35 protein-coding genes, 1 tRNA gene and 3 pseudogenes are annotated in these 43,825 nt (G+C 65.7%); 20 read left to right on the plus strand and 19 right to left on the minus strand.

Annotated elements, in window-relative coordinates:
* Window positions 1-134: 134 nt before the first annotated feature.
* The 5 genes from Q0938_RS15815 to Q0938_RS15835 all read right to left on the minus strand — a co-directional run bounded on the left by Q0938_RS15815 (window position 135) and on the right by Q0938_RS15835 (window position 5,411).
* A complete protein-coding gene (locus Q0938_RS15815; RefSeq protein WP_299364379.1) occupies window positions 135-911 on the minus strand; it encodes an SDR family oxidoreductase in 777 nt (258 codons plus the stop codon).
* The gene (gene aliA, locus Q0938_RS15820; protein ID WP_299364381.1) at window positions 908-2,560 is read right to left on the minus strand and encodes a cyclohexanecarboxylate-CoA ligase; all 1,653 of its coding nucleotides are present in this window, start codon (window positions 2,558-2,560) and stop codon (window positions 908-910) included. The genes Q0938_RS15815 and aliA overlap by 4 nt, the downstream gene beginning before the upstream one ends.
* Window positions 2,561-2,603: 43 nt before the next feature.
* Window positions 2,604-3,764: a cyclohexanecarboxyl-CoA dehydrogenase gene (gene aliB / locus Q0938_RS15825; RefSeq protein ID WP_299364384.1), complete on the minus strand. Its 1,161-nt coding sequence runs from the start codon at window positions 3,762-3,764 to the stop codon at window positions 2,604-2,606.
* Between the two features lie 65 nt (window positions 3,765-3,829).
* Window positions 3,830-4,630 carry a 2-ketocyclohexanecarboxyl-CoA hydrolase gene (gene badI / locus Q0938_RS15830; protein ID WP_299364387.1) on the minus strand — a complete coding sequence of 267 codons (801 nt, stop codon included), beginning with the start codon at window positions 4,628-4,630 and terminating at the stop codon, window positions 3,830-3,832.
* Between the two features lie 13 nt (window positions 4,631-4,643).
* Complete coding sequence (locus tag Q0938_RS15835) at window positions 4,644-5,411, minus strand: SDR family NAD(P)-dependent oxidoreductase (protein WP_299364390.1); 768 nt, start codon at window positions 5,409-5,411, stop codon at window positions 4,644-4,646.
* 149 nt (window positions 5,412-5,560) lie between these two features.
* On the opposite strand from Q0938_RS15835, the gene Q0938_RS15840 reads away from it, so the two are divergent.
* From Q0938_RS15840 to Q0938_RS15860, 5 genes are all read left to right on the plus strand, one after another.
* On the plus strand, window positions 5,561-6,133 hold the full coding sequence (locus Q0938_RS15840; RefSeq protein ID WP_299364393.1) for a MarR family transcriptional regulator: 573 nt from the start codon (window positions 5,561-5,563) through the stop codon (window positions 6,131-6,133).
* Window positions 6,134-6,701: 568 nt separating this feature from the next.
* Complete coding sequence (locus Q0938_RS15845) at window positions 6,702-7,730, plus strand: IS110 family transposase (RefSeq protein WP_299364396.1); 1,029 nt, start codon at window positions 6,702-6,704, stop codon at window positions 7,728-7,730.
* A gap of 1,089 nt (window positions 7,731-8,819) precedes the next feature.
* Window positions 8,820-9,638 (plus strand): hypothetical protein, encoded by an 819-nt coding sequence (locus tag Q0938_RS15850; protein WP_299364399.1) that lies wholly within the window; start codon window positions 8,820-8,822, stop codon window positions 9,636-9,638.
* A 466-nt stretch (window positions 9,639-10,104) separates the two neighbouring features.
* Window positions 10,105-11,136 (plus strand): AAA family ATPase, encoded by a 1,032-nt coding sequence (locus tag Q0938_RS15855; protein ID WP_299364402.1) that lies wholly within the window; start codon window positions 10,105-10,107, stop codon window positions 11,134-11,136.
* Between the two features lie 175 nt (window positions 11,137-11,311).
* Entirely contained in the window at window positions 11,312-13,612 is a 2,301-nt protein-coding gene (locus tag Q0938_RS15860) for a S8 family peptidase (protein ID WP_299364405.1), read from the plus strand.
* A 284-nt stretch (window positions 13,613-13,896) separates the two neighbouring features.
* Here Q0938_RS15860 and Q0938_RS15865 read toward each other — a convergent pair whose 3' ends face one another.
* Window positions 13,897-14,871: a beta-propeller fold lactonase family protein gene (locus Q0938_RS15865; protein WP_299364409.1), complete on the minus strand. Its 975-nt coding sequence runs from the start codon at window positions 14,869-14,871 to the stop codon at window positions 13,897-13,899.
* 150 nt (window positions 14,872-15,021) lie between these two features.
* On the opposite strand from Q0938_RS15865, the pseudogene Q0938_RS15870 reads away from it, so the two are divergent.
* Window positions 15,022-15,321 (plus strand): annotated as a pseudogene (locus Q0938_RS15870) (ParB/Srx family N-terminal domain-containing protein); the annotation flags it as partial.
* A gap of 217 nt (window positions 15,322-15,538) precedes the next feature.
* Here the strand turns inward: Q0938_RS15870 and Q0938_RS15875 are convergent.
* Together Q0938_RS15875 and ychF are read right to left on the minus strand one after the other, a co-directional pair.
* Window positions 15,539-15,628 (minus strand) — tRNA-Ser (locus Q0938_RS15875).
* Window positions 15,629-15,823: 195 nt separating this feature from the next.
* A complete protein-coding gene (gene ychF / locus Q0938_RS15880; RefSeq protein ID WP_299364411.1) occupies window positions 15,824-16,921 on the minus strand; it encodes a redox-regulated ATPase YchF in 1,098 nt (365 codons plus the stop codon).
* 161 nt (window positions 16,922-17,082) lie between these two features.
* On the opposite strand from ychF, the gene trpA reads away from it, so the two are divergent.
* The 4 genes from trpA (at window position 17,083) to Q0938_RS15900 (ending at window position 19,814) form a co-directional block, all read left to right on the plus strand.
* A complete protein-coding gene (gene trpA / locus Q0938_RS15885) occupies window positions 17,083-17,880 on the plus strand; it encodes a tryptophan synthase subunit alpha (protein WP_299364414.1) in 798 nt (265 codons plus the stop codon).
* 16 nt (window positions 17,881-17,896) lie between these two features.
* On the plus strand, window positions 17,897-18,391 hold the full coding sequence (locus tag Q0938_RS15890; protein ID WP_299364417.1) for a GNAT family N-acetyltransferase: 495 nt from the start codon (window positions 17,897-17,899) through the stop codon (window positions 18,389-18,391).
* Between the two features lie 81 nt (window positions 18,392-18,472).
* Complete coding sequence (locus tag Q0938_RS15895; RefSeq protein ID WP_299364421.1) at window positions 18,473-19,201, plus strand: molecular chaperone DjiA; 729 nt, start codon at window positions 18,473-18,475, stop codon at window positions 19,199-19,201.
* Window positions 19,202-19,307: 106 nt separating this feature from the next.
* Window positions 19,308-19,814: a hypothetical protein gene (locus Q0938_RS15900; RefSeq protein WP_299364424.1), complete on the plus strand. Its 507-nt coding sequence runs from the start codon at window positions 19,308-19,310 to the stop codon at window positions 19,812-19,814.
* On the opposite strand, the gene Q0938_RS15905 is transcribed toward Q0938_RS15900, so the two are convergent.
* From Q0938_RS15905 to Q0938_RS15935, 7 genes are all read right to left on the minus strand, one after another.
* Window positions 19,811-21,253, minus strand: a complete 1,443-nt coding sequence (locus Q0938_RS15905) for a 3'-5' exonuclease (RefSeq protein ID WP_299364426.1) — start codon at window positions 21,251-21,253, stop codon at window positions 19,811-19,813. The genes Q0938_RS15900 and Q0938_RS15905 overlap by 4 nt on opposite strands.
* A 58-nt stretch (window positions 21,254-21,311) precedes the next feature.
* Window positions 21,312-21,818 (minus strand): hypothetical protein, encoded by a 507-nt coding sequence (locus Q0938_RS15910; RefSeq protein ID WP_299364430.1) that lies wholly within the window; start codon window positions 21,816-21,818, stop codon window positions 21,312-21,314.
* Window positions 21,815-23,629, minus strand: coding sequence for a DUF294 nucleotidyltransferase-like domain-containing protein (locus Q0938_RS15915; protein ID WP_299364432.1), 1,815 nt, complete (start codon window positions 23,627-23,629; stop codon window positions 21,815-21,817). The genes Q0938_RS15910 and Q0938_RS15915 overlap by 4 nt, the downstream gene beginning before the upstream one ends.
* A gap of 57 nt (window positions 23,630-23,686) precedes the next feature.
* Window positions 23,687-25,501 (minus strand): sodium:solute symporter family protein, encoded by a 1,815-nt coding sequence (locus tag Q0938_RS15920; protein WP_299364434.1) that lies wholly within the window; start codon window positions 25,499-25,501, stop codon window positions 23,687-23,689.
* A 4-nt stretch (window positions 25,502-25,505) separates the two neighbouring features.
* Window positions 25,506-25,775 (minus strand): DUF4212 domain-containing protein, encoded by a 270-nt coding sequence (locus tag Q0938_RS15925; RefSeq protein WP_299364437.1) that lies wholly within the window; start codon window positions 25,773-25,775, stop codon window positions 25,506-25,508.
* Window positions 25,776-25,878: 103 nt separating this feature from the next.
* Complete coding sequence (gene acs, locus Q0938_RS15930; RefSeq protein WP_299364439.1) at window positions 25,879-27,831, minus strand: acetate--CoA ligase; 1,953 nt, start codon at window positions 27,829-27,831, stop codon at window positions 25,879-25,881.
* A gap of 317 nt (window positions 27,832-28,148) precedes the next feature.
* On the minus strand, window positions 28,149-29,270 hold the full coding sequence (locus Q0938_RS15935; RefSeq protein WP_299364469.1) for an aminotransferase class V-fold PLP-dependent enzyme: 1,122 nt from the start codon (window positions 29,268-29,270) through the stop codon (window positions 28,149-28,151).
* Window positions 29,271-29,451: 181 nt separating this feature from the next.
* On the opposite strand from Q0938_RS15935, the gene Q0938_RS15940 reads away from it, so the two are divergent.
* The 3 genes from Q0938_RS15940 (at window position 29,452) to Q0938_RS15950 (ending at window position 32,943) form a co-directional block, all read left to right on the plus strand.
* The gene (locus tag Q0938_RS15940) at window positions 29,452-30,147 is read left to right on the plus strand and encodes a type 1 glutamine amidotransferase (RefSeq protein ID WP_299364441.1); all 696 of its coding nucleotides are present in this window, start codon (window positions 29,452-29,454) and stop codon (window positions 30,145-30,147) included.
* 84 nt (window positions 30,148-30,231) lie between these two features.
* Complete coding sequence (locus Q0938_RS15945; RefSeq protein WP_299364443.1) at window positions 30,232-31,587, plus strand: glutamine synthetase family protein; 1,356 nt, start codon at window positions 30,232-30,234, stop codon at window positions 31,585-31,587.
* A 48-nt stretch (window positions 31,588-31,635) separates the two neighbouring features.
* A complete protein-coding gene (locus Q0938_RS15950; RefSeq protein WP_299364445.1) occupies window positions 31,636-32,943 on the plus strand; it encodes an FAD-binding oxidoreductase in 1,308 nt (435 codons plus the stop codon).
* Window positions 32,944-32,976: 33 nt separating this feature from the next.
* Here the strand turns inward: Q0938_RS15950 and Q0938_RS15955 are convergent, their stop codons facing one another.
* From Q0938_RS15955 to folK, 4 genes are all read right to left on the minus strand, one after another.
* Complete coding sequence (locus Q0938_RS15955; protein ID WP_299364448.1) at window positions 32,977-33,597, minus strand: DUF2062 domain-containing protein; 621 nt, start codon at window positions 33,595-33,597, stop codon at window positions 32,977-32,979.
* Between the two features lie 73 nt (window positions 33,598-33,670).
* Window positions 33,671-35,782, minus strand: a complete 2,112-nt coding sequence (locus tag Q0938_RS15960) for a bifunctional (p)ppGpp synthetase/guanosine-3',5'-bis(diphosphate) 3'-pyrophosphohydrolase (RefSeq protein WP_299364472.1) — start codon at window positions 35,780-35,782, stop codon at window positions 33,671-33,673.
* A gap of 40 nt (window positions 35,783-35,822) precedes the next feature.
* A complete protein-coding gene (gene rpoZ, locus Q0938_RS15965) occupies window positions 35,823-36,179 on the minus strand; it encodes a DNA-directed RNA polymerase subunit omega (protein WP_299364449.1) in 357 nt (118 codons plus the stop codon).
* 70 nt (window positions 36,180-36,249) lie between these two features.
* Window positions 36,250-36,825, minus strand: a complete 576-nt coding sequence (gene folK / locus Q0938_RS15970; protein WP_299364451.1) for a 2-amino-4-hydroxy-6-hydroxymethyldihydropteridine diphosphokinase — start codon at window positions 36,823-36,825, stop codon at window positions 36,250-36,252.
* A 39-nt stretch (window positions 36,826-36,864) separates the two neighbouring features.
* Between folK and Q0938_RS15975 the strand changes: the two genes are divergently transcribed.
* From Q0938_RS15975 to Q0938_RS16005, 7 genes and pseudogenes are all read left to right on the plus strand, one after another.
* On the plus strand, window positions 36,865-37,434 hold the full coding sequence (locus tag Q0938_RS15975) for an NYN domain-containing protein (protein ID WP_299364454.1): 570 nt from the start codon (window positions 36,865-36,867) through the stop codon (window positions 37,432-37,434).
* Window positions 37,435-37,545: 111 nt separating this feature from the next.
* Window positions 37,546-38,505, plus strand: coding sequence for a 4-hydroxy-3-methylbut-2-enyl diphosphate reductase (gene ispH / locus Q0938_RS15980; protein WP_299364457.1), 960 nt, complete (start codon window positions 37,546-37,548; stop codon window positions 38,503-38,505).
* Window positions 38,506-38,647: 142 nt separating this feature from the next.
* A complete protein-coding gene (rnhA, locus tag Q0938_RS15985) occupies window positions 38,648-39,097 on the plus strand; it encodes a ribonuclease HI (protein WP_299364460.1) in 450 nt (149 codons plus the stop codon).
* A 67-nt stretch (window positions 39,098-39,164) separates the two neighbouring features.
* Window positions 39,165-39,827 (plus strand): glutathione S-transferase family protein, encoded by a 663-nt coding sequence (locus Q0938_RS15990; protein WP_299364463.1) that lies wholly within the window; start codon window positions 39,165-39,167, stop codon window positions 39,825-39,827.
* 126 nt (window positions 39,828-39,953) lie between these two features.
* Window positions 39,954-41,918 carry a DNA topoisomerase IV subunit B gene (gene parE / locus Q0938_RS15995; RefSeq protein WP_299364466.1) on the plus strand — a complete coding sequence of 655 codons (1,965 nt, stop codon included), beginning with the start codon at window positions 39,954-39,956 and terminating at the stop codon, window positions 41,916-41,918.
* 627 nt (window positions 41,919-42,545) lie between these two features.
* A pseudogene (locus tag Q0938_RS16000) lies at window positions 42,546-43,413 on the plus strand (transposase).
* A gap of 242 nt (window positions 43,414-43,655) precedes the next feature.
* Window positions 43,656-43,825, plus strand: a pseudogene (locus Q0938_RS16005) (IS256 family transposase); the annotation flags it as partial.

The following is a 43,825-nucleotide window of genomic DNA, read 5'->3' on the forward strand; positions in this document are numbered from 1 at the left end:
ATCCGTCCGCCTTCACCCGAGCCTTCACGTTGTAGTCGATCACACGCTTGACCGGCACGAGAACCTTCATCGGCCCACTCCCCTTGATTAAACGTCAGCAGCCCCGCGGCCGCGATCTGAACACGGTCGTTCCCTCAGAGATGAGGGCGGATGCCGCCCGAGACCGAGAGCATTTCGCCGGTCAGGAAGCGGGCATCGTCCCGCAGGAAGAAGGCGACGGCTGCGGCGGTCTCGGCCGGCTCGGCCATGCGGTGGATCATCCCCTGGGCGACCAGCCGCTCGGCCTCCTCGGGCGGCATGTTCTGGGTGACCGAGGTGCGGGTCAGGCCGGGGGCCACGCTGTTCACGGTCACCGCCGGCGCGAACTCGGCCGCGAGGCTCCGGGTCAGCGAGGCGACCGCCGCCTTGCCGGCCGCGTAGTCGGACTGCCCCGCCTCACCGCCGAACACGATGCTGGCGACGTTGACGATCCGCCCCCAGCCCCGCTCGATCATCCCTGGCGCGAAGGCCTGGATCAGGTGAAATCCCGGCATCAGGTTCAGGTCCATCGTGGCGCGCCACTGCTCCTCGGTCATTTCCAGAAACGGGGTGTAGAGCCGGGGGGAGCGCAAGCCGCCCACCAGGTTGACCAGCACGTCGACGCGGCCCAGGCCGGCAAGCGCCTGGTCGGCGAAGGCCCGGGCCTCGTCGCCGCGGGTCACGTCACCCCTCAGGCTGGCAACCTTCACCGATGGCGCGGTTTCGGCCAGTGATGCGACCGTCGCGTCAAGCCGTCGCCCCGAGATGTCGGTGAGCGCGAGGCCGGACACGCCGTCCGCGACCAGCCGGTCGATTACCGCGCGGCCCATCGGCCCGCCGGCGCCGGTCACGGCCGCGACGCGGTCGGCAAGGGGAAGGTCGATGTCGCTCATGCCGAACCCGCCTCCTCGCGCAGCATGTTGCGCAAAGCGAATTTCTGCACCTTGCCCGAGGCCGTTGCGGGCAGGCTGTCGCGGATCTCGAGCCGCTCGGGCCAGTACTGGACGGCGAGCCTGTGCTCCTGAAGAAAGCGTTTCATCTCCTCTAGATCGAAACTCGCCCCCGGCTTCAGCGTGACGAAGGCACAGGCGCGCTCGCCCAGCCGTTCGTCGGGGTAGCCGACGATCGACACCCGGTTGATCGCGGGATGCTTGAACAGGATCGACTCCACCTCGATCACCGGGATGTTCTCGGCGCCGCGGATGATGATGTCCTTCGACCGGCCACAGATCCGGATATAGCCGCGGTCATCGACCCGGGCGATGTCGCCGCTGTCGAACCAGCCGTCCTCGTCCGTTGCATTCAGCTGCGGGCGCTTCAGATAGCCGCCGAAGTTCGAACAGCCGCGCACGTAGAGTTCGCCCTCCTGGCCTGGCTTGCAGACGCTGCCGTCGTGATCGCGGATCTGCACCTCCATGCCAGGCAGGGGAAAGCCATCGGTGTTGATCGATCGCTCGTCCTCGTCGCGCGGGTCGACGACCGTGACCGCGCCGTTCTCGGTCATGCCCCAGGCCGAGACGACCTTGGTCCCCGGCATCACCTGCCGGGCCCGCTCGACCACGGCGCCCGGAATGGCGGTGCCGGCACACAGGAATATGCGCAGCGAGCTGCTGTCGAACTTGTGCTCGTCCACCGCGCTGGTCAGATCCATCAGGAACGGGGTGGATGCCATCGTGAAGGTGATGCCGTCATCCTGGACCATCTGGCCCTTCAGCCGCTTGTCCCAGCTGTCGAACAGGATGAACCGCGCCTGAAGATAGACGGGCATCAGCAGGCCGTACATGAACCCGGTCTGATGGGCCATCGGCGAGGCCATGGCGATCACGTCGTCCGAGGTCAGGCCCAGCCGTTCCGAAAAGGGGATCAGGTTCGAATACATGGTGTTCGACGTGTGCATCACGCCCTTGGGCTCTCCCGTCGTGCCGCTGGTATAGATCAGCTGATGCACATCGTCCGGACCTGGCCGGTTCGCGGTCACGATCCGCTGCAGATCCGGCTCGTTGTCGAGTTCGGGATCGGCAAGCAGCCTTTCGAAGCTGTTGTCGCCGCTGCCGCCTTCGACGACGATCTGGCGCAGGTCGGGCAGTTGCGCCCTCATCCCCTCGGCCATAGCCTCGTGGTCGAAGTTCCGGAATGTCTTGGGCACGATGAAGACCTTGGCCTCGCCGTGGCGCAGCATGAAGAGCAACTCGTGCTCGCGGAAGATCGGCATCAGCGGATTGAACACGGCCCCGATCCGCGCGCAGCCAAGATAGGTGGCGACGAACTGCCAGCTGTTCGGAAGCTGGCAGCTTACCACGTCGTCCCGTTCTAACCCGAGGCGGGTCAGGCCGACCGCCACACGATTGGCCATGCGGTCAAGCTCGGCCCAGGTGAAGTCACGGCGAGCAGACGTGGCCACGGTGATGGAGCTGAGCGCAAGCTCGTCCGCCTTGGCGGCGAGGGCCGCCTCGAAATAGTCGTTGGCCGTATTGGTCCGCCAGTGGCCGGCGCTGGTCATCGCCGCGCGCCGCGGCTCGATCAGGATAGCATCGAATTTCATTGGAGACCCCCCTCCTTGTGTTTCAGCCCAGTCGACATGCTTTTCAGCCGCTGACTGCGTCCCGTCCGGCACGTTCGCGGGCGATGATGTTCTTCATGATGTGAGCGGTGCCGTCGCCGATCTGCAGGCCCAGCACATCCTTCAGTCGCTGGGCGAACGGCAGGTCGTCGGCATAGCCGGCATGGCCGTGGATCAGCAGGCAGGCGTGGATCGCCTCATAGGCAAGCAGCGGCGGCCACCATTTCGTCATCGCCGCCTCGGCGGTGTGCGGCAGGCCGCTGTCCTTCAGCCACAGCGCGTTCAGCGACAGCAACCGCGCAGCCGCAAGCCTGGTCTCGAAATCGGCCAACTGGTGACTGACCCCCTGGAACGCGCCGAGCGGCTTGCCGAAGGCCTTTCGTTCGCCGATGTAGGTCCAGGTCTCGTCAAGCGATTGCTGCGCCGTGCCGACGCACTGCAGGCCGATCAACGAGCGCGAGAAGTCGAAGCCCTGCATCACCTGCGCAAAGCCGCGACCTTCCTCGCCCAGCAGGTTCTCGGCCGGCACGCGGACGTTGTCGAACCAGATCGAGCCGTGACCGATCGAGTTCTGGCCCATGTTGTTGAACTTGGAGGTGCTGATGCCGTCCAGGTCCATGGGCACGAGGATGGCGGTGACGCCGCGCGCCCGATCCTCCGGCCGCCCAGTGCGGGCAAAGACCACCGTTCCCGCCGCGATCTGGTTGGCCGAGATCGAGGTCTTCTCGCCGTTCAGGATGTAGTGGTCGCCGTCGCGTTCCATCCGCAGGCCAAGATTCGCGGCGTCGGATCCGCCCTTGGGTTCGGTCAGCGCGATGGCCAGCATGATCTCGCCCGCGGTCAGCTTTGTCAGCCACTCCCGAGCGATGTCAGGCCTGGCGAACTGGGCGAGGATTTGGCCGTTCAGCGAGGCGAGCAGCGGGACATAGCCAAAGGTGAAGTCGGCCCGCGCGACTTCCTCGACGATGGCTCCGGCGTAGAGCGTGCCCGCCCCCATGCCGCCGAACTCCTCTGGCAGTTCAGGCGCGATCAGGCCAAGGCTGCCCATCTCGCGGACCAGGGCCATGTCCATCCGGCCCTCGTTCTCGCGGGCCTGGTAGCCCGGCGCCAAGCGGTCCTGGGCGAACCGACGCGCCAGATCACGGATCTGGTCCAGTTCCTCGGTATCGAAGACGGTTCTCGACATCAGCAGTCCTTTCTTCACGCCGGTCGGTGCATGGGGCCGCATCTGGAACGCGGCCCCTGATGGCATCAGCCCTTGCGGACGTAGTGCTTGCGGAAGTCGGGCTTGCGCTTTTCCTTGAAGGCGATGCCGCCTTCCTTGGACTCGTCGGTGTCGTAGTAGAGCGACAGCGCGTACATCCCCAGCCCGGCAATGCCGCGCTGATGTTCGGTGTCCACGTTGAACGACCGCTTGGCGATGGCGATCGCCGTGGGCGATTTCTCCATGATCTCGGCGCACCACTTGTCCACCTCGGCGTCGAGATCGGCGTCGGGGACGACGGCGTTGACCAGCCCCATCTCGAGCGCCTCGCGCGCCTTGTAGCGGCGGCAGAGATACCAGATCTCGCGGGCCTTCTTCTCGCCCACGACGCGGGCGAGGAAGGCCGTGCCGAATCCCGGATCGACCGAACCGACCTTGGGTCCGACCTGGCCGAACTGCGCGTTTTCCCCGGCGAGGGTGAAGTCGCAGATCGTGCACAGCACGTTGCCACCGCCGATGGCATAGCCACGGACCTTGGCGATCACCGGCTTGGGCACGTCGCGGATGACCGTGTGCAGGTCCTCCATCGGCAGCCCGATGGTGCCGCGACCGTCATACTGGCCTTCATGCGCGGACTGGTCGCCGCCGGTGCAGAAGGCCTTTTCGCCCGCACCGGTCAGCACGATGACCCCCACCTCGCGGTCCCATCCGGCCCGGTTGAAGGCGTTGATCAACTCCTCGACGGTCTGGCCCCGAAAGGCGTTCATCTTGTCGGGACGATTGATGGTGATCGTGGCGACCCCGTTCTTCTTCTCGAACAGGATGTCTTCGTAGGTCATGTCGGTCATGTGTATGTCTCCCTCAACCGTGCATGGTCAGGCCGCCGGACACCGAGATCACCTGTCCGGTGATGAAGGCGGCGTCGTCGGAGGCAAAGAACAGGATGGCGCCCGGCAGCTCCTCGGGCTTGCCGAGCCGACCCAGCGGCACGGCCTTGGTGAAGGCCTCGCGCAGCCTGTCCTTGTTGCCGGAGGCTTCCATGAAGCTGTCCAGCATCGGCGTGTCGGTGACGCCCGGACAGACGCAGTTGAACGTGATACCCTGCCGGGCGTGCTCGCGCGCCAAGGTCTTGGAAAAGGCGATCACGCCCGCCTTGCACGCGGCATAGACCGACTCGCCGGACGAACCGACGCGTGCCGCATCCGACGCCACGCTGACCACGCGGCCGGACTTGCGCTCGGCCATCCTGGACAGGATCGGATAGGTGATGTTCAGCACCGACTTCAAATTGATGTCGATGAGCTTGGACCAGTAGTCCGGCTCGGACTTCAGGAACGGCACGAACAGGTCCCAGCCGGCATTGTTGACCAGCACGTCGATCGGGCCGACTTCGTTCTCGACCTTTTCCACGGCCTCGCGCACCGCGTCGAGGTCGGTGAGGTCGACCACCATCGGCGAGGCCTTGCCGCCCGCCGCCACGATGCGGTCGACGACCGCCTGGGCCGCCTCCGGCTTGATGTCGGCGACCACGACATGGGCGCCTTCGGCACCGAAGCGTTCGCAGGTGGCAGAGCCGATGCCCCCACCACCGCCGGTCACGACCACGATCTTATCGCTGAGTCCGCGCATGTTAATCCTCATCCTTGCTGGCTGCGCACCACATGTCCGCCATCATTCATCCCGGCTGGGCCGCAATTCAGGCTTGGTCCGGTGCGTGATTCTCCCTATCGACAGTGTGCGCCTTGCTGCTAATTAGGTCAACATGTTTACGGATTATTTTGGGCACGCTCCCTGCACGCCCGGATTCGGAGGATAGACCCATTACCGCCCCCACGCCCCTGACTCAGAACCGGCCGACGGACGACACCGCCGCCGCCGACCTGCGCAACCGTTTGTTCTTTCGCCTCTATCAGACCGCCAACCTGCTCAACAAAACCGGCACCCGCGCCCTGGAACAGCATGGTGTCACCACCCAGCAATGGGCGATCCTTGGGGCGCTGGCCGACCGCCGCAGCAGCGGCGGCATCTCGGTCGGCGACCTCACCCAGTTGCTGATGGTAAGCCGTCAGAACCTCACCGGCGTGCTGGCGAGGCTGGAGGCCCGGGGCCTGATCCAGCGAATGGTCGACGAGCAGGACAAGCGCTCGCGCGTGATCGGCCTGACCGACAAGGGACGGCAGACATGGGCCGACATGCAGCCGCAGATCGCCGATTTCTACAGCGCGTCGCTGTCGGGATTTTCCAGCGCCGATATCAGCGCGGCGATGCACTATCTCGAGGACCTGCGACGCAACTTCATCGAGGTCGAGCGCGCCCAGGGCGAAAGCACCGACAGGTCCGCGGAGGCCTGACCGGCTGGGTGTCGTTCACCGCCGGTTGTCGGTTACCCAACGGAATGGCCTCTCCATCGGGACATGGACGAAGATCGGCGCGGACAACACCGACACCAACGATCAGGGCACGTTCGACGCCGCGAACAACCACTTCGAGGCGCCGGCCCACGGCACCTACCTCTGGGGCGCGACGATGCTCTCACAAGCTCAATGCCAGCACAACGACGCGCACGAGAGGGCGGGTCGTGCGCTGCCGTCTGCTCGCGCAGCGCTGGCGGACAGCCGCACTATAAGGGGAGCAAAGCGGCTCGTGTGGCGATGTCGGGTGCTGCGGGTATGGAGGGCGGCACATAACGTCCTCGTTGAGATCCAGTCCGCCATCCCTGCATCTCGATACGCTCCGCTGGATGTTCATTGCCGTGGCGCTCGCAGGCATCCAGGCATGGGCGGCGGACGGAATGGCATTGCTGCCGCAACCTTCGCCATCGCTGGGATGCTCAGATGGGGTGGTTGCCGCCCTCCCCAGACGGCATCGCAATGTGCCAGGGTGGTGTTGTGACAGCCACGAAGTGGAAAGGGCGGCAAGATGAAGGATACGATGATCGGGGTGGACCTGGCAAAGCGCGTCTTCCAGGTCCACGGCGCCACGATGCGCGGCGAGGTGCAGTTCCGCCGCAAGCTGACGCGCGAACAGTTCCGGGCGTTCATGGCGGCGCAGGCCCCGGCTGTCGTGGTCTTCGAGGCCTGCCCGAGCGGGAGCTACTGGGCGCGGGAGATGGCGGCTCTCGGCCACGAAGTGCGGCTCGTCGCGCCGCAGTATGTCCGACCGTTTGTCAAGCGGCAGAAGAACGACGCTGCCGACGCCGAGGCGATCGTCGTCGCGGCGCAGCGGCCGGAGATGCGGTTCGTCGCGCCGAAGACGGCGGACCAGCAGGCGCGGGCCGTGCTGTTCCGCTGCCGCGAGCGCTTGGTTCATCAGCGCACGGAGCTAGTGAACGCGTTGCGCGCGACGCTCTACGAGTATGGTCATACGGTTCCGCAAGGTATCGCTCACATCAGGAGGATCGTGGCCATCCTCGACGCCTCGGATGCGGACCTGCCGGAGCTGGTGCGGGATGAGTGCCGGGATCTGCTCGCGCAGATCGACGAGAAGACCGCCCGCATCGACGAGCGGACCCGCAGGATCAGGACGCTGTCGGCCGGGACCGACACCGCGCGCCGGCTGCAGACCATGCCGGGCATCGGCCCGCTGACCGCACTGGCGGTCGAGGCCTTCGCGCCGGAGATGACGCAGTTCCACCGCGGACGCGACTTCGCGTCATGGCTCGGCCTTGTGCCGCGCCAGCATTCCTCCGGAGGCAAGGAGCGGCTCGGCCGAGTCTCGAAGGCGGGCCAGGCCGATATTCGGCGACTGCTGATCATCGGCGCGATGGCGCGCCTGACGCCTTTGGGGCGCCGATCGATTCCGGAGGGCTCCTGGCTTGCCAGGATGCTGGCGAGGAAGCCGAGGATGCTGGTCGCGAACGCGCTGGCCAACAAGATGGCGCGCGCGATCTGGGCCATGATGACCAAGAAAGAGGATTATCGCGATCCGGCGCGGGCCGCGGCTGCATGACCGAAAGGCGAGGCAGCGCAGCCCCGCACCGGTGAAGGGGGTGTGAGAAGGCAACGACCCGTATGGGCGCAAGGATCGAAAGATCCGGACCGGGAAAACCAGCGTAGTCGCTCGAGCTTCGAAGCTCGTTGCTGAGATTTGGACCCGATCCGCGGATCACCATGCCGGCCAGCGGCCTTCGAGAGCGCCGCACGGAAAGGCCTCACAGAAGACCGCACTCGATCACGCGAACAGATGGAAAGGAGCCTCTTGCATCACCCTCAGGGCGCTTTCGACGCCGCCAATAACCGGTTTGTGGCGCCCGCGGACGGCACCTACCTCTTCGGCGCGACGCTGCTCTACAAGGTGAACGCCAGCACGTCGGCGCGGATGAGCGGGCGGCTCGTTCTGAACGGCGCGACGGAGATCCGCGGCTCGCGGGGCGAGATCAGCGGGGCGCATGTCTCGGAGGCGACGGCGCTGTGGCTGCAGACGATGTGTTCGCTTCAGCCGAGGACAGCGCCCGCGTTGCTGGAGTGGGCTTATGGGCGGGAGAAAGCCAGGCGCCTTGGGAGTACCGTGCCGACAAGTGGAACCGGGAGGCTGCCGCGTCACCCCGGCCGGGTTGTCCCATCAAGAGCAATATCTCGAGGAGCGGCGAACGCATCTATCATACGCCGTGGAGTCCCCATTATGGCCGGACGCGCATTGACGAGGCGGCCGGTGAACGCTGGTTCTGCGACGAGGCCGAGGCAACAGCCGAAGGCTGGCGAGCTGCGCGCTGGCGGTAGATGTCGGCCTCGCAGTTAGAAAAGATCAGTCGCTCGTGTGACCCATACACTCCACGTCCGCTCTGCGGTTGGCACCTAGCGAAGCCAGCCCGCCGAAGTTGCCTGTGTGACCATGAGTTAGGTGGTTGTCTTGCTAAGGTGAGACCTATGCCGTCACGCTTGATGCAACGCTGGAGCGGGGACGGCGACCTCCAATCGCCTTCGTGTTGTGGTTGAGTGTCAACCCGATGCGCGGACATAAAGGCTAATTCGCTGGACCGGTCAATAACCGCTCGATAAAGAACAACAATATAGCTGACGCCGCTTGTAAGGAACACTCGTGCTTGCTCGAATCCGACATTTGTTCCGTTCCGACGCTTATATTCCAAGTGCGGCCGTGTTTCCCAGCATCGACGCCCAACTCATCTCCCGGACGCTCAGACTCGAAGAGGTTGGCAAAACCCGCGGGCAGCAGAATCAGCCAGCACCAAACGCAACGGGGTTTGATCACGTAGAGTCCGGAATCATCGCCGAAATCGAGGAGCTGCGGCGCAAAGGTCTCGACAACTACGAGACCAATCGGCGGATCTACAACGAGCGTTTGGCTCGCGCGGGACAGGCGTCCAAGGAGGTCGCTATCGCGGCGGGCCAGGCGCGCAACGACTTTGCGGCCACTGCCCATCAATGGCAATCGCAGATCGTCGCAGCAAGAGAGCGGTTGAACGAGAGCTACAGGTGGCGGAACCGCTTTAGGGAAATCCACGGCTTGGAGCGCCCGGCTGTCAACTTCATCGGCTGGACCAACGTCATCGCGATGGCGGTGATCCTCATCGTCCTCGAGGCGGCCCTCAATAGTTACCTCTTCTCCAAGGGCAACGAGTTCGGCCTGCTCGGCGGCCTTTTCGCTGCTGTGATTGTGTCGCTTGTGAATGTCAGCGGTTCGCTTCTCCTAGGGTATCTCAGCCGCTACATGCGCCATAGACTCTTCCTGGCGAAGATCTCGGGCCTTCTGGTCCTTGCAATATGGTTTGCTTTCGCGGCGGCGCTAAACTTGGGGGTGGGCAAAAAACCTGCTACCGTGCGGCAGCCCGCGCCGCAAGCGGCCGGCCCGACTGCAACGGGGTCCAGCGCTACGGCAGCAGTTCATCGACCTTGGTGATTTTTGCAGTCGGGGAAGCTTCTGATACCTCAAGGTGAACGGCTGGGAGCGGTGCCGGCGGCGCGATGAGGGCGGGCGCGAGGCGCCGCGGAAATGGCGGTAACGGAAAGGAGCTGGGTAGGCGTGAGATGAGGCAGCAAACGGGCCATTCCTGCCCTTCGGACCAAGCGCAGCTATGAACTATCATCCGTGCCGTGCGTCGAAAGTTGGTCTCGAGCAAACTGACGCGACCCTCGTCGGGCTTATCTGCGTGGCGACTGGAGGTGAGTGCATGAGCCGACATCTCAGCGATTGCACGCCCAGCGGGTTCCAATGGGGATTCCTTGTCGAGCCAGGGGATGCTAACCTGTAGGCTGGTGAGGTTCGTATCAGGCTGCTTCTGGCGACCGTTTTTCGGGAGCAAGTAGGCCGTCTTCGTTGGACGCTCGACCGAAAAGGTGGTGCATCGCGGTGCGCAAGGTCTGACATGGCGCGGAGCGATCTTCTTGTGTCCTTGATTCGCGCAGGTGCGACCGGCGATAGAGAGATGCTGCGCTCCACCACCGAAGCGATGGTCGCGGAAGAACGCGCCAAGAAGCATTTCATCGTGGCCGACCGCATGCAGCGCGCCTTGTCGGCCGTCCCGATCACACCTCCTGCCCTTACGGCAAGCCAGCCTCACCCAACCGCTTCGAACGGGCGCGAGGCCATTCTCGAGGTCACGCCGCAGCTCCAGCTTGATGACCTCCTGCTTCCTTTGCCGGCGAAGGATAGCGGCCGCCAGCTTCTTGAAGAGCATCGCAGAGCTGATGTCCTGCGTGCCAACGGTTATGAACCACGGCACAGAGTCTTGCTGTCGGGCCCCCCGGGCAATGGCAAGACGTCGTTCGCTGAAGCAGTCGCGGAGGGCCTAGGCCTGCCCTTCTTTGTTGTCAGATATGACGCTTTGATCGGTAGTTACCTCGGCGAGACGAACGCGCGTCTCCGCAAACTCTTTGACTATGTAAGAACTACACCGAGCGTTCTATTTTTCGACGAGTTTGATGCCATTGGCAAGGAACGCGGCGACACGCATGAAACAGGCGAGATCAAACGGGTGGTCTCTTTCCTGCTCATGCAACTCGACCAGTTGCCCAGCTACGTCATCGTGGTCGCGGCTACCAATCATGGCGAGCTGCTTGATCGCGCTGTCTGGCGCCGTTTCCAAATGCGGTTGGCACTTCCGGCTCCCGATAAGGAAGAGATCGCCGTCTTTTTGGACCGGATCACTTCGGGCTGGCCAGATGCGCCGAAAATGGCGCTCAGCCGGCTTGCCAGCCGCCTTGGAAATGTGAGTTACGCAGAGGCGCTCGACTTCTGCCAGAATGTCAGGCGACGGCAGATACTAGGTTTAGGAGAGGTTTCAGTTGATGACGCATTGCGAGCGGAACTGGATCTTTGGACTTCGCGTGTCACTCCAGAGTTCATAGATGCCGAGCGATCCGACAAAGCCTCTCCTGAGGCTGACGCCGAGAGCTGACCAACCCCGTCCAAAGGGTAAGCCGAAATACCCTCCGCCGCCAGAAGCCTTCCCGCGCGATCGTCAGACCGGTGCCTTCGGCCCGAAGTTTGCGCGCCTCGCCGAAATTCTCGCGCGTGGTGATGGGGCGCTTGAACTGCGCGCGGAACCTGCGGGCCTCGCGCCGGAACGGCTCTTGGTCTTCGAAGTCCGCGGCGCCATCAGTTCTTTTGCGGCGTCCATCCGTCAGGTGGGCGGGCTGGAACTGGTGGACGAGGAAGAACTGGACGGCGACGAGGAAGACAAGCAGCCCGTCGCCTACCTTCTGGTCCCCGACATGGTGGCTTTGCGAAGTCTCGAGTCGTTGTGGCGGCGCTGGCAGGCCGGACAACTTGTCAGAGGGGAAACACCTTGGGCGACTGTGTTCGAACACCTCCGGGACCTGCGCGCGTGGGGACCAGAGGACCGTGTTCAACCGTCGGATCGGACCTTTCTCTCTCTGATTCTCGACGGCCACCAAGACAACGATCTGATCCGGCTGGAAATCGAACTGGTTTTCAGGGGAAATGAGGCGGCCGCTAGGCTAAGTGAAGAAGAGACGACGCGAGCCCTGACGGCGCGTGGGGGCGTAGTTCTGTCTCGTTCCCGCTTGCCCGACATTTCCTACCATGCACTCCTTGCTGATATCCCGGCTTGGGCCATACGCGAAATCATCGAGCGACGGATCGATGGGATCGCTGGCCTGGATGCGGTCATGCACATCCGTCCGCAGTCCGAGGCCACGACCATCGAGATAGGCGATCCTGAAGACAGCCAACAGGTGGGGGAGCAGATCGAGGACCCCGGTGAGCCGATCCTTGCGGTACTCGACGGCGTCCCTGTTAGCGGCCACAGGCGCTTGGCTGCCCACATCGACCTCGACGATCCATTCGATCTTGAGCCGGATGCCCTTGTCGCGTCCCGGGCGCATGGGACAGCGATGGCATCCCTCGTCATTCACGGGGACCTCAATCGCGGCGAGGCCCCGCTGCCGCGAAAGATCCACATGATCCCGGTCTTGGGGAACAATGATGACTTCCCTCCTGACAGGCTCATTGTCGACATGATCTACCTCGCGGTCACTAGGCTCCGCGAACAGCGACCAGGAATCGTGATCGTCAATCTCTCCCTCGGCAATCGCTATCGGCCATTCCACAACCACCTTTCGCCTTGGGCGCGCCTCCTCGACCGACTCGCCTATCGCTTCGGCCTGCTCTTTGTGGTGAGTGCCGGCAACCAGGTCTTCCCGATTGGCCTGCAGGGCTATGCAACAAGTAGAGACTATGAGGCTGCAGACGCGGCAAGCCGCGCGAGATCGATGGTCGCGACGCTGCATGGCGTCACGGCGGACCGTCGCCTGCTGTCGCCGGCGGAGACTGTGAACGGCATCACCGTCGGCGCCGGAAACGTCGATGCTGTTGGTCGTGCGGACCGCGCGCTGGCGCGAGCCTTGATCGATCCCTTCCCAAGTCACGTCACGGCGAACCCCTCGAGCAGTCTGGGACCGGGCTTCGCCAGATCGGTCAAGCCGGACATTCTGATGCCCGGCGCCAAGGAACACATGACTTGCATCGGCAATCACAGGCACATTGAAGTCCGTCCGGCACCGGCCTCGCGAGGAGCGGGTCTCAAGGTTGCGGCGCCGCCAAGGGCTGGTCGAGAGAATCTTGACGGCTATTCGAATGGGACGAGCGCAGCAGCGGCGCTTGCGTCGCGGACTTGTCACTGCATCCACGATGCTCTCGAGGCCGCCTATGGGGACGCGTTTCTGCGCCTGCCGCCCTTGCAGCGCGCAGTTCTGCTGAAGGCCCTTCTGGTCCATCCGGCCAAGTGGCCGAGGGAGACCGCCGAACTTATCAAGAATACCCTTGGGCCTACTGGGCGCGGCCAAGCGTCTAAGCAAAAGGATAACATTCGACGCTTTCTCGGCTACGGCTATGTTGATTCTGATGACGCGGTGGCTTGTGCTGCAGATCGGGCGACGTTTTTCGCATCAGGGCTCTTGAAGGCCGATCGCATCGCAACGATCGACGTGCCGGTACCTTCGGCAATTGGGGGTAAGGCAAGGCCGCATAGCCTTTCAGCAACGGTTGCTTGGTTTTCGCCTGTGGTGCCTGGCCGCAAGAGCTATCGCAGCTGTCGGCTGAAGATTCTCACACCGGCCGAACTCGACGCGCTCGCTGTCTGTGCCGATCGTTGGCATCCAGACGAAAATCAGAGTAATCGCGGAACCGTCAGTTCACGCCGCTGGAGCGGAGCCAATGCGCCGGTCATCGTGCCCAACATGACGATTCCCCTTGTCGTACAGCGCGATCCCGATCAAGGCACGCTAGTTGATGCGGCGATACCCTTTGGCTTAACTGTTACAATTGAAATGCCGGGTGAAATCGGCATCTACGACGAGGTGCGTGCTCGTCTAGCGCCGCTCGTCCAAGCGCGTCCGACCGCAGGGACTTGACGGTGCAACGTCGCACGGAAGATTTCTGTGTAGAGGCCCACGCCCATCAGATGCAGCGCGCGACAGCTTGAGGCGTCGCAGATACACGGATGACGGGTCGCCTGCTGGGCGGCGCTGCTCGCGCTTGTCCTTGCGGTGGGGGCGAGCCAAAGAGCGCCTCGTCGGTCTCCGGGGCGCCGATTTAAGCGCCGCTGGCTGCCGCCCCCAACGTCGGATCTGATCTCCACCTCGGCACCGAACTCGGGAACCCGCGCAGATTTTCGCTCCCGGTTAAAGGTTGCCCGTCACATGTTGCCCTGCACAGCGACCCAGAACGGAAAACTGCCCTCGCCCGGCGAGATGCTGTCCTCGATCTCCAAGTCGGAGAGATCAATCACCACAACCTTGTCCTCGCCGGCAACTGTAACATAAGCCCAACGACCATCGCTGCTCGTCCGGACGCCATGCGGCCCTTGACCGATCTGGATCTCCGTCTTCTGCGCCATGGCCTCAACGTCGATGACCGTGACTGTGTCGCCGGTGATCCCCGTCACCAGAACGAGGCTGCCATCGGGCGTCACGTCGACACCATAGTGCGGCGGTCCGAGCGGTATTCGCTTCAGTACCTCGCGGGTTTCGAGGTTGATAACTGCCAGGTCCTCGCTCTCGACATTTGCCACGTAGAGTCGCTTGCCATCCGGTGAGATGTCCAGGTTGTGCGGCGCATCGCCGGCCGGCAGCTCGCCGATCTTCTCCAGCGTCTCCAGGTCGATCTCGGCGACCGTTGAGCCACCCTGGAGCGCGACGTAGAGCGTCTTGTTGTCGGGCGAGGCCACGGTGCTGTGCGGCGTCGGGCCGACATCGATGGTTTTGATGACCTCCATCTTCTCGGGATCGATCACGCTGACCGTGCCCGAGCCCTCGTTTGCCGCGAAAGCGTGGCGCCCCTCGCGGTCGAACTTGATGCCTTTGGGCGTGTCGCCAACCTCAATTCTCGCAAGCTGCTCGCCGGTTGCAGCGTCGTAGGCATAGACCGCATTCTCGGCGCTGCTGGATGCCATCACCAGATCGCCGGCCGAGTTTACCGCGACATACGTCATCTGGTCTCCGGCGGCCCAGCGCGCATCTCCGTTCAGCGGCGCGACGGCATTCGTGCCCTGCAGCGTCACGAAAACGCCGTCCTGGATGAACACCGGATCGGCAGCCCCGGCCGGAATGCCGGAAGTGATCGGTGCCGCCGAGATGATGACCGCGGCGATCTTCGTGTAACGCAACTTCATGATGCCCTCCAATCGTGCACCGAGACGGGAAGCGACCCCCATCGCCCTCGCGCACAGAACCAAGACGCATCGCCGTAGCCCGGGTTCCGAACGCAGTGACGGCGGAACACCCGAGCGCTCCAATTCCGCACCGAGCCCAGGACCGACGTCATGACCCTCGCCTTCGGCCCCGAGCGGATCGAACAGTGGCCGCTTGCGCGCCTCCAGCCCTACGCGAAGAACGCGAAGGCGCATGGCGCGGACCAGGTCGCGAAGATCGCCGCCAGCATGGCCGAGTTCGGCAGGACCGTGCCGTGCCTCGTCGGCGAGGACGGCGAACTGATCGCGGGTCATTGGCATGTGCTTGCGGCGACGCAGCTCGGGCTGACCGAGGCGCCGGTGATCGTACTCGGGCATCGGACCGAGGCGCAGCGCCGGGCCTGTCGCATTGTGGATAATAAGCTCACAGAAGGTGCGCCCTCGCCCTTCGGCTGGACGCTTTTCCAACATCGGCAATCTGGCACCTTGACCGCTTGCTTCCCGTGGGCGGCAGCCGCATCGGGCGTAACACCGGGACCATCCCGTGACGCCTCTATGCTTCGCGCCAGCAATGAGGGGACAAATGGGGGAACGGCGCCGGTGCCGCGATCGGATAATGCAGATTAAACAAAAACATAGCTGAGAATAGTGGCGGAGACGAAGGGATTCGAACCCTCGAGGCGGTTTCCCGCCTGCACCCTTAGCAGGGGTGTGCCTTCGACCACTCGGCCACGTCTCCGCTGGCGGGTCTATCAGCCCTCGGGATGGCTGAACAAGGGTCTATGGCGTGGATGAACCGATTTGTTAAGTCGCGTCCCTCTCCGGGGACGCGCGGAGGATCGGATCCCGCCCGCGTCTGCGCTGCGGACTGCGACGATCCTCCTCAATCAGCCGTTTCAAGCCTGTTCTGCGGCTGCGGCAGCGACCGCCGGCGTCACGTGTTGAAGAGGAAATGCAGGACGTCGCCGTCCTCCACCTCGTAGCTCTTGCCCTCGACGCGGAACTTGCCCGCCTCACGGGCGCCGGCCTCGCCCTGCCCGGCGACGTAATCGTCATATGCGACGGTCTCGGCGCGGATGAATCCCTTTTCGAAATCGCCGTGGATCACCCCGGCTGCCTGGGGGGCCAGTGTGCCGCGGGTGATCGTCCAGGCGCGCGCCTCCTTGGGGCCGACGGTGAAATAGGTCTGCAGCCCCAGCAACTGGTAGGCGGCGCGGATCAGACGGTCCAGACCGGCTTCCTGCAGGCCCATCTCGGACAGGAACATCTGCGCCTCGTCCTCGGGCAACTGGCTGATCTCTTCCTCGATCCGGGCCGAGATCACGACATGCCCGGCGCCCTGCTCGCGGGCCATCTCCGCCACGCGGTCGCTTTGCGCGTTGCCGGACGCGGCCCTGTCCTCCTCGACGTTGCAGACATAGAGCACCGGCTTGGCGGTCAGCAGCTGCAGCATGGTCCAGGCCTTGCGATCGTCCTCGGACACGGCAACCGTTCGCGCCGGGCGCCCGGCTTCCAGTGCGGTCTGCGCCTGCTTCAACAGGCGGTCGTGGGTCGCGGCTTCCTTGTCGCCGCCCTTCAGCTTGCGTTGCAGGCCCGTCAGTCGCCGTTCGATGGATTCCAGATCGGCGATCATCAACTCGGTCTCGATCGTCTCGGCATCGGCGACGGGATCGATGCGCCCCTCGACATGGGTGATGTCGCCGTCCTCGAAACAGCGCAGGACATGCGCGATGGCGTCCACCTCGCGGATGTTGGCCAGGAACTGGTTGCCCAGCCCTTCGCCGCGCGACGCGCCCCTGACCAGTCCGGCGATGTCCACGAACGTGATGCGGGTGGGGATGATCTGCCGCGATCCGGCGATCGCGGCGAGCGTATCGAGCCTTGGATCGGGGACCGCGACCTCGCCCACGTTCGGCTCGATCGTGCAGAACGGAAAGTTGGCGGCCTGCGCGGCGGCCGTCCTGGTCAGGGCGTTGAACAGCGTCGATTTGCCGACATTCGGCAGCCCGACGATTCCCATGCGAAAGCCCATGCCCTGTTCCTTTCCGTGTGTTGCCGCCTTCTAGGTCAGGGCGCCGTGACCGTCCAGTTCCGGCATCAGCCCCGGCCAACCCGGCGCTCGGGGGACACCGTTTCCCTTTTCCTGCCGCGCGCCGCGTCCTATGACGGGTCGACCCTGATCCGGAAGGCCCCATGACCCGCATCGATCGCCGTTTCGCCGACCTTGCCCAGCAGAACCGCAAGGCGTTCGTCAGCTACATGATGGCCCACGATCCCGACCGCGACACGTCGCTGGCGATCATGCGCGGCCTGCCGGCGGCCGGGGTGGACATCATCGAACTGGGGATGCCGTTCACCGACCCGATGGCCGACGGCCCGACCATCCAGGCAGCCGGGCAGCGGGCGCTGGCCGCGGGCGGCAGCGTGACGAATACGCTGTCGATGGTCCGCGAGTTCCGGCACCATGACGATGACACGCCAGTGGTCCTGATGGGGTACTACAATCCGATCTACGCGCGGCAGGGCGGGGTCGAGAGGTTCCTGGCCGAGGCGGTGGATGCGGGGGTGGACGGGCTGATCGTTGTGGATCTGCCCCCCGAAGAGGATGCGGAACTGTGCCTGCCGGCCCGCAAGGTGGGGCTGAACTTCATCCGCCTGGCCACGCCCACCACCGACGACCGGCGGCTGCCGGCGGTGGTCGCGAACACGTCGGGGTTCGTCTACTACGTGTCGGTCACCGGGATCACGGGCGGCCAGGCAGCCGATCCTGCCGCAGTCGCCCCCGAGGTCGCGCGCGTGCGCAGGGCCGCCGGACTGCCCGTCGTCGTGGGCTTCGGGATCGCCACGCCGGACGCGGCCCGGACCGTGGCGGCGGTCGCGGACGGCTGTGTGGTCGGCAGCGCGATCGTCAAGCAGATCGCCGAGGGCAAGCAGGTCGACGAGGTGCTGGCGTTCGTCCGCACACTCGCCGACGGGGCGCATGGCGGCTGAGGGCAGCCGATCTCCGATGATCCGGTCTGCCCGAGCAGCAGATGCCCCTGGGATCGCGGCGATCTGGAACCCGATCATCCGCGACACCGTGGTGACCTTCTGGCCGACCGAGCGCGAGCCGGGCGAAATCGCCGAGATGATCGCCGCCCGTCAGTCGCAGGGGCACGCCTTCCTGGTCGCGGAAGGGACAGAGGGGATCACCGGGTTTGCAGCCACCACACAGTTCAGGGGCGGTGCGGGCTATGCGCGCACGCTTGAACACACGGTTCACGTGGCGCCACATTGCCGCGGCCAAGGCCTTGGCCGGGCGTTGATGGCGGCGATTCAGGACCATTCGCGACAAGGTGGCGCGCGGAACCTGATTGGCGCGGTCACCGCGTCCAATGGCGAATCCCTGACGTTCCATGCCCGGCTCGGGTTCACCGAATGGGGGCGTATCCCGAACGCAGGCTGGAAGTTCGGGCAGTTCCACGATCTCGTTTTCGTCGGCAAGGATCTGACCGGCGGCTGACCAAGGTGCTGTCCAGCGCCCGCCGGCCGGACCCCGCGCCTGATCTTTCCCCCGCCGGGTCATCCCGCTACGCTGCACGTCATGGATGATCTGGCCCCGCCCCCCGGTTCCGAGGCACCGCAACTGCCGCCGCCGCGGGGATTCTGGCAGCGCATCGGGGATCGGCTCGCCGCCCTGATGGGCCGTCACCCGTCAGCGGTGCCGCCCGAACGGTCGGTCGCGTTCACCATCGCGATCATCGCGCTGGGGGCCAAGATCGCCAAGGCCGACGGGCGGGTGGCCCGCGAGGAAGTTGCGGCGTTTCGACGGATCTTCAAGATTCCGCGCACCGAGGAACGCCACGCCGCGCGGGTGTTCGATCTGGCGCGTCGGGATGTGGCCGGCTTCGATCTGTGGGCACAGCGGGTCGCCGCGATGTTCCCGCCCGGAGATCCGGTGCTGGTCGATGTGCTGGAAGGGCTGCACATCATCGCCATCGCCGATCACGAACTGCACGAGGCGGAGCGGATCTACCTGGACGAGGTCGCGCGCATATTCGGGATCGACGCCGTCACCGTGGCGGGCATGCGCGCCCGCCATGATCGAAACCACGGATGCCCGCCCTGCGACGTGCTTGGCATTCCGCCCGGCACACCCCTGCCCGAGGCACGGGCCCGCTGGCGGCAGCTGGTCCGCGAAAACCACCCGGACCGTGCGCAGGCGCATGGATTGCCCCCCGAGGCGGTCCGGCTGGCTGAAACCAGGACCCGCGCGATCAACGCGGCATGGGAGGCCTACCGCTCCGGCGGCTGGCCGGAGGCGAAGAGGTGAAGCCGTGCCATGGCAGGGGCGACGACGTGCCGCCTGCCGGACCTCGGAACCTGTGGGCAGCCCGGCCGTTTCGGTAGGTGGCTCCGCACCGGAAAGGACCCATTCCATGTTACATCGCGCGGTGGTTGCCTGTGCATTGACGCTGCTGAGCCCGGCCGCGTTCGCGCAAGGCTATACGTTCGAGATGCCGCGGGCCGATCAATCGACGCCCCCGGTGGCAATCCCGGATGGACAACAGCCGCCGACCGAGCCAGAGGCGCCCGACATCGACGAAACGCTCGACGGCTCGCTCGACACGATCTTCGACAACCTGTTCCGGCGGGCCGAGCCTCACCTGCAGGGTCTGGCGCAGGAACTGCAAGGTACGTTCGGCGAACTGGCGCCGGCATTTCGTGAACTCGGCGGTCTGATCGACGACATCGGGAACTACGAACCGCCGGAACGGCTGCCGAACGGGGACATCCTGATCCGCCGCAGGGCCGACGCCCCGCCCCCGCCACCACTGGAAGAACTGCCCAACCTGCTGCCCCGCGGGGACGATACCGAACGCGAGTCACCCTGGTCGGTGCCCACGGCGCCTGTCGATCCCGACCAGCCGCAGATCGACCTCTAGGCCGGGGCGGGCGTCTCGTTCGCATCACCGATCAGGCTGCGGAACCGACGCGCCTCGCGCCGCACGTCGGTCAGCGTCTCGATTCCTTTCTGCTGCAGCCCCGGGATCAGGCGCAGGTAGCACTTGGCCGTTGCCACCGCGTCGCCCATCGCCGTGTGCCTGTCGTCCGGGGGGATCTCGACCCCCAGCCGCGCGGCCAGCGCGTCCAGCGAGTGATCGGCCGAGCCGCCCCAGATCATCGCGGACAGCAGGACCGTGTCCAGCACCGGGTTGTCGAACGCCAGTCCGGTGGTCTGCTGGGCGGCGCGCAGCAGACCCATGTCATAGGGGGCGTTGTGGGCCAGCAGCATCTCTGTCCCGGTGAAGTGAACGAACCCTTCCAGAACCCGCTTGATGTCGGGGGCGTCGGCGACCATCGCGTCGGTGATGCCGTGGACGCGGGTCGACAGGGGCGGAATGGGGCAGCCCGGGTTGACAAGCGCATCAAAGCGCTCGCCCGTCAGGCGGCCGCGTGACACCCGCACCCCGGCGATCTGGACGATCCGGGCGGTCGCGGGATCCAGCCCCGTAGCCTCGGTGTCGAACACCACGCAGGCCAGCCGATCCAGCCGCAACGCGCCCTCGGGGGCGGCGCTGTCGGGACGTTGGAAATCATGTGTGGTCCCCGTCAGCTGCCGACCGTTCGCCTCGGCCGGCAGAGGGCAGTCTGGGCGCAGCACCAGCAGCAATGCCCGGTCGCCGCCGATCCCCACGCGCCGCAGCCGCCCGCACAGCACCCGTTCATCCGGCATCGAAAAGGACACCTCGAGCCCATCCTGTGCCGCGGGTTCGTCCAGCCGGGCACACCATTCCTCCATCGCCCGCGGTTCCAGAGCCGGGCCCAGCGGACGACCGAGGGCGAGCCGCGGCAGCAACCGACCGGCCTGACTATCATAGAACATGACGCGGCCGTCCTCGTCGGCCATCACGGCCCCGGCATTCAGTTCGCCAAGGATCGTTTCCAGCATGGTGCGGTCCTGCTGCAGGTCGGCCGCATGGCGCTGAACCTCCTGGGTCAGCGCCTCGGCCGCCTGCGCCCGTGCCTCGGCCGCTGCCCGCGCCGCGGGTGCGAGATCGGCGAGGTACAGCCCATCGTCGCCCTCAGGCGTGCTGCCGGTGCGCAGCCCGCCCGACAGCCGTTCGATGGGCTTGGCAACGTTCTGATCGAACAGCAGCCATACCCATGCGATCGCCCCCAGCGACCCGAGCCCGGCCAGCAGCCCTCCGGTGATCAGCGCGGGAATCGCCCCGGGCGCCGCTGCCCCCAGGAATGCGACCCCCGACACGCTCAGCCGATAGTTCACGACCCACATGGCCGCCGCCACGAACAGCAGGATCACCGCTGCCAGGCCGGCAAAGATCAGGAACACCCGCAGGCGCAGGGACAGGTTCAACAGCATCGTTCGTCCCCCCTCTCGTCTTGCCGGCACCCTCCAGGACCTGCGCAGGCGACGCCGGTCAGCCGCCGCCGCACGCGACCCGATAGGCCGGATCATCCTCCCCCGCGGTGCTCCAGGCGGCAGCACTGCCATCCGCCGTGAGCGGGCGCTGCCGGCCCGCGGCACAGTCGAATTCCATCCGCACGAGCCGGGTCATCTGCCCCCGCTCGACCAGCAGGACGCTGCCCGTCGCGGTTTCGCCGCGTCGGCCCACCTCCGCGCGATCCATCGCGGTGAAGCGGGTGGTGACGGGAACCACGAAGGTCCAGGGCCGCATCCCCTTCAGCCCGGTGCCGGTCCCCAGCACCTCCACCGTGTCGGGCAGCTGCGCCTGCAGACGCGGGAACCATGCATAGTCGTTCCAAATGGTGAACCCGACCATCGCGGCGGCGATCGTGAACGGCATGACCGCGCGGGGCCACGGCCGGCCCATGCGGCGGGCCATGTGCCCGCCGGCATAGGTGATCGCGGCCGCCATGATCGCCACGGCGAAAATTCCCAGGATCTGGCTGGCCATCGTGTTCACGCCAGGACGCCTCGCCCGCTCGCCGCAGACTGCATCGTGCGCACCACGACGAAGGCATCGCGCAGGTGGCTGCGCCGGAAGTCCGGCAGGTCCGAGGGGGACAGGAAATTGTCGGGCTTGTGCCCGCGCCGGACCTGACGGGCCTGATGATCCAGCCGTTCGGTCTGGATCAGGTCATAGGCGGCGATCAGGTCGTCGCCGCCGCTGGTCGATACCACGCCATCCTGCTGCGCGGCCAGCAGCCGCGACCGGGTATTGACCGCGCCGATCCGGCCCCGCAGCGCGTAGATGCGGCCCAGATCGACAACCGGCACCACCCCGTTCATCTTCATGTCCAACTGGTGACGGTGTTCGCCCGACCGGATCGTCGCCAAGCCGCCAATCAGGCCCAACGGAGGCCGGTGCTTCAGCGAGTTCGAGATCATGTGCGCGACGAAGATCTGGTCCCGCGCCGCATGTTCCAGCGTCTCGTCCTTCAGCGTGTCGAGCAATGCGCCGTCGCCCGCGATCGCGCGCAGGTCGAACATGACGCTGGCCAGCATCTGTGCCTGCGGGTCCGGGGTGTCGATCCAGCCGCGGAAATAGCGGCGCCAGGTCCGCAGCGGCTGCCGCCAGCGGGCGTTCGATGCCATCATGTCGCCGGGACAGAACATATAGCCGCTGCGGTCCAGCCCCGCAGTGACGCGGCGGGCCAGTTCCGCGAACCACGGGTCGTCGGCCGCCGCGTCGTCCGCCATGATCAGGCAGTTGTCCTGGTCCGAAATGCCGGTCTGTTCCTGCCGGCCCTGGCTGCCGCAGGCGGCCCAGCACCAGGCTGTCGGTGCCGGCCCAAGCTCTCCTTCGGTCAGGTGAATAAGCCGTCGCGTGGCCGCGTCGGCCACGTCGGTGACCATGCGGGTGACCACCTCGTGGCGCAGATGCGCGCCGACGAGGCTGGCGAGCAGGTCGGGAATCCGCGCGGTGACCACCGCAATCTGGTCCGCCGTATCGGCCGCCATGATGTCGTGCACCAGCACCGAAGCCGACACCGCCTGAACCCGCATCAGGTCGGTCTGGGTCACCATGCCGGCGAACCGGCCCCTGGCGACCACCGGCAGGTGCCCGATCCGGCGTTCCACCATCGCGGACAGGACATCCGCGCCCAGCGCGTCGGGGTCCAGCGTGTGCGGATCGCCTGTCATTACCAGCGACACCGGCTCGCCCCCATCCTGCCCCTCGGCCACGACCCGGTTCGACATGTCCCGGACCGTGACGATGCCCACCAGGCGATCGTCGCGGACGACGCCGATCGAACTGACATGCGCGTCACGCATCATCCGCGCGGCCTCGATGATCGGGGTCTCGGGTGAACAGAAGAGCGGTTCGCGTGTCAGGAAGTCCGCGACCCTGGCGGCAGCGACTGCCGACGGCGCCAGGTCCGACCGCCGTCCTCGATCGAAGAACCGTGCAAACGCGGGCGACTGGCGGATCAGCTGGGTGAGGGCGCCCTTGGGCAGCATCAGCAGGGTGCCGTCGTCGATCACCCGGGCGTTCGTCGCGGCCAGTCCATCGCGCAGCAGGCCACGCTCGCCAAAGCTGTTGCCGCGGCTCAGCTGCGACACGATCTCGCCTTCGGTATCCGTGATCTCGACCGTGCCGCTGTCGACCAGATACAGGCCGTCGAGCGGCTGGCCGGCATGATAGACCGCGGTGCCGGCCGTCACCGACTGGCGCGCAAAGAACCCGGCGACCCGGGCGAGTTCGTCATGCGGCAGCGTGTTGTAGGGGTGCAGCGTGGAGATGAAGCGCAACGTCTCGTCGGTATCGGTCATCGTTGCGCCTCGGAAATGAAAGGCCGCGCCCCGATCGGGGCGCGGCCACGGGGCAGGTCAGTGGGCGGTCGCCCCGCCGGCGCCCTGCGGAATGCGGATCGATTCGACCAGGTCCTGCACGTGGACCGGCGGTTCGTCCGTCGCCCGGGAAATCAGCCAGGCCACAAGGAAGTTCAGGATCGCACCGACAGAGCCGATCGAGGCAGGCGAGATGCCGAACATCCAGTTCGCGGGCGTATCCTCGAACGTGTTGGTCCCTGCGATGAAGAACCAGCCCTTGTAGAGGAAGATGTAGATCGCCGTGAACAGAAGCCCGGCGATCATGCCCCAGATGGCCCCCTGCGAGTTGATGCGCTTCGAGAAGATGCCCATCATCAGCGCCGGGAAGATCGTGGCCGCCGCGAGCCCGAAGGCCAGCGCCACCGTCTGCGCCGCAAACCCGGGAGGATTGAGGCCGAGGATCGTGGCGATGAGAATGGCGATCCCCATCGACACACGGGCGGCCAGCAATTCGCCCCGTTCCGAGATGTTCGGCCTGATCGACCCCTTGATCAGATCGTGCGATATGGCCGAACTGATCGCCAGCAGCAGACCTGCCGCGGTCGAAAGCGCCGCGGCCAGTGCACCGGCGGCGACGACGGCGATGACCCAGCCCGGCAGGTTGGCGATTTCCGGGTTGGCCAGAACCATGATGTCGTTGTTGACGGTGGTCAGTTCGTTGCCCTGCAGGTTCTGCTCGGCCACGGCCGTGCCCAGTCCCTCAGGCGGTGCGGCAGCGGCGTCGTTGTAGTACTGGATCAGACCGTCGCCATTCTTGTCCTCCCAGCCCAGCAGGCCGGTCTTTTCCCAGGTCCGCATCCACTGCAGGTCGGGGCTGCTCTCGATGTCAGCAAGCGAAACCGCGGGCTGCGAGAAGGTCTCGCCCGCGACCGCGCCGGGCCACATGGTGGTGGTCAGGTTCAGGCGCGCCATGGAACCGACGGCAGGGGCCACGGTATACAGCAGCGCGATGAACACCAGCGCCCACCCGGCCGAGGCGCGGGCGTCGGCGACGCGCGGCACGGTGAAGAACCGGATGATCACGTGCGGCAGACCGGCGGTGCCGATCATCAGCGACAGGGTGAACAGCAACATGTTCAACGTACCGGTGTGGTGCCCGGTGTAGGAGTTGAAGCCCAGGTCGGTCACGACCTGGTCCAGCTTGGCCAGGAACTTCGCCCCCGACGGATCGTGGGTGCCGAACAGGCCCAGCTGCGGCAGGAAGTTGCCGGTCAGCGCCAGCGAGATGAAGATCGCCGGGATGGTGTAGGCGACGATCAGCACGACATACTGGGCCACCTGGGTGTAGGTGATGCCCTTCATGCCGCCGAGCACGGCGTACATGAAGACCAGCGCCGCGCCGATCCACAGGCCGGTCGCGTTCGACACCTCGAGATAGCGCGAGAAGGTCACGCCCACGCCGGTCATCTGTCCGATCACGTAGGTGGTCGAGATGGTGATCAGGCAGATCACGCCCACGACGCGGGCTTTGTTGGAATAGAATCGGTCGCCCAGGAAGTCCGGGACCGTGAACTTGCCGAACTTGCGAAGATAGGGGGCGAGCAGCAGCGCCAGCAGGACGTAGCCGCCGGTCCAGCCCATCAGGTAGGTCGAGTTGTCATAGCCGGTAAAGGCGATCAGGCCGGCCATCGAGATGAAGGACGCGGCCGACATCCAGTCGGCGCCGGTCGCCATGCCGTTCAGGACCGGGTGAACCCCCCGGTTCGCGGCATAGAATTCGGCCGTCGATCCGGCCCGCGCGTAGATCGCGATCCCGATATACAGCGCGAAGGACAGGCCGATGACGATCAGGTTGAGCGTATACTGGTCCATGCGCCTATTCCTCCACGCCGTGTTCCCGGTCCAGCCGGTTCATGGTGATGGCGTACCACGCAATCAGCGCGATGAAGACGAGGATGGACCCCTGCTGGGCGAACCAGAACCCCAGATCCGTCCCGCCGACGGGGATCCCCGACAGCAGCGGCCGGAACAGGATGCCGAATCCGAACGACACGAGTGCCCAGATCGCCAAGCAGATGTAGATGATGCGCAGATTGGCGCGCCAATAGGCGTCGCTCCTCGTGCGGTCGGTGCGCAGATCGCTCAAAATCAGTCTCCCTCGGTCCGTTATCTCCGCCGCGCTTGGTCGGATCTGCCGCTGCGGCGTTGCGGCAGGTCGGTTCGGACCGGCCCGGGGGCCGGTCCTGCGGTCAGACCCGGTTCATGCGGTTCTCGATCAGATCGTCCACCACCGCCGGCTCGGCCAGGGTCGAGGTGTCGCCCAGGCTGCCGAAATCGTTTTCAGCGATCTTGCGCAGGATGCGCCGCATGATCTTGCCGGACCGGGTCTTGGGCAGCCCGGGGGCCCACTGGATCAGGTCGGGCTTGGCGATCGGCCCGATCTCGGTCCGGACCCAGCCTTCCAGCTCCTTGCGCAGCTCGGGGCTGGGGTCGATCCCGTTCATCAGCGTGACATAGGCATAGATGCCCTGCCCCTTCAGGTCGTGCGGGTATCCCACCACCGCCGCCTCGGCCACCTTCGGATGGGCGACCAGGGCGGATTCGACCTCGGCGGTGCCCATCCGGTGACCGCTGACGTTGATCACGTCGTCGACCCGGCCGGTGATCCAGTAATAGCCGTCCTCGTCCCGGCGGCAGCCGTCGCCGGTGAAATAGTACCCGGGGTACTGCTGGAAATACGCCTCCTCGAACCGCTGGTGGTCGCCCCACAGGGTCCGCATCTGACCCGGCCAGCTGTCCGAGATGCACAGCACGCCTTCGGCCGGGTTGCCCTCCTGCACCTGGCCGGTCGCCGCGTCCAGAACCGCCGGCTTCACCCCGAAGAACGGCAGCGTGGCCGCCCCCGGCTTGGTTTCGATCGCATAGGGCAGCGAGGTGACCATGTGGCCGCCGGTCTCGGTCTGCCAGAACGTGTCGACGATCGGGCATTTGCCCTTGCCGACATGCTTGTCGTACCACGACCACGCCTCGGGGTTGATCGGCTCGCCCACAGAGCCGAGGACCCGCAGCGACGACAGGTCATGTTTCTCGACCCACTCCGGCCCCTGCCCCATCAGCGAGCGGATCGCCGTGGGCGCGGTATAGAACTGCGTGACCTTGTGCTTGGCGCAGACCTCCCAGAAGCGGCCGGCGTCGGGATAGGTCGGCACCCCTTCGAACATCACCGTGATGCCGCCGTTCGCCAGCGGGCCATAGACGATGTAGCTGTGACCCGTGACCCAGCCCACGTCCGCGGTGCACCAGAACACGTCGCCGTCCTGATAGTCGAAGGTGTACTGGTGCGTCATCGCGGCAAACAGCAGGTAGCCGCCGGTCGTATGCACGACACCCTTGGGTCGCCCGGTCGATCCGGACGTGTACAGGATGAACAGCGGATCCTCGGCGTTCATCGGCCGGGGCGGACAGTCCGGGCTGACCTGATCCATGAGTGCCAGCACGTCGACGTCGCGTCCGTTCACCCAGGTGGTCTGGTCGCCGGTATGCTTGACGACCAGCACCCGCACCCGGTCGGAACAATGCAGCATGGCCGCGTCGGTGTTCGATTTCAGTGCCGTGCGGCGGCCGCCCCGCGGCGCGGTATCGGCCGTGATGACCAGCTTGGCGCCGCTGTCGTTGATGCGGTTGGCCAGGGCGTCGGGCGAGAACCCGGCGAACACGATCGAATGCACGGCCCCGATCCGGGCGCAGGCCAGCATGGCGTAGGCAGCTTCGGGGATCATGGGCAGATAGATCACGACCCGGTCGCCCCGCATGACGCCCTGGCTCAGCAGGACGTTGGCCATCCGGTTCACCTTCTCGCTGAGCTCGCGATAGGTGATGTGCCGGGCGGGCGTCGACGGATCGTCGGGTTCCCAGATGATGGCGGTCTGGTCGCCGCGGGTCTCCAGATGCCGGTCGACGCAGTTCACGCAGGCATTCAGAACGCCATCCTCGAACCACTTGATGGAGACACGGCCGAGCGTGAAGTCCGTGTCCTTCACGGTGGTATAGGGCTTGATCCAGTCCAGCCGCTTGCCTTCACGACCCCAGAAGCTGTCCGGATCGTTCACTGATTCCGCATACATCTGATGGTAGCGGTCAGGCGTGACATGAGCATTTTCCATCCCTTGCGGGATGGGATGCTTGGCAACAGCTTCGGACATACGAATTCCCCCCTTGCAATCCATGACCGGTCGACACCGCGACCCGCCCCCCCTGCACGGGGGCTGGGCCAAGCGCCTCTTTATGTCAAGAGATTACGAAAGATCGCGGCGACTGGTAAAGTCTGTTGAGCGCCGCGCCCGCTCCGGCCGGCGCCAGGAACCGATCTGTTGTAATTCTGCCGGCCGGAGGATTTTTCGGTCGCACCGCGGTGCATTTGGACCGCGAAGCCGTGCCGGTGTCGCTTCAGCCAGCGAGTCGGCTGGTGCAGCGACCCGCAGGTCGATCCGGACATCACGCCGCCGGCGCTGGCGGGTCGTCAGAGCACCTTGTCCAGGACGGCCGTCAGCCGCGCCACGGTGCCATCGACGTCCTTCAGCTTGTCCAGTCCGAACAGGCCGATCCGGAAGGTGCGGAAATCGTCGCCCTCATCGACCTGCAGCGGAACGCCGGCGGCGATCTGCACCCCCCGTTCGGCGAACTTGCTGCCATTCTGGATGGCAGGATCGTCGGTATAGCCGACCACGACGCCGGGCGCCCCGAACCCGTCTGCCGCAACCGACCGGACGCCGCGCTCCCGCAGGGCCGCACGCACCGCATCGCCCAGCCGCCACTGCGCCTCGCGCGCGGCCTCCCACCCCATCTCGCGCGTCTCGATCATCGCATCGCGCAGCACGACCAGCGCATCCGTGGGCATGGTCGCATGATAGGCGTGGCCGCCGTCCTCATAGGCCTTCATGATGGCGCGCCATTTCTTGAGGTCCAGCGCGAAGCTGTCGCTGTTCGTCTCCGCCAGCCGCGCCGCACCCATGGCCGAGAACATGACCATGCCGGCCGCGGGCGACCCGCTCCACCCCTTCTGCGGGGCCGAGATCAGGACGTCGACGCCGGTCGCCTGCATGTCCACCCAGATCGCCCCCGATGCGATGCAGTCCAGCACCAGCAGCGCGCCGACCTCGTGCGCGGCATCCGCCAGCGCACGGATATAGTCGTCCGGCAGGATCAGGCCGGCCGAGGTTTCGACATGCGGCGCAAACACCACGGCCGGGCGCATCGACAGGATCTCCTGCACCACGGTTTCGATCGGGGGCGGGGCATAGGCGGGGCGTGGGGCGTTGCCCGCGGGGCGGGCCTTTTCAACCTCGGCGGTTCCGGCGAACCCGCCGGCCGCGTGGATCTGCGACCAGCGGAAGCTGAACCAGCCATTCCGCACGATCAGGGCGTTGCAGTCGCGCGCGAACTGCCGGGCCACCGCTTCCATCGCGAAGGTGCCGCCGCCCGGGACCAGCGCGACCTCCTGCGCGTTGTAGACCTCGCGCGAGATCGCCGAGATGTCGCGCATCACCTGCTGGAACCGGCGGCTCATGTGATTGAGGCTGCGGTCGGTGAAGACGACCGAGAACTCCTGCAGCCCGTCAGGGTCGACCTCGACCCGAGGCAGGGTGGCATGGGCCGTAGCGGGATGATCGGCGGGCATGGCTGTCCTTTCGCGGTCTGGCATGCGAGGCAGGCTACCGTCCCCCGGGCCGCAGCGCCAGCCGTCCGTCACGGCCGCCATATGCGGCAGTCTTGCGGGCTGCCGCGGGCCCGCCTACCTTTGCTGCGCACAACATGGATCATTCATGCGGATCGGCATCCTGAAATGCGGCCAGTCGCCCGAACAGCTGCGCGGCAGCCAGGGCGATTACGACACCATGTTCGAACGGCTGCTGGCCGGATACGGCTTTGTCTTCGACAGCTATCATGTTGAGGCCATGCAGTTTCCCGACGATGTGCATGCCGCCGACGGCTGGCTGATCACCGGATCGCGGCACGGCGTCTACGAGGATCACGCCTTCATTCCGCCGCTGGAGGATTTCATCCGCAAGGCGATCGAAGCCGGCGTACCGATGGTCGGCATCTGCTTCGGCCACCAGATCATCGCGCAGGCGCTCGGCGGCCGGGTCGTTCAGCATCCGGGCGGCTGGCGCGTCGGGCCGCATGATTACGAGATCGGCGGCCGCAGGATGGTGCTGAATGCCTGGCATCGCGATCAGGTCGTCAACCTGCCGCCCGGCGCTGAGGTCGCCGGCACGAACGAATTCTGCCAGGCGGCCGCACTGGTCTATGGCGACCGCGCCTTCACCGTGCAGCCGCATCCCGAGTTCCCGGACGAGTTCATCGACGGTCTGATCGAACATCGCGGCGCGCTGGTGCCCCCTCACCTGCTGGAGTCCGCGCGGGCTCGGCGGGGCGAAGCGGACCCGGTGGCGATGGCAGAACAGATCGCGGCCTTTTTTCGTCAGCCGCGCGGGTCGGATGGGCAAAGTGCGGCCTGACGGACAGCCTGCAGGTACGCGTGGACTGGCCGGAGCGGCTATGCCATGCCGCACGGCCGGCGCGCTCCTGATGGAAGGACGACCATGTCAGACTGGCTGACCAATTCCCCCGAGGCGGCGCGCCGCTATGTCGCCGATCACCGCCTGGACGAGGTGGAATGCATCGTGCCGGACATCGCCGGGGTCGCCCGCGGCAAGGCGATGCCCGCATCGAAGTTCGCCCGTCAGAAAAGCTTCTACCTGCCCAACAGCATCTTCCTGCAGACCATCACCGGCGAATGGGCCGACAATCCGCACGGGGCCTTTACCGAGCCCGACATGGTCTGCGTGCCGGATTACGAGACGACTGCGGCCGCGCCGTGGACCGCAGACCTGACCCTGCAGGTGATCCATGACGTGCTGGACCAACAGGGACAGCCGGTGCCGATCGCGCCGCGCAACGTGCTGAAGCGGGTTGTGGAGCTCTATGCCGAGCGCGGCTGGAAACCCATCGTCGCGCCGGAGATGGAATTCTTCCTGGTTGCGCGCAACATCGACCCGAACCAGCCGATCCAGCCCCCGATGGGCCGCACCGGGCGTCGCGCCGCGGCCAAACAGGCCTATTCCCTGTCGGCCGTGGACGAGTACGGCAAGGTCATCGACGACATCTACGATTTCGCCGAGGCGCAGGGATTCGAGATCGACGGCATCCTGCAGGAAGGCGGCGCCGGTCAGGTCGAGATCAACCTGGCGCACGGGGACCCGGTGCATCTGGCCGACCAGATCTTCTACTTCAAGCGGCTGATCCGCGAGGCGGCGCTGCGCCACGACTGCTTTGCCACCTTCATGGCCAAGCCCATCGAGGGAGAGCCTGGCAGCGCCATGCACATCCACCACTCGGTGGTGGAAACCGACACCGGCCGGAACATCTTTTCCGACGAACAGGGGCGCGAAACCCCGGCCTTCCTGCATTTTGTTGCGGGCATGCAGAGCCATCTGCCCGCGGCCGTGGCCCTGCTGGCCCCCTATGTGAACAGTTATCGCCGCTATGTCCCCGACTTTGCGGCGCCGATCAATCTGGAGTGGGGTCGCGACAACCGCACCACGGGGCTGCGGGTGCCGATCTCCGACCCGGAGGCGCGGCGGGTGGAGAACCGGTTGGCCGGGATGGACTGCAACCCCTATCTGGGACTGGCCGCCTCGCTGGCCACCGGGCTGCTCGGCCTGACCGAACTGCGCAACCCGCGCGCCGAATGTCTGGGCGATGCCTACATGTCCGACGACGAATTGCCGACCAGCCTGGGCGACGCGCTGGACGAAATGGCCGCGTCCGAGCCGATGCGCGAGGTTCTGGGGGCCGAGTTCGTGGACGTGTACGAGTCGGTCAAGCGCAACGAATACAAGGAATTCCTGCAGGTCATCAGCCCGTGGGAACGCGAACATCTGCTGCTGAACGTCTGACCGGCACCGCCCGCAGATCGGCGGCGTGTCCCGAAGGAAGGACAGCGCATGGACCTGCTGTTTGCAAATGACCGGCGCGGGGCCTTTCCGCCCAGCCTGTATGCCGAGGGTATCACCGACACCGCCCGCCCTGCGCTGCGCGGCGAAAGCCGTGCGGACGTGGTGGTGGTGGGCGCCGGGCTCACCGGCCTTTCGGCGGCCCTGCATCTGGCCCGCGTCGGTCGCCGCGTCATCGTGCTGGAGGCCCATCGCGCCGGGTTCGGCGCGTCCGGGCGCAATGGTGGCCAGGTCGGCTCGGGCCAGCGGCTGGAGGTCGACGATCTGGAACGGATGGTCGGACGGATCGCGTCCCGAAGGCTGTGGGACATGGCAGAAGAGGCCAAGGCGCTGACGCGCGACCTCGCCGCCCCCGCGAACGTCCCGTTCCATCCGGGCATCGCCCACGCGGCGCGGACCCAGTCCGAGGTCCGCCACGCCCACGCGATCGCCGAAAAACTGGCCCGCGACTACGGCTACGACAAGGTGCAGCCACTGGACCGCGAGGGGCTGCGCGCGCTGGTCCGCTCGGACGCCTATATCGGGGGCGACGTGGATCGCGGCGCCGGACATCTCGACCCGCTGGCGCTGACGCTCGGCCTTGCGCGACAGGCCGAGGCGGCCGGCGCCCTGATCCATGAGCTGAGCCATGTTCACCGGATCACCCATGCCGATCGCGCGGGCGGGACCAGCATCGTCCAGGCCGGGCACGGCCGGGTCATCTGCGATCACGTCATTCTGGCTGCGAACGGCTATCTGGGCGGTCTGGACGACCGGATCGCTGCACGGGTGATGCCGATCAACAACTTTGTCATTGCCACCGAGCCCCTTGGTAAGCGCGCCAACGACGTGCTGTGCGAGAACGTCGCCGCCCATGACACCCGCTTCGTGGTCAACTACTGGCGGCTGGACGACGCGCGCCGGCTAATCTTTGGCGGCGGTGAAAACGTCAGCTACCGGTTTCCCCGCGATATCGCCGGCAAGGTCAAATGGGCCATGCTGCAGGTCTATCCGCAGCTGCACGACGTGAAGATTACCCACGCCTGGGGCGGTACGCTGGCGATCACCATGACCCGGCTGCCGGTCTTCACGCGCCCCGCCCCCAACTGCCTGTCGGCCAGCGGGTATTCGGGACACGGGGTCGCGCTGGCCAATCTGGCCGGCAAGCTGATGGCGCAGGCCGTGCAGGGTCAGTCCGACGGGTTCGACACCATGGCGGCGCTGCCGCAGCCGAGTTTTCCGGGCGGGGTCGCGTTCCGGTGGCCGCTGCTGGTGGCGGGGATGAGCTGGTATTCGCTGCGCGACCGGCTGGGTGTCTGACCCGGGGCGTTCGGCGGCAGCTTCCGCCGGACCTCAGCTACGCGGGGGGCCCTGCAACTGCGCGATCCGCTTTGCCATCTTGGCGGACCGGCGCTTGTGATAGGCGCGGATCACCGGAACGGTCACATGATGGGCAAGCACTGCCGCGACCAGACCTGGCAGCAGGCCACCCACCAGATACGGCAGGAAGATGCTGTCATAGAACGCCGAAAGGCGGTCCCATTGCACCGGCGCATCGGTAAAGATCGCCAGGATGTTCTGCGAAAGCTGTCCACCGGCGGCGGTGAATTCGCCCAGGATCGACCCCGCCGTCGTGCCGCCGTTGACCCCCAGCATCCATCGCCCGAGCCCGACGGAGATCACGGCGATCAGCGGCGTGGTCAGCGGATTTCCGACGAAAGTGCCCAGCAGCGCCGCCACGATGTTGCCGCGGATCACGAAGGCGATGGCCGCCGCGCCCAGAAAATGCACGCCAAAGAACGGCGTAAAGCTGATGAAGGTGCCCGCGCCGATCCCGCGACCGATGCGCTGTGGCTGATCCGGCAGCCGGCGCACGCGATACATCACGTATTGCGCGGCGCGGCTCCAGCCACCCCGCGGCCAGACGAAATCCGACGCCATCTGTCCGTAGCTGCGCGGCTTGCGCTTGAACACGACCTACCACCCACTGCAGCCAGAGGTCCGAGGTTCGGGCCGCCCGGGCAGGACCTGCTCCGTTCGGATGATGTCAGACCCGACGATCGGGGTGCCGGATCCGCAGAACCTGGGCCACATCGCTTTCCGCCTCCAGCGCGGTCATCAGCGCGTGCAGATGTTCGCGATCGCGCAATGCGACTTCAACCCGCAGCTTGTAGAAATCCGGCTTGCGATCCACGAATTCGAGGTCGGCGATGTTGGCGCCCTGCTGCCCGATCAGCGAGCAGATCCGCCCCAGCACCCCCGGGTCGTGGCGGATCGTCAGCGACAGATGCGTGGCATAGGTGGCGGGGTGCCGCCCCTCACGCCAGTGCAGATCGACCCATCGCCCCGGCTGATCCTCGAAATCGGCTAGAACCTCGCAGTCGATGGCGTGGATGACGACGCCCTTGCCACGATAGGTGATCCCGACGATGCGTTCGCCCGGCAGGGGATTGCAGCAGGGGGCACAGGTGAATTCCTGATCCGCCTGCAGGCCCGCCACCGCGCGGCGTTCATCGATTTCGTCCTGCGGCTTTGCCAGCTCCGGATAGATCGCATTGATGACCTGCGACACGCTCAGCTCGGCACTGCCGACGCGGGCCAGCAACTCGTCGGCGTCGGGCAGCGCCAGCGACCGGGCCGCTGTCCGCAGCGCCTTGTCCGTCATCTTGCGGCTGACATGTTCGAACGCCGCCCGGGTCAGCTCGGTCCCCAGGCGAATGAACCGCGACCGGTCCTGTTCGCGCAGGCTGCGCCGGATCGCGGCCTTGGCCCGGCCGGTTGCCACGATTTCCAGCCAGGTCGCCTGCGGGCGCTGCCCCGACGCGGCAATCACCTCGACCGACTGGCCGTTCTTCAGCCGGGTCCACAGCGGCACCCGGATGCCGTCGACCTTGGCGCCCACGCATGAATTGCCCAGCCGGGTGTGGATGGCATAGGCGAAATCGATGGGGGTGGCGCCCCGCGGTAGCTGGATGACGTCCCCCTTGGGCGAGAAGACGAAGACCTGGTCCGAATACATCTCGAGCTTCACATGCTCGAGAAACTCGTCGTGATCGGCTTCGCCGAACCGCTCGGTGAGGTTCTCGATCCAGTCGGCCGGATTGACCGCAAAGGGGTTCCACGCCCGCTCGCCATCGCGATAGGCCCAGTGTGCGGCGACCCCGGCCTCGGCCACCTCGTGCATCTGGCGGGTGCGGATCTGCACCTCGACCCGGGTCCCGTCCCGCCCCGACACGGTCGTGTGGATGGACCGGTAGCCGTTCGACTTTGGCTGGCTGATGTAATCCTTGAACCGCCCCGGCACCGCGCGCCAGCGGCTGTGTATCAACCCTAGGGCACGATAGCAGTCGGCCTCGGACCGGGTGATGATGCGGAACCCGTAAATGTCGGAGAGGCGGCTGAAGGACAGCTGCTTTTCCTGCATCTTGCGCCACACGCTGAACGGCTTCTTGGCGCGGCCGAAGACCTCGGCGTCGATGCCCTGCTGTTCCAGTTCCACGCGGATGTCGGCGGTGATCTTGGGGATCACGTCGCCGTTTTCCTTCTGCAGGGTGACGAAGCGCCGGATGATCGAATTGCGCGCCTCGGGGTTCAGGACCTTGAACGCCAGATCCTCCAGTTCTTCGCGCATCCACTGCATGCCCATCCGGCCTGCAAGCGGGGCGAAGATCTCCATCGTCTCGCGGGCCTTCTGCACCTGGCGGTCGGGGCGCATGGACCGGATGGTGCGCATGTTGTGCAGCCGGTCCGCGAGCTTGACTAGGATCACGCGCAGATCCCGCGACATGGCCATGAACAGCTTCCGGAAGTTCTCGGCCTGCTTGGAGTGGGCGCCCGACAACTGGAGGTTGGTCAGCTTGGTGACGCCATCGACCAGATCCGCGATCTCGCGCCCGAACAGCGTGGCGATGTCAGCCCAGGTCGACCGGGTATCCTCGATCGTGTCGTGCAGCAGCGCCGTGATGATGGTGGCATCGTCGAGCCGCATCTCGGTCAGGATGGCGGCGACGGCGGCGGGGTGGGTGAAGTACGGCTCGCCCGAATGGCGCAGCTGACCCTCGTGCATGCGCCGGCCGTAATCCCAGGCCTGCCGGATCAGCTCGGCGTTGGTTCGCGGGTTATAGTTCCGGACCAGCGCAATCAGGTCGTCGCAGTCGATCCGATCCTGCGTCGTCGCACTCTGTCCGCCAAGGGCCCCGTCAGCCGCGATTATTGGCCTCCAGCATCATCCGCAGCATGCGTTCTTCATTTTCCTCGCTGGCGGGTCGGGGCCGGTCGACCTCGGCGCCCAACAGCAACGCCATCGCGTCCTCTTCCGGCTCGTCCACCTCTATCTGGGTCTGGGTGGATTCGATCATCCGCTCGCGCAGGTCGTCCACCGGCTGCGTCTCGTCGCCGATCTCGCGCAGTGCCACCACCGGGTTCTTGTCGTCATCGCGGTCGACGGTCAGCGGGCTGCCCGCGGCGATCTCGCGGGCGCGATGGGCGGCGAGCATCACTAGGTCAAACCGGTTCGGGACCTTGTCGACGCAATCTTCAACGGTCACGCGGGCCATGGTTCACCTTTCGATGCGAATCGGAACGGAGGAAAAGAAGACGTATAGGTGAGGGGAACAGGCGCGGATGTCAACCATCCGGCGTCATTCCCTCGAGCCCTTCACGTGGCAGATCCGCCAGCATCTGCCTCACGCTACGCCCGGTCAGCGGATGAGTCCATCCGGGTGCGATCTCTGCAAGCGGTGCCAGCACGAAGCCCCGGTCCTGTAGCCGCGGGTGTGGAAGGATCAGCGTTGTCGGTGTCTCGGCCTGCTGGTGCGGGACAGACAGGCGGCGCCAGGCAGCCTGCAGGTCGGCGTCAGGCCGCACGAGGCCCTGCATCGCCAGTAGATCGAGGTCGATCCCCCGCGCCCCCCATCGGGTCCCGTCGCGAACGCGGCCCAGCGCGGCCTCGATCTCGTGCAGCAGCGCCAGCAGCAACTCGGGCGCCAGCGACGTCCGCAGGACGGCACAGGCATTGACGTAGTCCGGTCCGCTGCCAGTCGGATGGGCCGGGGTTCGCCAGAACCGGCTGACTGCCACCACGCGCATCCTGGGGTCGGCAATCATCCGCGCAAGTGCGGCTCTTACCGTGTCCGCCGGCCGACCTGACGAACTGGGCAGGTTTGCACCAAGGGCGATGAGCGTTAACGTTTCCGGGCACATTTCAGACCAAATTGCTTGCAAACCAGGGAAGGTTTCAGCGTGTTTTACAAGGACGACCGGCTGGCTTTGTTCATTGACGGGTCCAACCTTCATGCAGCCGCGAGATCGCTGGGGTTCGACATCGACTACAAGCTGTTGCGCCAGGAATTCGAACGGCGGGGCAAACTGATCCGCGCCTACTACTACACCGCGCTGCTCGACAACGAGGAGTATTCGCCGATCCGCCCCCTGATCGACTGGCTGAACTATAACGGGTTCACCCTGGTCACCAAGCCGGCCAAGGAATTCACCGACGCGACGGGCCGGCGCAAGGTCAAGGGCAACATGGACATTGAACTGACCGTCGACGCGATGGAACTGGCACCGCGGCTTGATCACGCCGTGCTGTTTTCGGGCGATGGCGATTTCCGCCCCTTGGTCGAGGCGCTGCAGCGCCAGGCGGTTCGGGTATCCGTCGTGTCGACCATGCGCAGCCAGACGCCGATGATCGCCGACGAACTGCGCCGCCAGGCTGACAACTTCATCGAACTCGACGCCCTTCGCGAGATCATCGGCCGTCCCCCGCGTGAGTCCCGCGATGCCCCCTCGGTGACCGAGGCTGTCACCTGACCGCCCACCGCTATTTTCCCGGGCACAGTGACCCCGGTCGTGCGGCGGATCACACGACCGTGCTGGCCTCCTGTGCTGGACGAAATGCCGCAAAGGCGGTAACCCTGCGCCATGTCATCGCGTCCGCCCCTCACCGTGTATCTCGCCGCCCCCCGAGGATTCTGCGCGGGTGTCGACCGGGCGGTGAAGATCGTCGAAATGGCCCTGCAGAAGTGGGGGGCACCGGTCTATGTCCGGCACGAAATCGTGCACAACCGCTTCGTCGTCGATGCCCTGCGTGAACAAGGCGCCGTGTTCGTCGAGGAACTGGATGAATGCCCGGCTGATCGCCCCGTGATCTTTTCCGCACATGGCGTGCCGAAGTCGGTTCCGGCCGAGGCCGAACGCCGCAACATGGTCTATGTCGACGCGACCTGCCCCTTGGTCAGCAAGGTCCACGTCGAGGCGGAGCGCCATCACGCTGACGGCCTGCAGATGGTCATGGTCGGCCACGCCAACCACCCCGAGGTTCTGGGCACGATGGGTCAATTGCCCCCGGGCGAGGTGATCCTGGTCGAGACGGTCGATGATGTGGAACGGATCACCCCACGCGATCCCGGCCGGCTTGCCTGGATCACGCAGACCACGCTGTCGGTGGATGACACGGCCGCGATCGTGGCGGCCCTGCAGGCGCGGTTTCCCGCCATCGTCGGTCCGGCCAAGGACGACATCTGCTATGCCACGACCAACCGACAGGCCGCGGTCAAGGCCATCGCGCCGCAGATCGATGCCTTGCTGGTCGTGGGCGCGCCGAACAGTTCCAACTCGCGACGGCTGGTCGAGGTAGGGCGGGCTGCAGGCTGCGGCTATGCGCAGCTGGTCAACCGGGCCTCCGAGATAGACTGGCGCGCGCTGCAGGGCATCCGCAGAATCGGCATCACCGCGGGGGCCAGTGCGCCCGAAATTCTTGTCGACGAGGTCGTCGCAGCCTTTCAGGACCGCTATGACGTCACGGTGGAGGTGGTGGAAACGGCGCTGGAGCGCGTCGAGTTCAAGGTCCCGCGCGTGTTGCGCGAAACCGCCGAAACCTGAACTGGCCGGCCCGGCAGGCGCGACCTTCGGCTTCATCCTCCGGGACCATCCTGCGTTTCCGGGTGGTGGGCCCGACAGCGGGAACGGATCGGCTTGCCCCCACGACGTCGGCGCGGCTAAGACCCGCCGAAAAGGAAGTGTGATGACCGAGCTTCGGGCATGGACAGACGGTGCATGCAGCGGCAATCCCGGGCCTGGCGGCTGGGGCGTGCTGATGCGCGCCCTGGACGGGGACCGGATCGTCAAGGAACGTGAGTTGCACGGCGGCGAGCCCGCCACGACCAACAACCGGATGGAGTTGATGGCCGCGATCGCGGCGCTGGAGGCGTTGAGCCGCCCCTCGCCGATCACCATCACCACCGACAGCGCCTATGTAAAGAACGGCGTCAGCACCTGGATCAAGGGCTGGAAGACGAATGGCTGGCGGACCGCCGACCGCAAGCCAGTCAAGAATGTCGATCTGTGGCAGCGTCTGGACGAGGCGCAGGCGCGTCACAAGGTGACCTGGGCCTGGATCAAGGGTCACAACGGGCACCCGGAAAACGAACGCGCGGACGAGCTGGCCCGCACGGGAATGGCGCCGTTCAAGTGATGCTTTCCGGTTCGCCTTTCCCGGCCTAGGCTGCGCCCGTCCCCTGCCCGCTTGAGGAAACACGTCAATGCTGATTATCCACGGCGTCACCCGTTCCCGCGCATCGCGGATCGTCTGGCTGTGCCACGAACTGGACCTGCCGTTCCGGCAGGAGCCGGTCATCCAGGCCTACCGGGTCGCCGATCCCGACAGCCCGGACGCGCCGGTGAACACGCGCTCGGCCGGATTTCTGGCCCTGTCCCCCGCCGGCGCCATTCCGGTGATCGACGATGACGGGCTGATCCTGTCGGAATCCCTGGCCGCGACGCTGTATCTGGCCCGCAAGCACGGTCGCGGGGGCGTCGGACCCGCCGACGAGGCCGAGGACGCCCTGATGCTGCAATGGTCGTTCTTCGCGGCCACGGCGATCGAGCCGGACGCATTGACGCTGCTGTTCCTCCATGGGCGCGGGCAGGCGCAATCGGGCGAGGATGCGGCGATCGTGGCAAACGCGGCCGAACGACTGATCCGCCCCATGAGGGTCCTTGAGGGCTGTCTTTCCGCCCACAGCCATCTCGTTGGCGACCGGTTCACGGTGGCCGATCTGAACATGGCCGAAATCGTCCGCTATGCGCAGAGCTACGGGCATCTGATGGACCAGTTCCCGGCCGTCCGGGCGTGGCTCGCCGCCTGCCAGTCCCGCCCCGCCTTTCAGAAGATGTGGGAGGCGCGACAGGCCGAGCCTGAGTGATTTGCGGGCCGGCCACAGTGCCAGCGCCGCCGGCGGCAAGTGACCTGACCGGCACCAAGCTTGCCGATGGGGCGTCCCGCGTGTGATAACCCGCGCCAACAACAAGACGAAGCGGACGAGCAGCGCATGGCCGACGACCTACTTTCCGGGGCGAGTTCCGCCCCCGACAGCTATTCCGCAGCCTCGATCGAGGTGCTGGAGGGGCTGGAGCCGGTCCGCAAGCGTCCCGGCATGTATATCGGTGGCACAGACGAACGGGCGCTGCATCATCTCGTCGCCGAGATCCTCGACAACGCCATGGACGAGGTGGTCGCCGGACACGCCAGCCGGATCGAGGTGGATTTGCATGCCGACCAGTCGGTCACCATACGCGACAATGGCCGCGGCATCCCCGTCGACCCGCACCCGAAATTCCCCGGCAAATCGGCCTTGGAAGTGATCCTGTGCACCCTGCACGCGGGCGGCAAGTTCACCGAGGGCGCCTATCAGACATCGGGCGGCCTGCACGGCGTCGGGGCCTCGGTGGTCAACGCGCTCAGCGACCGCATGGTGGTCGAGGTGGCGCGGAACCGCGAATTGTGGCGGCAGGGATTCTCGCGCGGCGTGCCGGACGGCCCCGTGGAACGGATCGGCCCTGCCCCCAACCGCCGCGGCACCACTGTCCTGTTTCACGCCGACGAACAGATCTTCGGCCATCACCGGCTGAAACCCGCCCGCATGATGCGGATGGTCAAGTCCAAGGCCTATCTGCATTCCGGTGTCGAGATCCGCTGGAAATCAGCCATCGACGATGGCGAGACGCCCACCGAGGCGGTGTTCCACTTTCCCGGCGGCCTCGCCGACTATCTCGGCGAACAGTTGCACGGCGTGTCGACCTATGCCGACCAGCCCTTTTCCGGATCGGTGGCGTTCCGAGAGCGCTTTGGCGTGCCGGGAAAGGTCGACTGGGCCATCCACTGGACGCCGTCGCGCGACGGATTCATCCAGTCCTACTGCAACACCGTCCCGACCCCCGAGGGCGGAACGCATGAGGCGGGGTTCTGGACGGCAATCCTGAAAGGCATTCGCGCGTATGGCGAGCTGACCCGAAACCGCAAGGCCGAGAACATCACCCGCGAGGACCTGCTGACCGGTGGCTGCGCGCTGGTCTCGTGCTTCATCACCGAGCCGGAATTCGTCGGCCAGACCAAGGACCGTCTGGCCACGACCGAGGCCGCACGGCTGGTCGAGGGCGCGGTGCGCGACCATTTCGACAACTGGCTGGCGTCCGACACCAAGTCGGCGGGCGCCATCCTGGACTTCCTGGTGCTGCGGGCCGACGAACGGCTGCGCCGGCGCCAGGAAAAGGAAACTGCACGCAAATCGGCGACAAAGAAGCTGCGTCTGCCCGGCAAGCTCGTGGATTGTTCCGGCACCACCCGCGATGGCACCGAACTGTTCATCGTCGAAGGCGACTCGGCGGGCGGCAGCGCCAAGTCGGCCCGCGAACGCACCAACCAGGCCATCATGCCGATCCGCGGCAAGATCCTGAACGTGCTCGGCGCGGCCTCGTCGAAGCTGGGTCAGAACCAGGAGATCGCCGATCTCTGCCAGGCGCTGGGTGTTGGCATGGGCACGCGGTTCAGGGTCGACGACCTGCGGTACGACAAGATCATCATCATGACCGACGCCGACGTGGACGGCGCGCACATCGCCTCACTGCTGATGACGTTCTTCTTCACCCAGATGCGGCCGCTGATTGACAAGGGGCATCTGTATCTGGCCTGCCCTCCCCTATACCGCCTGACGCAGGGCGCCGAACGGGTCTATGTCGCGAGCGACGCAGAGAAGGAAGAGTGGCTGCACAAGGGCCTGGGCGGCAAGGGCAAGATCGACGTCCAGCGCTTCAAGGGCCTTGGCGAGATGGATGCCAAGGATCTTAAGGAAACCACGATGAGTCCCGCGACGCGGCAGCTGATCCGGGTCAGCATCGACGACGAGGACGGCGGCGAGACCGGCGATCTGGTCGAACGGCTGATGGGCAAGAAGCCCGAGCTGCGGTTCCAGTACATCAGCGAGAACGCACGGTTCGTGGAGGAGTTGGATGTTTGATTGCATCAGGTAATCCCATCGCACGTGCGTGCTAGAGTGACCCGGATGATCGAGGCGTGTGCGAAGCAAGACATGGTCGGTCCTTTGAGTGATGCGAAAACAAGACATCACCACGCAGGAGGCTGCTGGACCGTTGCTAACGGCGGCCGCGTGGGCTCACCTGCGCTTGAGCTTGGTAACTTCATTACTGCGTGTGCGCACAGCGGTCACCCGAACAGAACATACCTGCCGGATGTCCGCTCGGGCGGGCGGAACCGGATCTTGGCCCCGATTAGGCGAACTACAGTTCGCCCGAGGAGGCCGCCAGAAAGTCAAGGGCAAATTCTGCCGTCGGGTTCGGCGTCATGACGGCCTCGAACCCCCAAGAATTTCAGCTGGGCGAGAAGGGCCAGATAACCGATCTGCGCAATCCGGAGAACTGGCCGGAGGCGGACAGGGCCATGTGGGCACGCCTCGTCAGCCAGGGTGGTCCTCTCGACGAGCGCGGCGGACTGGCGCATGTCCGGGCGACCACGCTCCTGTCGCTGCGAACGCACCACCGCCACTGGCTGCGCTGGTTGGGTAATCCTCCCCAAGATCAGAGGGATGGTAACGCAGATTTTTCTCGGCACTGGACGAGGGATTCCGATGAACAAGAGCGGTTTCACCGACGCGCAGATCAAGGGCGTGCTGCGCCAGGCCACGGCGGGCCGGCGTGCCGCGAGCATGGGATCAGCACGGCGACCCTCTACGAATGCCGGGCGAGGTATGGCGGCATGGATCCGTCGATGGTGAGCCCAAAGGCGCTCGAAGGCGAGAACCGGCGGCTGAGGCGCATGTTCGCTGACCTGAGCATGCAGGCGGATCTACTCGAGGAGGCGCTTGAAAGAAGTGAGCGACCAGCTCAGCGCCACGAGTTGGCCGCGAAGGCAGTGGCGACAACGGGGGCCCAGCATTGCCCGGCGCTTGGCGTCAGCGAGACCTGTTTTCGCTGCGGCTCGAAGCGCGATGAAGAGAGCGAGACGATGGCCGACCTGCTGGTCGGGTCGACCAATGTCAGGGATTCGGGCTGTGCGTCCGGACACCTGCGCAACGTCAGAGGGGCATGCCTCGAACCACAGGCGCGTGCATCGGATCCGCTGCGATCTGGAGCTGAACCTGCGCATCAGGGCCGAGGTTAAGGCTGGAGCGGGAGAAGCCCGAAGAGCTGACCGAGCCTGCCGTGCCGAACCTGGTATGGTCCATGGATTTCCTGGCCGAAGGCCGACAGTTCCGGCTCTTGAACGTGCTGGACGACTTCAACCGCGAAGGCCTGGCGTCGAGGCCCATTTCTCGCTGCCAGCGGAACGGGTCGTTCGGTCGTTTAACCACATCATCGCGTGGCGCGGCAAGCCCCTGAGCGTACGGATCGACAACAATCGCACGGTCCGGCATGAATGGCTGGACCTCTACATCCTTGAAACCCTTGAGGACCGGCGGGCCAACCCCCGCAATGAAGCTGAAAATGTCCGCGTAAGTCCTACGGTGGGGCCCGCCAAAACGGGAGGTTTCCCCCCGGAGGGAATTCGCCCCCGCTTTTGTGACCGCATACGTGCAGAAATGCTCGAACCATAGCCATGGCATCCCACCGGTGAGCGACTCATGCTTCTTGAACTGATGCTGTCCCTGAGCGTGGTGTAGATTCTGGGAGAGTTGGTCACCGGCGATGTTCGGTTAGGTGTGGTTGCTTACGCCAACCCAGGACCGAGAGGACCACCGATGACCACCGACATGATGAACTTCCGCGACATCGTGGAGGAGGCCCCTGACACTGATCTGCTGCGCGAGATGATCGGCTTTGCCGCCGAGCGACTGATGGAACTGGAGGTCGGCGCCGTGACGGGCGCGGCCTACGGCGAGAAGGACCCGGCGCGGCGGACACAGCGCAA

It is taken from the genome of uncultured Paracoccus sp., from assembly GCF_947496875.1.
Lineage (GTDB): Bacteria > Pseudomonadota > Alphaproteobacteria > Rhodobacterales > Rhodobacteraceae > Paracoccus.

Excerpts from the sequence above, each read along its gene's own strand:
- Q0938_RS15815 (WP_299364379.1), bottom strand. The coding sequence starts at position 911 with ATGAGCGACATCGACCTTCCCCTTGCCGACCGCGTCGCGGCCGTGACC.
- aliA (WP_299364381.1), bottom strand. The coding sequence starts at position 2,560 with ATGAAATTCGATGCTATCCTGATCGAGCCGCGGCGCGCGGCGATGACC.
- aliB (WP_299364384.1), bottom strand. The coding sequence starts at position 3,764 with ATGTCGAGAACCGTCTTCGATACCGAGGAACTGGACCAGATCCGTGAT.
- badI (WP_299364387.1), bottom strand. The coding sequence starts at position 4,630 with ATGACCGACATGACCTACGAAGACATCCTGTTCGAGAAGAAGAACGGG.
- Q0938_RS15835 (WP_299364390.1), bottom strand. The coding sequence starts at position 5,411 with ATGCGCGGACTCAGCGATAAGATCGTGGTCGTGACCGGCGGTGGTGGG.
- Q0938_RS15845 (WP_299364396.1), top strand. The coding sequence starts at position 6,702 with ATGAAGGATACGATGATCGGGGTGGACCTGGCAAAGCGCGTCTTCCAG.
- Q0938_RS15855 (WP_299364402.1), top strand. The coding sequence starts at position 10,105 with ATGGCGCGGAGCGATCTTCTTGTGTCCTTGATTCGCGCAGGTGCGACC.
- Q0938_RS15865 (WP_299364409.1), bottom strand. The coding sequence starts at position 14,871 with ATGAAGTTGCGTTACACGAAGATCGCCGCGGTCATCATCTCGGCGGCA.
- ychF (WP_299364411.1), bottom strand. The coding sequence starts at position 16,921 with ATGGGCTTTCGCATGGGAATCGTCGGGCTGCCGAATGTCGGCAAATCG.
- trpA (WP_299364414.1), top strand. The coding sequence starts at position 17,083 with ATGACCCGCATCGATCGCCGTTTCGCCGACCTTGCCCAGCAGAACCGC.
- Q0938_RS15890 (WP_299364417.1), top strand. The coding sequence starts at position 17,897 with ATGATCCGGTCTGCCCGAGCAGCAGATGCCCCTGGGATCGCGGCGATC.
- Q0938_RS15895 (WP_299364421.1), top strand. The coding sequence starts at position 18,473 with ATGGATGATCTGGCCCCGCCCCCCGGTTCCGAGGCACCGCAACTGCCG.
- Q0938_RS15900 (WP_299364424.1), top strand. The coding sequence starts at position 19,308 with ATGTTACATCGCGCGGTGGTTGCCTGTGCATTGACGCTGCTGAGCCCG.
- Q0938_RS15905 (WP_299364426.1), bottom strand. The coding sequence starts at position 21,253 with ATGCTGTTGAACCTGTCCCTGCGCCTGCGGGTGTTCCTGATCTTTGCC.
- Q0938_RS15915 (WP_299364432.1), bottom strand. The coding sequence starts at position 23,629 with ATGACCGATACCGACGAGACGTTGCGCTTCATCTCCACGCTGCACCCC.
- Q0938_RS15920 (WP_299364434.1), bottom strand. The coding sequence starts at position 25,501 with ATGGACCAGTATACGCTCAACCTGATCGTCATCGGCCTGTCCTTCGCG.
- acs (WP_299364439.1), bottom strand. The coding sequence starts at position 27,831 with ATGTCCGAAGCTGTTGCCAAGCATCCCATCCCGCAAGGGATGGAAAAT.
- Q0938_RS15940 (WP_299364441.1), top strand. The coding sequence starts at position 29,452 with ATGCGGATCGGCATCCTGAAATGCGGCCAGTCGCCCGAACAGCTGCGC.
- Q0938_RS15945 (WP_299364443.1), top strand. The coding sequence starts at position 30,232 with ATGTCAGACTGGCTGACCAATTCCCCCGAGGCGGCGCGCCGCTATGTC.
- Q0938_RS15950 (WP_299364445.1), top strand. The coding sequence starts at position 31,636 with ATGGACCTGCTGTTTGCAAATGACCGGCGCGGGGCCTTTCCGCCCAGC.
- rpoZ (WP_299364449.1), bottom strand. The coding sequence starts at position 36,179 with ATGGCCCGCGTGACCGTTGAAGATTGCGTCGACAAGGTCCCGAACCGG.
- folK (WP_299364451.1), bottom strand. The coding sequence starts at position 36,825 with ATGTGCCCGGAAACGTTAACGCTCATCGCCCTTGGTGCAAACCTGCCC.
- ispH (WP_299364457.1), top strand. The coding sequence starts at position 37,546 with ATGTCATCGCGTCCGCCCCTCACCGTGTATCTCGCCGCCCCCCGAGGA.
- rnhA (WP_299364460.1), top strand. The coding sequence starts at position 38,648 with ATGACCGAGCTTCGGGCATGGACAGACGGTGCATGCAGCGGCAATCCC.
- Q0938_RS15990 (WP_299364463.1), top strand. The coding sequence starts at position 39,165 with ATGCTGATTATCCACGGCGTCACCCGTTCCCGCGCATCGCGGATCGTC.
- parE (WP_299364466.1), top strand. The coding sequence starts at position 39,954 with ATGGCCGACGACCTACTTTCCGGGGCGAGTTCCGCCCCCGACAGCTAT.